Here is a 44,036-nt window from a genome sequence, read left to right as displayed (position 1 = left end):
GCCCCTGTACTGGACGTACCGGGGTCTGGGGCCGGTGCGGCGAGAGTGCGTGCATGGCGTCGCCCGGCAGACGGCAGTTTGACGACACGCCCTAGTGCTGGATCGCCGGGTCCCGGAACGCCTCCCGTACCGCGTTGGCGTCGGTGAGCAGCCAGGGGCGCAGCACGGCCCCGGTGGCGACGGGCAGGGTGGGCTGGCCGGTCGCGGCCAGTGCACCGGCGGGTATCGCGGGAGCAACCAGGTACGGCATGAGGGGAATTTTCACAGACGGGACCCACCGGTGCCGGTGGGAAGCTCCGGTGCTCCCCGAGGGCTGTCCGGGCCGGGATTTGGATAAGGTGCCGTTTCGACAGCAGCGCTCTTCGGGGGAGATACGGATTCATGAGCGGTCAGCAGCCAGGCGGGGGCAGCGGCTCCCAGGTTTTTCAGCCACTCACGGCCGACGATCCGGCGACCATCGCCGGATACCGGCTGGCCGCCAAGCTCGGTGCGGGCGGCATGGGCAAGGTGTACCTGTCCTACACGCCCGGCGGGCGGCCCGTGGCGATCAAGGTGATCCGGCCGGAGTTCGGTGAGGACGCCGAGTTCCGGCGGCGGTTCGCCCAGGAGGTGCAGTCCGCGCAGCGCGTGCAGGGGCTGTTCACCGCGCCGGTCATCGACGCGGACACCAAGGGCGCGCAGCCGTGGCTGGCCACCGCCTACGTACCGGGGCCCTCGCTCGCCGACGCGATCGTCGCGCACGGGGCGCTGCCGGTCGAGGCCGTCCTGCTGCTGATCGCCGGGATGGCCGAGGCGCTCCACGTCATCCACGGCGCGGGCATCGTCCACCGCGACCTCAAGCCGTCCAACGTGCTGCTCGCCGCGGACGGGCCCCGCGTCATCGACTTCGGCATCGCGTACGCGGCCGACGCGACCTCGCTCACCGGCAGCGGCGTCACCATCGGCACCCCGTCGTTCATGGCCCCGGAGCAGGCGGCCGGGCGCCGGGTCACCCCGGCCACCGACATCTTCGCCCTCGGCCAGGTCGCGGCGTTCGCGGCGGCGGGGTCGCCCGCCTTCGGGGAGGGGACCTCGCACGGGGTGCTCTACCGGATCGTCCACGAGGAGCCCGACCTCAGCCGCGTCCCGGAACGGCTGATGGAGCTGGTCAGCCGGTGCCTGGCCAAGGACCCGGAGGCCAGGCCCTCGGTAGCGGAGGTCATCGAGCTCTGCCAGACCGCGAACGCGGAGACGGTGCTGCGGCGCCCCGAGGACTGGCTGCCGAGCCCGGTCGCCGCCGACATCACCGTACGGGCGGCGGCCCCGGCCCCCGTCCAGACCCCGCCCCCTCCGGCCACCGCCCCGGCCACGCCGCCCGGCCGGGCCGCCGGATACTCACCGACCACCCCGGCGGCGCCCAGCACACCGCCCCCGGGGTTTGGCCCGGCTCCCGCACAGCCGCCCGGCCGGCACGCCGAGACGTCCCAGGGCTCCTACCCCCTCCAGCCGCCGCACGCGCAGCCGACCCATCCCGCGTCCCCCGGCCACCCCGGCCAGCAGTACCCCTCCGGTGCCCAGCCGCAGGCCGCCCAGCACCACACCCCGGCCCCGACGTCCGGGCCGTATCCCGTGCAGGCGCAGACCTACCCCGGGCAGTTCCCGCCCCAGGGGCACCAGACCCACCCCACTCCCCACCCCACTCCCCAGCCCCCGAAGAGCCGGCGCGGCCGGATCGCCGTCATCGGCATCGCCGCCGCGCTGGTCTTCGCCGTCGCGGGCGCCGGAGCGGCGTACTTCGTCCTCAAGGACGACGGCAAGGAGACGCAGAACAACGCCTCCCCCAAGACCAGCTCCTCCCCCAAGGACAACAGCTCCTCGCAGGACAACGCCTCGCCGGACGCGACCGGTTCGGCGGCCGGTGGCCAGGGCAGCGAGGCCGATGCCGAGCAGACCCCGCAGGCCGATCCCGAGCCCGCCGAGTACAAGTCCATCAACCTCACCGAGGGCTACCACCTGACCCTCGGGGACGACGACCTCCGGCCGCAGAAGGGCGAGGACGCGGGGTACGAACTGTCCTACGACAGCGGCGGGTACCTCGACGCGGAGAGCGACGAGGGGCAGCTGATCCTGCTCAATCCGGGGCAGGAGGGCTCGCTGGACGTCTGCCGCTCGGACACCCGGTTCGCGAAGAACATCCCCCTGGAGAATCTCACCAAGGGCCGCCAGGTCTGCATCATCACGGGCACGGGCCACATCGGCCTCCTGACGTACCAGGGCCACTCTCCGGAGGACTCGCCCAGTACGTACATGACGGTGGACGTGACCGTCTGGCGCAACGCGGACAGCTGAGCGAGCGGGTGAGGGGCGGCGACGGGACGGATTCCGTCCGCTCGCCCCTCACCCGTGGCGCCGCCTACGGCCGCGCCCGCGCCCCGTCCAGCAACTCCCGCTCCACGTGGGCCGATACGACCCAGTTGGGCGCGTCCACGATCTCGGAGATCTTCAGGTCCGCCGCCACGCTCGCCAGCAGGTAGGCGTCCTGCGGGACGAGCCCCGTCCGGGCCGAGATCTCGTCGATCAGCGCACGGACCGCGTCCTTCGCCGCCTCCATCAGGTCCGGCCCGATGCCCGTCGTGGCCAGGGCGGCGCCGGTCCTGGCGCTGACCGGGTCCGTCTCGATCACCGGTGTACGGGGCGCCGCGCCCTTGCGGACGTCCACCCGCAGCCGCGCCGTCGCCCGCGTCTCGACGCCCGTACCGCAGACCTCGCCGTCGCCCATCGCGGCGTGCGCGTCGCCCGCGGAGAGCAGGGCGCCAGGCACCCCGACGGGCAGGATGAGCCGGGCACCGGGGCCGATGTGGCGGATGTCCATGTTGCCGCCCCAGCGGCGGGGCGGGATGACCGAGTGCGGTCCGGGCTCCGGTGGGGCGACGCCGATCGTCCCGATCATCGGCACCACGGGGATCCGCAGGCCGGGCAGCAGTTCGGCGTGGCCACCGGTGATCGTCGAGATGCGCAGGTACGGGTCGGGGAAGTCGTCGGTGAGCAGCCCGAACCCGGGCAGGCAAGCCGTCCAGCCCCACTCCCCCACCTGTACGTCGAGGATGTCGACGACCAGCGCGTCACCGGGCTCGGCCCCGGCGACGTACAGGGGGCCGGTGACGGGGTTGAGGGTGCCGAAGTCCAGCTCGGCGAGGTCTGCGGCGGTCGATCCGGCGGCGAGCTGGCCGCCGCTCGCGTCCTGGAGCTCCAGGACCGCCTCGTCGCCGGGGGCGAGTGTGGCGACGGGCTTGACCGTCCGGTCCCAGGCGTGGTGCACCTGTCCGCGGTGGATGCTGAAGTCACTCATGAACGGCGGGGCCTCCAGGTCGGGTTCGATGCGGTGCCGTGCGGTGCGGTGTGTGCGTTCTCGGTGCGGTGGGGTGGACGGCGGCTCCCGCCGATCCTGGCGCGGCCGTCCGGGTTGCACAACACAGCCGGTCCGGGACGGCCGCTCCACGGCGTGACCCACATGGCCGAAGGCGTGCGGTGAGGCGGGTCCCGTTCGGGTGAGCACGTCCCGCGTGCGAGTGAATCCGGGGCCCGGCGGGGTCGGTGCCGGGCCACACTCTGGCCGGAACGATCTTGCTTCGTTCCGGTCCGGTTCCGGTCGAACCGTGCGACGGACCGCACGTCGAACCCCACAAGGAGTGCCTCCACCATGCGACTTCGTACCACTGCGGCTGCCGCCCTCGGCGCGCTCGCGCTCATCGTCAGCCTCCCCGGCTCCGCGAACGCGGCTGCGGCCGAAGGCCAGTTCGCGTACACGTACACCACCGCGTCAGGGCACCGGCAGGCGGTCGTTCTGCTCGACCCGCCGAGCCGGGAGTGCGTCACTCTGCCGGGAGTGGCCGACCCGGACACCTCGGACCCCGCCGACACGCCCTGGAACAACACAGGTTCGACCGCGACGGTCTTCACCGGGCCGGACTGCGACGGCGCCTACTACACCCTGCGGCCCGACGGCGGCCACGCCTCCAGCCGGCTCAAGCTCCGGTCGGTCGTCTTCAGCTGACCGATCCGGCTCCGACTCCGAGTCCGGGGCCGGGGCCGGGGCCGAGTGGGACGTGACGGGTCGGGGCGGGGCTGCCGATATTCGCGGGCGGGTTCCCGGCCGCGCGGGTAACTTGCGGGGATGCCTTCCTCACCCCGCCTCGTCACGGTCACGTCCGACAACGTCGAGGACGCCTGCGCCCTGCGGGTCCGCCCCGACCAGGACGGGTTCGTGAAGCCGGTCGCCTGGTCGCTGGCCCAGGCGTACGCCACGCCCGAGACCGCGTGGCCACGGCTGATCGTCGACGACGAGCGGATCGTCGGCTTCGTGATGGCCTTCCTCGACGTGCGTTTCCACCCCGGACAGCCGGACGACCGGCCGCGCTCCGGGCTCTGGCGGCTGAACATCGCCGCCGGACAGCAGACGCGGGGCTACGGGCGGTTCGCGGTGGAGGCCGTCAACGACGAACTGCGCCGACGCGGGCAGACCCGTACGACCGTCTCGTACGTGCCCGGCGAGCACGGACCGGAGGGGTTCTACCGGAAGCTCGGATTCCGGACGACCGGCGAGCTCAGCGGCGACCAGGTGGTGGCCGAGCTGGAGCTGGCAGCAGACGGGTCCGCGCGGATACGGGAATGAGCGGCCGGTTCCGTACGGCTACGGGAATGAGCCGCCTGGTCCGCCCGGTTGTCCGTACATGCCGACGCCACGCGTGATCCTTCTGCTGTCCGGAAGCCTGCGGTCCGCTTCCTCCAACGAGACGGTGCTGCGCACCGCGCGGGCCGTGGCGCCCCAAGGGGTGCAGACCGTGCTCCACGAGGGGCCCGGAGCGCTGCCGCACTTCAACCCCGATGACGACGCCGAGCCGCTGCCGGAGCCGGTGGCCCGGCTGCGCGCGGCGATCGACGCGGCCGACGCCCTGCTGATCTGCACCCCGGAGTACGCGGGGACGCTGCCGGGGGCGTTCAAGAACCTGCTGGACTGGACGGTCGGCGGGACCGAGATCTGCGACAAGCCGGTCGCCTGGGTCGGCGCCGCCGCTCCGGGGCGCGGCCTGGGCGCGGAGGCGACGCTGCGGACCGTGCTCGGCTACACCGGGGCCACCGTCGTCGAGGCCGCCTGTGTGCGGATTCCGGTGGACCGGCTGGCGGTCGGCCCGGACGGGGTGATCACGGACGCGGGCGCACGGGAGCGGCTCGCGAAGGTCCTCGCGGTGTTGGCCGAAGCCGCTTCGGATTCGGGCACGGAGTAGTCGTCAGACCGAGTGCGGGCGGCCGGGGTTGTCGGCGAGCAGGGGGAAGGGCCTGGTGACCGCCGCCACGGCCACGGCGTCTGCGGGACGCGTCTCCGGGTGGTCCTCGCGCTCGCGGTAGACGGCCAGCAAGTCGCGTACCGAGGAGGCGAGTTCGGCTGCCTCCGCCGGGGTGAGGTGGACGACGGCGCTGAAGGACTCGTCCCGCCGCCACTCGGCCGGTGCCCGGTCGCGATGGCTCAGCCAGTGCTGGTAACTCTCGTCCTCCAGCCCACGCGCGAGCGCGTCGAACTCGGCCGCCCCCTCCTCGCCCCGCTCCTGCTCGCGGGAGGTCTCCCAGCGCAGCCGCCACGGCCGTACCCGGCCGCCCTTGTGCGGGGCCTCCTCGATGAGTCCGTACGCGGCGAGTTGGCGCAGGTGGAAGGAGCAGAGTCCGGAGCTGTGGCCGAGGCGGGCGGCGGCCTCTGTGGACGTCACCGTGCCGGCCTCAGCGAGCAGGTCGAGCAGGGCCACCCGGACGGGGTGGTCCGGGAGTGGTCTACGGGCCCGGTACGGCAGCGGACCGGTGGATCCGGCTTGACGCTTTTCATCGCTCATTTTGCAAAGGGTGCTACTTTGCAAAGCGTTCGGTCAAACCGGCCGCTCCCGGCCGTCCAGGCCGTCCCCCGGCCGACTCCCTTGTGCGCGGAAGGCGTTGATCATCCCCATGGCCGCTCGGTTCGATGACAGCTCGAAGGACCGCCGGGTACGCGTGCAGGGCGTACCCGTCGACTCCTTCCCCCGGTTCGCGCCGGAGACCGAACGGGGCTCGGTGCGCCGGATCACCGTCGTCGGGGAGGAGATCCTGCGCCGCCCGTGCCGGGAGGTCACCGAGTTCGGCACCCCCGAACTCTCCCGGCTGGTCGACGACATGTTCGCCACCAACCAGGTGGCGGAGGGCGCCGGACTCGCCGCGAACCAGGTGGACGTGGATCTGCGGCTGTTCATGTGGGACATCACGGACGACTGGGGGGTGCGCCATGTCGGGCACATCGCCAATCCCGTCCTGGACGAGGTGCCGCCGGAACAGCGCAGGCTGGTCGAGGAGTCCGAGGGCTGCCTTTCCGTCCCGGGCCCCTACCGGATGGTGGCCCGGCTGGACCGTACCGTCGTGCGCGGCCGGGACAAGGACGGCAATCCGCTGGTCGTCGAGGGCCGGGGCTACTTCGCCCGCTGCCTCCAGCACGAGACGGACCATCTGCGCGGCCACCTCTATCTGGACCGGCTCGCCCAGCGGGACCGGAAGACGGCCCTGCGCGAGATGGACGCCGCCAAGGAGGAGACGTTCGCCCGGCGCGCCGCGCTGGCGGCGAAGCTGGGCAAGTGACCTCTGGGGCCGTCAGCGGTAGTCCTCCGGGTGGCCCTGCATCCAGGAGTTGATGCGGTCGCGGGTGCCGACCAGGTCCTTGAAGTGCTTCTCCAGGTTGGCCGTCGAGGTGTCACCGGCCAGCGTGGTGCGCAGCACCGCCGTCCACTCCAGGGGCTCCTTGAAGTGGGCGGGGCCCTGCGGTTCCGCCTTCATCGAGGCGTCCAGGCCGGTGAGTTCCTCGTTCACCCGGCCCAGGAAGTAGGCGCAGTCCCCGGCGCCGGGGGTGCAGGTGTCGTAGAGGGTGGCCTGGAGGCCGGCGAAGGCGTCCCGCACCTTCTCCGGGCCGGGGGGCGGGTACGCGGCGTCCCCCGCCGCGTCCTCCGCCTCTTCGCCCGCACCCGCCGACTCCGCGGCGGCCTCTGACACCCCCGCCCCGTCGGCCGACTCGTACACCGACGGGGCCACCTGCGGGACGTCGTCCCCGGGGCCCTGCGACGTGGTCGCCTCCGAGCAGCCCGCCAGTGCGGTCACCAGTGCGGCCGCCACGGCCAGTGCCGCGGCGTGTCTGCGGGCGCGGATACGGTCGGTCACAGGAGGCCCCCCTCGTCGAATGGCCCAGACCCTACCCCGACTTGGGAGAGCCAGGTGGAGACCGGCTGAGCCGCTCAGCCCGTGATCAGCTTCTGGAGCGCGGGCGCGTAGAGGTCCGCGATGTGCTCCGGGGTGGCCAGGGCGCCGGCCCCCTCGCGGTGCAGGCTCAGGGTGGCGCCGAGGCCGAGCAGGTGGCCGGCCAGCAGCTCGGCGCGCAGCACCCGGTCGGGGCCGGAGAGCCGGGCGGCCAGGGCGTCGGTGACCTGTTCGTGGAACCGGTCGCGCAGCAGCGAGCGTTCGTCCTGGTTGCCGAGGGAGAACACCACGCGCAGGAGCGGGTCCGAGTTGAGCTCGCGGCGCCGGGTCACCAGGGTGACGACCAAGTGGCGGCCCAGCCGGGCGAGCGGGGCGTCGAAGAGTTCCGCGGCGGCCGGGCCGAAGTCGGCCACGGTGTTGAACAGCTCCTCCTTGCGGCCGAAGTGCTTGACCACCAGGGCCGGGCTGACCCCGGCGTCCGCGGCGATCTGGCGGATCGTCACCTCCGCGTACGGGCGCTGCGTGAACGCCCGCCGGGCCGCGCGCAGGATCGCGCTCCGTCCGGTGCCCGCGTCCGCGGACCCGGTGGCCGGTGCGGTGGGGGCCTGGCCGCCGGTCATGCGCCCTCCTGGATCTGTGCTGTCCGTACACCGCCCTCGCGGATGCCCGGCGCCTTGCGGCTCTCCCCGACCGTACCCGCCCCGGCCTGCCGGTGGCCCGGCAGGAACAGTGTGACGACCAGCGCGGCGAGCGCCGCGCCCGCCGCGATGACGAAGACCAACTGGTACGCGTGGAGGGTCGGAGCCGTACGGCCTCCTGCCCGGAACGTGATGTTGGCCAGGACGGCGGCCACCGTCGCACTGCAGAAGGCCTGCCCGATCGACCGCATGAGGGTGTTCAGACCGTTGGCCGCCCCGGTCTCGCTGACCGGGACCCCGCGCATCACGAGTGCGGGCAGGGCCGAGTAGGCGATGGCCGTGCCGGAGGCGACGACGGTGGCTCCGGCGACGATCAGCCACAGGCTGTGGCTGGTGAAGTAGCGCACCCCGTAACCGGCGGCCATGATGCAGGCCGCCAGCGCCAGGCTGACCTTCGGGCCGTGCTTGGCGGAGATCCGTGCCGAGACGGGCGAGAGCGCCACCATCGCCACGCCGCCGGGCAGCAGGCACAGTCCGCTGACTACGAGCGAGGCGCCGAGCCCGTAACCCGTGGCCTTCGGCTCCTGCACCATCTGGGCGGTCACCAGCGAGTTCGCGTAGAACGCGAAGCCGATCAGCAGGGCGGCGATGTTGGTGAGCAGTACGGCCGGGCGGGCGGAGACCCGCAGGTCGACCATGGGCGTCGCGACGCGGAGCTCGTACGCGCCCCAGAGCAGCGCCACCACGACGGCCGTCACGAGCAGGCCGACCGTCCGGACCGAACCCCAGCCCCAGTCGGCGCCCTGGGTGACCGCGAGCAGCAGGCAGACCAGCGCGGCGGACAGGCCCAGCGCGCCGACGGCGTCGAAGCGGCCCCGGCTGCGCAGCGGGGACTCCGGCACGCAGCGCAGGACCAGCGCGATGTCGATGAGTCCGATCACGCCGGAGACCCAGAACATCGTGTGCCATTCGAAGTTCTCGATGACCACGGCGGCGACCGGCAGACCGACGGCCGCGCCGATCCCGAGCGTGGAGCTCATCAGCGCGACTGCGGACAGGACGCGCTCGGGCGGGAGCTCGTCGCGCAGGATGCTGATGCCCAGCGGTACGACGGCGATCGCCGCGCCCTGGAGGGCGCGGCCGGTGATCAGGACCCCGATGTGCGAGCTGACCGCGCAGAGCACGGAGCCCACCACCAGCACCGCGAGCGAGGCGACGAGCACCCGCCGCTTCCCGTACATGTCACCGACCCGGCCCAGGACCGGGGTGAAGACCGCGCCGGTGAGGAGCGTGACCGTGACCAGCCAGCTCGCGGCGGCGGGGGTGGCGCCGGTCAGCTCGGGGATGTGCGGCAGCAGCGGTACGACGATCGTCTGCATGACCGCGACCACGACACCGCAGAACGCCAGCACGCCGACGGCGAAGCGGGGGTGCGGGGCCTGGACGGCGGGGGTGGCGGGGAGGGCGGGATCGGCTGGGGCGGGTATGTCCGCGGGCATGGCTCTCCGTACGAGGCTCGGCGGCGAGGCAGGGGTGTACGTACGTTCACCCCCGGGAGTACTAGGGTAAACGCACGTACACCCCCTCGGCGACGGGACGCCGGAATGCCGCGTTAGCCTCGGATCCGGGATCCGGGCCCGAGAAGCGGCACCGGACGACAGACGCGAAGGTGAAGGTGGCCGCGATGGCGAGGATTCCGGCAACGGCAGTGGCGGCGAGCGGGCTGGTCGGCGGCTACGCGGTCGCGCGGTGGACCAGGAAGCGGCCGCTGGGCGGCGTCGCCCTCGCCGCGGCGGGCACGGCGGCGGCGTACGAGTGGAACCGGCAGGCCGGGACGCGGGCGGCCGTCGGGCTGACCACGGCGTACGTCGCCGCCTTCGCCGGGTCGCACCCGCTCGCCAAGCGGATCGGCGCCTGGCCCGCGGTCTTCACCGTGGCGGGCACGGTGGCCGCCGCGTCCTGGGCGGTCACGCGGCGCGCGGCCTGATCGCGGGGGCGGGGGCCCTGGGGGCGGGCCACCGGGGCGGGGGCCCTGGGGCGGGCCCCGGCGGCCGGCCGGCTCAGCCGCCCAGGGCCCGTGACACCGTGTAGATCGCCAGACCGGCCAGCGCGCCCACCACCGTGCCGTTGATGCGGATGAACTGCAGGTCGCGGCCGATGTGCGCCTCGATCTTCTTCGATGTCTGGTCCGCGTCCCAGCCGGCCACCGTGTCGCTGATCAGCGACGTGATCTCCGTCCGGTACGTCGTCACGACGTACACCGCCGCGTCCTCCACCCAGCCCTCCAGCTTCGCCTGGAGGCGGCCGTCCGTCGCCAGGCGGGCGCCCAGGGACATCAGGGAGGCACGGGCGCGCAGCCGCAGTTCGCTCTGCTCGTCCTCGGCCGCCGCCATGACCATCGTGCGGACCGAGGACCAGGCGGACGCGATGACGTCCTGCACCTCGCCGCGCCCCAGCACCTCCGACTTCAGCCGCTCCACCCGGGCCCGGGTCTCCGGGTCCGTCTGGAGGTCGGCCGCGAAGTCCGTCAGGAACGTGTCGATCGAGCCGCGCGCCGGGTGCCCCGGCATGTCGCGCATCTCCGTGAGGAAGCGCAGCAGCTCCTTGTAGACCCGCTCCCCCACCCGCTTGTCCACGAACCGGGGCGTCCAGCCCGGCGCGCCGCCCTGCACCGCGTCCATCACCGAGTCGCCGTGCAGCACCAGCCAGTCGTGAGCCCGGACACACACCAGGTCCACCACCTTGCGGTGGCCGCCGTCCGCGACGACCTTCTCCAGCATCTTGCCGAGACCCGGCCCGATCTCCACCGCGTTCGCCCGCCGGGTGATCGCCTCACCCACCACGGCCTGCACATCCGCGTCGCGCAGCACCGTCAGCGCACCCCGCAGCGCGGTCGACAGCTCGGCCGTGACCCGGTCCGCGTGCTCCGGTTCCGCGAGCCACGCACCGAGCCTGCCGCCGATGCCGAGGGAGTGGATCCGGTCCCGTACGACGTCGCCCGAGAGAAAGTTCTCGCCCACGAAGGAACCGAGTGAGGCCCCGAGCTGGTCCTTCTTCGTGGGAATGATGGCGGTGTGCGGAATCGGCAGGCCGAGCGGACGCTTGAAGAGGGCCGTGACGGCGAACCAGTCGGCCAGCGCACCCACCATGCCCGCCTCGGCGGCCGCGGCGACGAAGCCCGGCCAGCCGCCCACCCCCTCGTTCTTCGCCCAGGTGGCAAGGACGTACACCAGCGCGACCAGCAGAAGGAGGCCCGTGGCCGTGGTCTTCATCCGCCGTACGCCGCGCCGCTTCTCCTCGTCCGCGGCGGTGTACGAGAACGAGGCCAGGGAGGCCGGGCCGCGGCTGCCCGCACCCCTGCCCCCCGCGCCCGCGTCCGCGCCGCCGCCCGGCTGCGCACCGGCCTCCCGCTCGCCGGGTCCGGTGCCTTCGATCCGTTCCATCCACTCCACCCGTCCGCGTACGCATCGTCCCCCGACGCCTCGTACGCATTGTCCTTACCCGACCTACTCCCGGGCCGCACGTTGAGTTCCCCGCGCCCTGCCGCATCATGGAACCGGCCCACGAACAGAGGAGAAACACCGCCCATGCCCAGGCGCCAGGGGTACGCCCTGCTCATAGCTCTCGTGACCGGCACCGCCGTGCTCGCCGCCGTCGTGGCGTTCGCGGGCTCGTTGCTGTTCTCCGGGCCCCGGGCGAAGGCCTCCGCGTCCGCGGCGCCGCAGAGCGCCGGCCGGCCGCCCGCGGCCCCGGCCCGCTCCGCCGGGCTCTGGCTCGCCACCTGGGCGGCCGCGCCCGTCCTCGGGTCCCCCGACCCGAACCACGACCAGGACCTGGCCCACCGCACCATCCGCAACGTCGTTCACACCAGCATCGGCGGCAACGCGGCCCGCGTCACCCTCTCCAACCTCTTCGGTACGCGGCCCCTGCTGATCGACAACGTCACCGTGAACACCCGCCCGGTGACGTTCCGGGGCGCCCCGGCCACCACCGTCCCCGCGGGCGGGAAAATCGTCAGCGACCCCGTCGTCGTCCCGGTCGCCGCCGACGCCGACCTCGTCGTCACCCTGCGCACCCCGCACGCGAGCGGCCCGGTCACCGTGCACCCCAACAGCCACCAGAGCTCCTACGTGGAGACCGAGAAGGGCACCTGGCGCAGCACCGCCTGGCGCTACCTCACCGCCGTGGACGTGCGCAGCACGACCGCCACCGGAACCGTCGTCGCGCTCGGTGACTCGCTCACCGCGGGCACCGGCTCCAGCACCGACGCGAACAACCGCTGGCCCGACATCCTCGCCGACCGGCTGAACGGCCGCTACGCGGTGGTCAACCAGGGCATCGGCGGCAACCGCATCCTCCACGACGGCATCGGCCCGCGCGCCCTCGACCGCTTCCGGCGCGATGTGCTGGACATCAGCGGCGCGAAGACCGTCATCATCGCCCTCGGCATCAACGACGTGCAGGGCTTCCCCCAGCAGACGGACCCGCGGCGGATCACGGACGCCCTGCGCGGCATGACGGAACAGGCCCACGCGCACGGGATGCGGGTCGTCGGCGCCACCCTGATGCCGTACCACGGCTACCGCAGCTGGACCCCCGCCCAGGACGCCGTCCGCAACCGGGTCAACGAGACGATCCGGGCCGGCGGGGTCTTCGACCAGGTCCTGGACTTCGACCGCGACATGCGCGACCCGGGCCACCCGTACCGGCTGAACCCCGCCTACGACTGCGGCGATCACCTCCACCTGAACGACGCGGGCTACCAGCGTCTGGGCTCGCTGGTGAACCTGACCGACCTGGTGAGCGTGCGGCCGTCGTCCGACGCGCTGTGAGGGACGGCGGGCCGGGGACACAGCCCGGCGGGCGCCGGAGCTGATGGGGCTGCCGGGGCTGTTGGAGCTGCGGAGCTGATAGGTCTACCGGGGCTGTTGGAGCTGCGGGGCTGAGGGAGCGCCGGGGTTACTTGCCCCGCTCCTTGCCCCCGTCGCCCTTCTCCAGCCGGCCGCGCGAGCGCTCCGCCTCCCGCAGCCGCTGCTTCTCCGCCCTGCTCCGCTTGCGCTCCACGCCGACGCCGCCCATCAGCGCGAAGCCGGTGACCCGTACGCGGGGCGAGTCGGGGGCCGGGACGCCCTCGTCCTTCGTGTTCTCGCCGAAGCCGCCCATCACGCCGATGCCCCGGACCTCCACATTCAGATCCGGCGGAACCGTCACCTGCATCCCGCCCATGATCGCGAAACAGCGGATGACCACCTCACGGTCCTCGAAGTTCGCCTCGCGCAGATCGATCTCACCGCCGCCCCACATCGCGAACGCGGTGAACTTCCGGCCGACCGTCCAGTTGCCCCGGCGGCGGAACCCGCCCCAGAACGCGAAGGCACCACCCGACGTCGCGGGCTTGCCCACCCGGTCCGACCAGCGGGCCATCGAACCGGTTCCGGGCTGCCCCGCGGCCACCGGCGCCACCGTCGCGCCGACGGCCGGGAGGTCGCGGACGAGCGGTTCCAACTCCCCGTGCGTGCGGGCCCTGTAGGCGGTGTCGAGGCGCTGCTCGAACTCCTCCATCTCCAGCCGCCCCTCGGCCACCGCCTCGCGCAGGATCTCGGCGATGCGTTCACGCTCGGCGTCGGAGGCGCGCATGTCAGGAAGTTCGCTACTCATAGCGCGCAGCCTATTGAACGCCCGCGCTTCCGTCACCGGACTACCTGCCCGAAACCGGCCCCGCAGGCGCTTCCGTGACCGGTTCCCCGGCCGACGCGTACATCTTCGCGATCACGGCCTCGATATCGGGCTCCCGCACCGAGAGGTCCACCATCGGGTACTCCGCGGCGATCCGCGCCACCAGGGGCGCCGCGGACGCGGACGCCGGGAACGCCAGCCACTGGCGCGGGCCCTCCACCTTCACGGTGCGCACCGAGGGCTCCGACTCCAGCCGGATGGGCGGGAGTTCGCGCTCCAGGTCGACCACCAGCGTCCGCTCGCTCTCCCCCACCTCATGCAGGCCGGACAGCGCCCCGTCGTACATCAGGCGGCCGTGGTCGATCACCATCACCCGCTTGCACAGCTGCTCGATGTCCGTCAGATCGTGGGTGGTGAGCAGCACCGTCGTACCGTGCTCCGCGTTCAAGTCCCGCAGGAATCCACGCACCTTGGCCTTCGACACCACATCGAGGCCGATCGTCGGCTCGTCCAGGTACAGCACCTCGGGATCGTGCAGCAGGGCCGCCGCGATGTCGCCGCGCATCCGCTGCCCCAGCGAGAGCTGCCGTACCGGTACCTCCAACAGCTGCTCCAGGTCGAGGAGTTCGACGCAGCGCTCCAGGTTGGCCCGGAAGCGGGCGTCGGGGACCCGGTACATCCGGTGGACCAGCCGGTACGAGTCGCGCAGCGGCAGGTCCCACCAGAGCGTGGTGCGCTGTCCGAAGACCACGCCGATCCGGTGCGCCAGCCTCGTACGCTCCCGCGAGGGGTCGATGCCCGCCACCCGCAGCGAGCCGCCGCTCGGGGTGAGGATGCCCGTCAGCATCTTGATCGTCGTCGACTTCCCCGCCCCGTTCGGGCCGATGTAGCCGACCATCTCACCGCGCTCCACCCGGAAGCTGATGCCGTCGACGGCCCGCACCTCCCGGCGTTCGCCGCGCAGGAAGCCCGTACGGCGGCGGACGTCGAACACCTTCTCCAGGCCGTCCAGCACGATGAAGCCGTCGCCGGTACCGCCTCCGGTGCCGGTGCTGATGCTGGTGTCACTGCCGCTGCCCGCGCCCATGTCCGATGCCCCGCCCCGCTCGATGTTCGTCAACTTCCCGTACTCCGGTACGCCCGCAGCCCCGCCCGCCAGGCCAGACCCGCGACCGCCCAGCACAGCGCCGCCACCACGGGCGGCAGGAACGCCACCCAGTCCGGCAGGTCCAGCGGATACGGCCGGCCCAGCACGTACAGCGCCGGCAGCCAGTTCACGAAGGCCAGCGGCACGACGAAGGTGACCCCGCGCACCAGGTCCTTCGCGAAGACCGTCGGCGGGTACTGGAGCAGCGTGTTGCCCCCGTACGTGAAGGAGTTCTGCACCTCGGAGGCGTCCTGCGCGAAGAACTGGAACGCCGCCCCCGCCACGAACACCGCCCCGAAGATCGCCGCCCCGCTCAGCAGCATCAGCGGCACCATCAGGACCCTGGTGACGGTCCAGTCGATGTCCAGGGCCACCAGCGCGTAGCCCAGCACCAGCACCCCCTGCGTGATCCGCCCCAGCCTGCGCAGCGCGAACCGGTCCGCCGCCACCTGCGCCATCACCGGGACCGGCCGCACCAGCAGGGTGTCCAGCGTCCCGTCCCGCACCCGGCGGCCCAGCCGGTCCATCGAGCCCATCGCCAGATCCGCCAGGCCGAACGCCGTGCCCGCGGCCCCGTACAGCAGGGCGATCTCCGGCAGCGTGTAACCGCCCAGCACGTCCACGTGCGAGAACATCAGCATGATCGCGACGAAGTCGAACGCCGTCGCCGCGAAGTTGCCGAACGCCGTCATCACGAACGACGCCCGGTACGCCATCGTCGAGCGCAGCCACATCGCGGCGATCAGCCCGTACGCCCTGACCCCCTCGACCACCCGCGACCGGGGCTCGAACACCGCGACGGGCGGCTCCGCGACCGCCGTCTCCAGCGCCTCAGCCACCCTGGACCACCACCCTCCGCGTCGCCGCCGACTGCATCAGCCGCCCGACGAGCAGCAGCGCCAGCGCCCAGCCCGCCTGGAACCCGTACGCGCGCACCAGGCCCCAGCCCGTGCGCTTGCCCAGGAACACCTCGGCCGGCACCTGGAGCAGCGCCGACCACGGCAGCGCCCGCGCCACCTCGCCCAGCAGCCCCGGGAACAGGTTCAGCGGCAGCAGCAGCCCGGAGAAGAACATCCCCGCCAGGAACGAGATCTGCGCCGCCCCCGCCCCGTCCATCAGCCAGAACGCGGACAGCGCGACCAGATAGCGGATCGCGAAACTCACCACGACGCCCAGCGCCACGGAGACCAGGAACGCCGGCCAGATCCCCGGCGACGTGGGCAGCGCCAGCTCGAAGGCCAGGGAGCCCAGCACCATCGGCACGATGCCGCGCCCCAGGAGGTGGAACGCCGCGCGACCCAGATCGCCCGCCAGCCACCACAGTTGGAGATCGATCGGCCGGTAGAGGTCGACCGCGACATCGCCGGTACGGATCCGCTCCATCAGTTCGTCCTCGAAGCCGCCGCCCATCATGGCGCACGTCATCAGCAGCGCCTGCCCCAGCCATACGTACGTGAGCGCCTGCGGCATGTCGTAGCCGCCGAGCCGCGGACGCTCGTCCCACAGGGCCACATACGTGTACGCCATGATGAAACCGAAGACGGTGTTGGTGAAGATCCCCGCGACCGTCGCGATCCGGTACGTGGCATAGCGCCGGAACCCGCCCGCCGCGACCACCGCATAGAGCCGCACCGCACCCGCACCCCCCGCTACCTGTGACGCCACCCGGCATTCGGCACCAAAGCGCACGAGCCTAGTCCAGCCGGGGCAGCCGCCGCGACCGCTTTTCGGGGACAGATCCGGTGGTTATACCGGGGAAAAGGGCACTATGGGGGAACTGACCGCGGCCGAGGAGTCTGCACCGACATGAGCGACGAGCCACAGCAGCAGAACGGGGACCCCGACCGCAGGGGCTGGACCCCCAGAGACCTGCCTGCCGACGCCGCCGCCCCCGCGAACCAGGGCGCCCCCGTCAAAGGCGCGGGAAAGCAGAAGAAGCCCAAGCGACCCAAGCGCACGGGCTGGCGCCGCGCCGTTCCCACCTGGCGGATGGTGCTCGGCGCGATCCTCCTCATCGCCCTGGTCCTGGTCGGCGGCTTCATCGCCGGGTACCAGCTCGTCGACATCCCCTCCGCCAACGCCAGCGCCACCGCCCAGTCCAACGTCTACCTCTACAAGGACGGCAGCGTCATCGCCCGCGACGGCGAGGTCAACCGGGAGAACGTCAAGCTCGCCCAGGTCCCCCGCACCGTCCAGCAAGCAGTCCTCGCCGCCGAGGACCGCGACTTCTACTCCGAACGCGCCGTCGACATCAAGGCGATGTTCCGGGCCGGCTGGAACACCCTCACCGGCAAGGGCAAACAGGGCGGCTCGACCATCACGCAGCAGTACGTCAAGAACTACTACCTGGGCCAGGAACAGACCGTCGGCCGCAAGATCAAGGAGTTCTTCATCGCGATCAAGCTGAACCGCGAGGAATCCAAGAACCAGATCTTCGAGGGCTACCTCAACACCAGCTACTTCGGCCGCAACGCCTACGGCATCCAGGCCGCCGCCCAGGCCTACTACAGCAAGGACATCGGCGACATCACCACCGCCGAGGGCGCCTACCTCGCCTCCCTGCTCAACGCGCCCAGCGCGTACGACGTCATCACCCACCCGGAGAACAAGAGCGCCGCCGTCGCCCGCTGGAACTACGTCCTCGACGGCATGGTCAAGGAGGACTGGCTCGGGGCCGGCGAACGCGCCGCCATGACCTTCCCCCCGCCGGGCCCGGTCAAGCCCGCCAACAGCCTCTCCGGGCAGCGCGGCTACATCGTCCAGGCCGTCGAGGACTACCTCGTCCGCAACGACATCCTCGACGAGAAGACCCTCGCCACCCGCGGCTACCGGATCACCACCACGCTGGAGAAGAAGAAGCAGGACGCCCTCGTCGAAGCCGTCGACGACAACGTCATGTCCAAGACCAGCAAACAGAACAAGGCCGACCGCAACGTCCGCGTCGGCGGCGCCTCCATCGACCCCGCGACCGGCCGCGTCGTCGCCATGTACGGCGGCATCGACTACACCCGGCAGTACGTCAACAACGCGACCCGCACCGACTACCAGGTCGGCTCCACCTTCAAGCCGTTCGTCTTCACCTCGGCAGTCGCGAACGGCTCCACCACCCAGGACGGCCGGCGCATCACCCCCACCACCATCTACGACGGCACCAACAAGCGCATGGTCCAGGGCCCCGACGGCCCCACCGGCTACTCCCCCGCCAACGAGGACGACAGGAGCTACGGGCCCATCACCGTCAGCGCCGCCACCGACAAGTCCGTCAACGCCGTCTACGCCCAGATGGCGGAGGACGTCGGCCCCGGCAAGGTCCGTCAGACCGCCGTCGACCTCGGCATCCCCAAGGACACCCCCGACCTCACGGCGTCCCCGTCGATCGCGCTCGGCCCCGCCACCGCCAGCGTCCTGGACATGACCGACGCCTACGCCACCCTCGCCGGCCACGGCAGGCACGGCGCCCACGTCCTCGTCGACAAGGTCACCAAGGACGGTGCGGCGGTCAAGCTCCCGGAACGCAGCACGAAACAGGCCGTAAGCCGCCAGGCGGCCGACACCACCACCTCGATCCTGCGGAGCGTCGTCGACGGCGGCACCGGCACCGCCGCCCAGGGCGCGGGCCGCCCCGCCGCCGGCAAGACCGGCACCGCGGAGGAGGACAAGGCCGCCTGGTTCGCCGGCTACACCCCCGAACTCGCCACCGTCATCGCCGTCATGGGCCAGGACCCCGCCACCGGGGTGCAGAAACCGCTCTACGGCGCGCTCGGGCAGCCCCGCATCAACGGCGGCGGCGCCCCCGCCGAGACCTGGGCCCAGTACACCGGAGCCGCCCTGCGCGGCACCCCCGTCAAGAACTTCACGCTCGACCTGGAGAGCGGCGCCGACGAGACCGAACCGCCCAGCGCGCGGAGCAGCGCACCCGGCGACACCGGCCGGCCGTCCCGCACCCCGTCCGGCACCACCTCGAACACCCCGTCCAGTACACCGCCCACCGCCCCCTCCACCTCGGAAGCCCCGCCCGCCACCACCGGCACCCCGACCGGCGGCACCGACACCGCTGGCGCCACGGACGGCGGCACAGGCGGGACGGACGGCGGCACGGACGGCGGGACCGACGGCGGCACGGACACCGGAGGCGGCGACAGCGGCGGCGGGGACAACGGAGGAGCGGACAACGGCGCGGGCACCGCCGGCGGCCTCCTGGAAGGCGCCCGGGGCACCCGGGCCCCCGGCCGCCTCTGAGAGACAGCCGGGGCCGCGGTCACCTCCGGGAGGCGGCCGCGGCCCAGGTCCGGAGCCCGGCCCGTCAGTGACCCGAGGTCGCCTTCAGCCCCACGACGGCCACCAGCAGCAGACACACGAAGAAGATCCGGGCCGCCGTCACCGGCTCGTGCAGCACCACCATGCCCAGCACCGCGGCACCGGCCGCACCGATACCCACCCACACGCCGTACGCCGTACCGATGGGCAGCGTCCGCGCCGCATGGGACAGCAACACCATGCTCGCCACGATCCCGAGGCCCGTGAACACACTCGGCCACAACCGGGTGAACCCCTCGGTGTACTTCATCCCGATCGACCAGGCCACTTCCAGCAGACCGGCGATCACCAGCAGAACCCACGCCATGACAGAACCTCCGACGACAGAACACGCGAACAACACGGGTGCGTCGTCTTTGCGAAGCCCGGTACGGCGCGTCTCGTCGGGGTCCCACCACCCTAGCAAAGAACAGGCAAAAGGCCTGGTGACAACGGTCACCAGGCCTTGCACACCACGGTCGGGCTACAGATACAGACCGGTCGAATCCACCGAGCCCTCGAACCGGTCCGCGGCCACCGCATGCAGATCCCGCTCCCGCATCAGCACGTACGCCACGCCCCGCACCTCGACCTCGGCCCGGTCCTCCGGGTCGTACAGCACCCGGTCCCCCGGCTCCACCGTCCGCACGTTCTGCCCCACGGCCACCACCACGGCCCACGCCAGACGGCGGCCGACCGCGGCCGTCGCCGGAATCAGGATGCCGCCGCCGGAACGCCGCTCGCCCTCGGGCGAATCGGACCGGACCAGCACACGGTCGTGCAGCATCCGGATGGGCAGCTTGTCGTCGGTGTTCTCACTCACGCCCCGCAACCTACCTGGCCGCGACGCGACCCCGCGCCCTCGGGGCTCAACGCTTCTTCCGCCGCGAGGACACCGTGAGCAGCCCCACCACACCCACCGCGAGCAGCGCCGCCGGAATCACCCGCTCCAGCCGGGGCGCGCCGTCCTCCGTGACGAACTGGGCCTTCACGTCGGAGACCGCCCGGTTCACCGCGACGAACGCCCGCCCGGCCGTCCGGTCCACGGCCTCGGCGGCCTTCGCCTTCGCGTCACCCATGATCGTCTTCGGGTGCACCCGCACCCCGATCTCATCAAGCACCACCGCGAGCTGCTCGCGCCTGGTGATGATGTCCGCCTCGATCTGCGCAGGGCTCCTGGCATCCGACACTGCGCCGCCTCCGTGGTCCTCGTCCGGTAAACCTTCATCGACAGTCTGTCAGCTCGACCGCCCCCGCACCCGGCGGCACCCCTATTACTCTCGGTCCCGTACACCCCACGTACCAACGAGGAGAACCATGAGCGAGCGACTCCAGCCCGGCGACACCGCCCCGGCCTTCACCCTCCCCGACGCCGACGGCAACGACATCTCGCTCGCGGACCACAAGGGCCGCAAAGTCATCGTCTACTTCTACCCGGCGGCTCTTACCCCCGGCTGCACCAAGCAGGCCTGCGACTTCACCGACAACCTCGACCTGCTGGCCGGTGCCGGATACGACGTCATCGGCGTCTCCCCCGACAAGCCCGAGAAGCTCGCCAAGTTCCGCGAGAAGGAGAACCTCAAGGTCACCCTCGTCGGCGACCCCTCCAAGGAGACCCTGGAGGCCTACGGCGCCTTCGGCGAGAAGAAGCTCTACGGCAAAACGGTGACGGGCGTCATCCGCTCCACGGTCGTCGTGGACGAAGAGGGCAAGATCGAGCACGCCTTCTACAACGTCAAGGCCACCGGCCACGTCGCGAAGATCATCAGGGACCTGGGGATCTGACACCGCCGACCGGCAATCGGGGATTGGGCCGAATGGCCGAAAAAATGTGATGGACATCCCAATCCCCCGCCGATTCGGTTTGCGACCGCCATGACCGCGCAGAAGCCTTCCCTGGAACACCCACCGAGGAAAGGACCCGGCCATGGCGGCCTCCGACCCCCATCAGGCGGCCGACCCCGAAGCGGTCAAACGCCATCCCGCCCTCTTCCGGGCCATCCGCAAGCGGCAGAACCCCAAGCTGCGGCGGACGGACATCACCATCACGGACGACCAGGCGGTCAAGCGCGCCGTGAAGGCGGCCTCGCTCGGCAACGCCATGGAGTGGTTCGACTTCGGCATCTACTCCTACATGGCCGCCACCCTCGGGCACGTCTTCTTCCCGTCGGGGAGCGACACCACCCAGCTCCTGTCCTCCTTCGCGACCTTCGCCGTCGCCTTCCTGGTGCGTCCGCTCGGTGGCATGTTCTTCGGGCCCATGGGCGACAAGGTCGGCCGCAAGAAGATCCTCGCCCTCACCATGATCATGATGGCGATCGGTACCTTCGCGATCGGCCTCATCCCCTCCCACGGCTCCATCGGCCTCTGGTCGCCCGTGCTCCTGATCTTCTTCCGGATGCTCCAGGGCTTCTCGACGGGCGGTGAGTACGGCGGCGCCTCCACGTTCATCGCCGAGTACGCCCCCGACAAGCGACGCGGCTACTTCGGCAGCTTCCTCGAATTCGGCACGCTCGCCGGCTACGTGGGCGCCTCCGGCCTGGTCACCCTGCTGTACGCGCTCCTGGACACCGGCCAGATGGAGACCTGGGGCTGGCGCATCCCGTTCCTCGTCGCCGGACCGCTCGGCCTGGTCGGCCTCTACCTGCGACTGCGCCTCGACGAGACCCCCGCCTTCCAGAAGCTGGAGGGCGGCACGGCACACGCCACCGAGGCGGCGGACGGCGTCGAGGTGACCGCGAAGGGCGATCTCGCCAAGATCTTCCGCGACTACTGGCCGACGCTGATCCTCTGCATCTGCCTGGTCGGCGCGTACAACATCACCGACTACATGCTGCTGTCGTACATGCCGACGTACCTCTCCGACGAGCTCGGCTACAGCGAGACCCACGGACTGCTCATCCTGCTCGGCGTCATGATCTTCCTGATGCTGATCATCAGCCAGGTCGGCAAGCTCTCCGACCACTTCGGCCGCAAGCCGCTCCTGATGACGGGCATGCTCGGCTTCCTGATCTTCTCCCTCCCGGCGTTCCTGCTCATCCGGCAGGGCAGCATCCCGGCCGTCACGCTCGGCATGCTGATGCTGGGCCTCTCGCTGGTCTGCATGCTCGGCACGATGTCCGCCGCCCTCCCGGCCCTGTTCCCCACCCAGGTCAGGTACGGCTCCCTCTCGGTGGGCTACAACCTGTCGGCGTCGATCTTCGGCGGTACGACCCCGTTCGTGATCACGGCCCTGATCAGCGTCTCCGGCACCAACCTGATGCCGGCGTACTACGCGATGGGCGCGGCCGTGGTCGGCGTCATCGCGGTGGCCTGCATGAAGGAAACGGCCAACAAGCCGCTGGACGGCTCGCCGCCCTCTGTGGAGACGAGCGAGGAGATGGAAGAACTGGTCGCGAACCAGACCCCGGACCCGAAGTTCTGACCCTGCGCCTGCGGGGGGAATGGCCCGCTTCGTTTCAGCCGACGCTGAAACGGGGCGGGCCATTCCGCATATTGTCGGATATCGGACGTGACCCTCCGATAAACGGTTCGTTGTTCCGTGCGAGGCTGCGAAAGCGTGGCTGGATGCGGAGGGGAACGTGTCGGGTCAGTACGTGTACGAGCGGGAGCGGCTCGCCAGGGCCATCGCCGAGGCGAAGAACTGGACGGACCTGATGAGTCGGCTCGGACTCAAGAAGAGTGGGGGCCAGCGACGCGTGCTGCAGGGGAGGGTGGCCGAACACGGTCTGGATACGTCCCACTTCAAGAAGCGCAGCCCGTGGCAGAAGTACCCGGACGTGGCCATTGCAGCGGCCGTCGCGTGCTCTTCGTCGCTACGCGAAGTCGTCACCGAGCTCGGTGCACCACCCGCCAGTGGCACGCTCTCCCACATCAGCCGCCGCATCGCAGCCGCGGGAATCGATGTCAGCCACTTCCCTGGCATGAACCGTCCGCAGCTGGACCTGATGTTCACAACAGAGGAGTTGCAGACGGCCACTGCCGCCGCCGACAGCATCCGCGGAGTGGCGCGAGGCCTGGGAATGGGGGACGACAGCCAGTCCCGGTCAGCGCTGGCAGGCCTGCTGCGCAGAAGAGGAGTTGACACCTCACACTTCCGTAGGGCACGCCTCGTGATCCCGGAGGGAGCCCTGCGGGACGCCGTTCCACGAGCCACCAGTTACGCGGACGTCATGCGTGCGCTCGGCCTTGAGGTAAAGGACTCGAACCACCGCCGCGTACGACGCAAGGTCCTTCAGCTGAAACTCGACACGAGTCACTTCACGCGACGTCCTTGGGCTTCGATCCAGGTGCGTGAGCCCAAAGCGATCGCACCGACGACCTTGATTGTCAGGGCGCAGGGGTCAGGACGCACGAACCGGGAGAGGCTTCACCGCGCCCTGCAAGAGATCGGCGTCGCGTACCGCTGTGAATCCTGCGGCAACCGGGGCAAGTGGCTGGGTCAGCCCTTCACGCTTCAGATCGATCACATCAACGGTGACTGGCTCGACAACCAAGCCGAGAACCTTCGGTACCTTTGCCCCAACTGTCATGCGCTCACCGAGACATGGTGCCGCAACCGACGCCGGCCCAAGTCGGCCACTCCATGACTCTTCGGGCCCGGGAAGCCTTCCCTTGTAGACTGGCGGAGACGCGCGAGTGCTGGAATTGGTGAGACAGGCTGGTTTTAGGTACCAGTGCCCTAGCGGCGTGAGGGTTCGAGTCCCTCCTCGCGCACTTTTGCCGACAGGCCCGGCTCGCTTCTATAGCGAGCCGGGCCTGTCGGCATTCATGGGGAGACCGTCACCCCACCAGCTCCCGCACCACCGGCACCAGCGCGCGGAACGCCAGGCCTCGGTGGCTGATCGCGTTCTTCTCCGCCGGGGTCAGTTCCGCGCAGGTGCGGGTCTCGCCGTCGGGCTGGAGGATCGGGTCGTAGCCGAAGCCGTGGGTGCCGGACGGGGTGTGGCGCAGGGTGCCGGACAGCCGGCCCTCGACCACGCGTTCCGTGCCGTCGGGGAGGGCGAGCGCGGCGGCGCAGGCGAAGTGGGCGGCGCGGTGCGGGGCGTCGATGTCGGAGAGCTGGGCCAGGAGCAGGTTCAGGTTGGCCAGGTCGTCGCCGTGGGTGCCGGACCAGCGGGCGGAGAAGATGCCGGGGGCGCCGCCGAGCACGTCGACGCAGAGGCCGGAGTCGTCCGCGATGGCGGGGTGGCCGGTGGCCTGCGCGAGGGCGTGGGCCTTGAGGAGGGCGTTCTCGGCGAAGGTGACGCCGGTCTCCTTGACGTCGGGGATCTCGGGGTACGCGTCCGCGCCGACGAGTTCGTGGGTGAGGCCTGCGTCGGCGAGGATCGCGTGGAGTTCGGTGATCTTCCCGGCGTTGCGGGTGGCGAGGATGAGGCGGGTCATGGGTCGATTATCGCCGCCACCGGGAGCGCGGATTACGGAGTGCAGACCTTGCCGATCTCCTTGGCCGCGTCGGTGACCGGAGTGATGTCGGGGGTCTCGTCGCCCTTGTCGATGGAGTCGCGGACGTTGCCGACGCCATCCCGGAGGTTGTCGACGGCCTTGCTGAGGTCGGCGTTGTCGGTCTTGTCCCCGAGGTTGCCGAGCTCCTTCTCGATGTCGTCGAGGGCCTCGGAGGCCTGGCTGGGGTCGTTCGAGGCGTTGGTGACGGCCTGCTGGAGGTTGTTCACGCTGGTGGCGATGGCGTCGGCGGTCTGTACGCAGTCGATCGCCTTGTCGAGCGCCCCGCAGCCGGCTGCGGCGGCGACGGTGAGAGTTGCGGTGATGATGGCCAGTGCGGTGCGGTGGCGTCGGTGGCGCGCGGCCATGGCGTGGTCCCTCCCCGGGTGCGGATACGCGGACGGGCGCACGGTTCGACCCGTGCGCCCGTACTCGTATCGACGCTGTGCGTGGGGACTTGGTTGCTTCTTTACCTGACGGCCTGACCCGCCGGGCCGGTCGTCAGGCGCCGAGGGTGCGGGCCAGCGCGTCGTTCTGGAACGCGGCGAGGTCGACGCAGCCGGCGGTGGCGAGGTCGAGGAGGGCGTTCAGTTCGTCGCGGTCGAAGGGCTCGGCCTCCGCGGTGCCCTGGACCTCGACGAAGCGGCCGTCGCCGGTGCAGACGACGTTCATGTCGGTCTCGGCGCGGACGTCCTCCTCGTAGCAGAGGTCGAGGAGGGGGGTGCCGTCGACGATGCCGACGCTGATGGCGGAGACCGTGCCGGTCAGCGGCTTGCGGCCGTGCTTGATGATCTTCTTGCCCTGGGCCCAGGTGATGGCGTCCGCGAGGGCGACATAGGCGCCGGTGATGGCGGCGGTGCGGGTGCCGCCGTCGGCCTGGAGCACGTCGCAGTCCAGGACGATGGTGTTCTCGCCGAGGGCCTTGTAGTCGATGACCGCGCGCAGCGAGCGGCCGATGAGGCGGCTGATCTCGTGGGTACGGCCGCCGATCTTGCCGCGTACGGATTCGCGGTCGCCGCGGGTGTTGGTGGAGCGGGGCAGCATGGAGTACTCGGCGGTGACCCAGCCTTCGCCGCTGCCCTTGCGCCAGCGCGGGACGCCTTCGGTGACGGAGGCGGTGCAGAAGACTTTGGTGTCGCCGAAGGAGACGAGTACGGATCCTTCGGCGTGCTTGCTCCATCCGCGTTCGATGGTGACGGGGCGGAGCTGGTCGGGGGTGCGGCCGTCGATACGAGACATGGGCGGAAGCCTATCCGGCGGGTGGAGTGCGGTCGTGCGCACGCCGCAGGCCCCGTCCTGGTGGGCGGGGCCTGCGGCGTACGGGCCGGGGCCCGTGTGGTTCAGCGGTGGGTCACATCATGTCTTCGATGTCGGCGGCGATGGGGTCCGCGTCGGTGCCGATGACGACCTGGATCGCGGTGCCCATCTTGACGACGCCGTGGGCGCCGGCGGCCTTGAGCGCGGCTTCGTCTACCTTGCTCGGGTCGATGACCTCGGTACGGAGGCGGGTGATGCAGCCTTCGACCTCTTCGATGTTGTCGATTCCGCCGAGCCCGGCGACGATCTTCTCAGCCTTGCTGGCCATGGCCTTCTCCCTGGTTCTTCACGTACATGTGACGGCCCACCATGGGTCCGTTTCGTCACGGTAACGCACGGTTGGCCCAACTTCGCGGGCGAGCAGCCGAGTCATCGCCAATGATGACGATCACCGGTGCCCTGTCTTCCGGGCGGGTTCCGCACGGTACCGCAACTGGTCTACACCAGTGTGCAACAACCCCCAATTGTGCCTTGTTCCGGGAGGACGCCGATGAGCTCCAGCAGCGCAGCGATCCCACAGAAGCGGTGGTGGAACGGTCTGTTCCAGGGCCTGCAGAAGATGGGGCGCAGCCTTCAGCTCCCGATCGCCGTGCTGCCCGCGGCGGGCATCCTCAACCGGCTCGGCCAGCCGGACGTGTTCGGTGACGACGGGCTGGGGTGGAACAACCTCGCCAAGGTGTTCGCGGCCGCCGGCGGGGCGCTGCTCGATTCGGGGCTCGGCCTTCCGCTGCTGTTCTGCGTCGGTGTGGCGATCGGGATGGCGAAGAAGGCGGACGGTTCGACGGCGCTGGCCGCGGTGACGGGCTTCCTCGTCTACTACGCGGTGCTGCACGCCTTCCCGGTGGACTGCGCCGACGGTTCGACGTTCGTGTCCGGCGGTGTCTGGTTCGGTACGTGTGTCACGGGTGACGCGCAGGTGACGGCGGCCGAGTACCAGAACCCGGGGGTGTTCGGCGGGATCGTGATGGGGCTGATGGCGGCGTGGTTCTGGCAGCGTTTCCACCGGGTCAAGCTGGTGGACTGGCTGGGCTTCTTCAACGGCCGCCGTCTCGTCCCGATCATCATGGCGTTCGTCGGCCTGCTCTTCGCGGCGCTGTGCGCGTGGCTGTGGCAGCCGGTCGGTGACGGTCTGACGAGCTTCTCGAAGTGGCTGGTGGACCTGAACTGGCTGGGTTCCGGCATCTTCGGTCTGGCCAACCGGGCCCTGCTCGTCTTCGGCCTCCACCAGTTCCTGAACACCTTCGTCTGGTTCCAGTTCGGCGACTTCACCAAGCCGGACGGGACGGTCGTGCACGGTGACATCAACCGGTTCCTGGCGGGCGACCCGACAGCCGGTCAGTTCACCACGGGCTTCTTCCCGATCATGATGTTCGCCCTGCCCGCGGCCGCGCTGGCGATCTACCACTGCGCGAAGCCGCATCGCCGCAAGGCGGTCGGCGGTCTGATGCTGTCGGTCGGCCTGACGTCCTTCGTGACGGGAATCACGGAGCCGATCGAGTACTCGTTCCTGTTCGTGGCGCCGGTGCTGTACGCGATCCACGCGGTGCTTACGGGTGTGTCGATGGCGCTCTCGTGGGCGCTCGGGGTGAAGGACGGCTTCAGCTTCTCCGCGGGTCTGATCGACTACGTCATCAACTGGAGTCTGGCCACCAAACCGTGGCTGATCATCCCGATCGGGCTGGGCTTCGCCGTGGTGTACTACGCGATCTTCCGGTTCGCGATCACCAGGTTCAACCTCCAGACCCCGGGCCGGGAGCCCGACGAGGTGGAGGAAGAAATCGAGAGCAACCTCACGAAGTAGGCGCTGGTACGGGGTCATAGCCCCTGCCGCCAAGGCCCCCGGACCCCTCGGTCCGGGGGCCTTCGGCATGTCACGGTGCGTGGGCGGGTGCTACTGCGAAGTAGTCGCAAATTGCAGGTTCCTTATCTAACCCTCACCGTGCTAAAACTGGTCTACACCACTGAGTGGTCCAGACCACGTGGCGTTTCCGCCGCGTTTCTTGAGTCGTCGCCCACCAAAAAACCCTGTCCCTGGCGGCGCCTTGCCTACTGGAGGAAGTTGATGAGTACGGCCACCGCTACGGCGGCCCCCGCGAAGAAGCGGGGCTCCGGCCTGTTCCAGGGCCTGCAGAAGGTGGGCCGCAGCCTCCAGCTGCCGATCGCCGTGCTGCCGGCCGCGGGCATCCTGCTCCGCCTCGGCCAGCCCGACGTCTTCGGTGACGACGGTCTCGGCTGGCACAAAGTCGCCTCGGTGTTCGCCACCGCGGGTGGCGCGGTCTTCGACAACCTTCCGATGCTCTTCTGCATCGGTGTCGCCATCGGGTTCGCCAAGAAGTCGGACGGCTCCACGGCGCTGGCCGCGCTCGTCGGCTTCCTGGTCTACAGCAACGTCCTCAAGGCCTTCCCGGTCACCGAAGCGGTGATCCAGAAGGGCGCGGACACCGCGGCCACGTACAACAACCCCGGTGTCCTCGGCGGCATCCTGATGGGTCTCGTATCGGCGATCCTGTGGCAGAAGTTCCACCGCACCAAGCTGGTGGACTGGCTGGGCTTCTTCAACGGCCGCCGTCTCGTCCCGATCATCATGGCCTTCGTCGGTGTGATCTTCGGTGTGTTCTTCGGCCTGGTCTGGGAGCCCATCGGTGAGGGCATATCCAACTTCGGCGAGTGGATGACCGGTCTCGGTTCCTTCGGTGCCGGCCTCTTCGGCCTGATCAACCGCGCGCTGCTGCCCGTCGGCATGCACCAGTTCGTCAACACGGTCTCGTGGTTCCAGCTGGGTGACTTCACGGACGCCACCGGTGCCGTCGTGCACGGCGACCTGAACCGCTTCTTCGCCGGTGACCCGACCTCGGGTCAGTTCATGTCGGGCTTCTTCCCGATCATGATGTTCGGCCTCCCGGCCGCCGCCATCGCCATCGCCCACGCCGCTCGCCCCGAGCGCCGCAAGGCCGTGATGGGCATGATGATCTCCCTCGCGCTGACCTCGTTCGTCACCGGTGTGACCGAGCCGATCGAGTTCTCGTTCATGTTCATCGCGCCGGTGCTCTACGCGATCCACGCCGTCCTGACCGCCATCTCGATGGCCGTCACCTGGGCGCTCGGCGTGCACGCCGGATTCACCTTCTCCGCAGGCTTCATCGACTACGCGCTGAACTGGAACCTGGCGACCAAGCCGTGGCTGATCATCCCGATCGGTCTCGTCTTCGGAGCGCTCTACTACGTGCTGTTCCGCTTCGCGATCACCAAGTTCAACCTCACCACCCCGGGCCGTGAGCCCGAGGAAGAGGTCGAGGACCTGACCAAGGCGTAAGCCCGGTCGGTACATGACGGAGCCCTCACCTTCCCGGCGGAAGGTGAGGGCTCCGTCATGCGTACGGGGCCGGGCGCCGTCAGATCTCGTAGACCGCGCCCGGTACCGCCAGCTCGCTCGGGCCGTCGAAGACCTCGCGGGCGTCGGAGAGGTTGCGGGCGGCGTCGGTCCACGGCGGGATGTGCGTGAGGACCAGGCGCCTCACCCCGGCGCGGGCGGCGAGCTCGCCCGCCTGGCGGCCGTTGAGGTGGAGGTCCGGGATGTCCTCCTTGCCGTGGACGAACGACGCCTCGCAGAGGAAGAGGTCGGCGCCCTCGGCCAGCTCGTCCAGGGCCTCGCAGGTGCCGGTGTCGCCGGAGTACGTGAGCGAGCTGCCGCCGTGCTCGACGCGGATGCCGAACGTCTCGACGGGGTGGCGGAGCTTCTCCGTACGGACCGAGAAGGGGCCGATCTCGAACGAGCCCGGCTTCAGCGTGTGGAAGTCGAAGACCTCGCCCATCGCGTGGTCGGACGGGGTGTCGGCGTGAGCGGTGGTGAGCCGCTGCTCCGTGCCGTCGGGCCCGTACACCGGGAGGGGAGCCAGGTGTCCGCCCCCGTGCGGGTAGTAGCGGACGACGAAGTACGCGCACATGTCGATGCAGTGATCGGCATGGAGGTGACTGAGGAAGATGGCGTCGAGGTCGTAGAGACCGACGTGGCGCTGCAGCTCGCCGAGGGCGCCGTTGCCCATGTCGAGGAGCAGCCTGAAGCCGTCGGCCTCTACGAGGTAGCTCGAACAGGCTGATCCCGCGGACGGGAACGAGCCGGAGCATCCGACGACGGTGAGCTTCATGGAGCGTGAACCTCCGAGACGTGGGAACGGGGAGGGTTCGTGCGGTTCGTGGAGCGGTTTGTTGAGCGTAAGGCGCGAAAGAGCTGGTCGCTCCTTCGCGGCGGGCCGTTGTGGGGGAACTCACCTGTGCTGTCACCGGTTCGATGGAAGGGGTGCCCTGCGGGGGTGCGGCTGGGGGTGCGCCTGCGGCGGGCCTGTTCCCCTCCCCGCCCCTTCCCGTAACCGGGGCTCCGCCCCCGAAATGGCGGACGCCGGGGGCCCGGACCTGTGTGGTCCGAGGCCCCCGGCGTCCGGGGTGCGTTGCAGCGCGTGGGCCTACGCCCAGAGCTGGCCGTGCAGTGTTTCGATCGCAGCCTCCGTCGTGGGCGCGGTGTAGACGCCCGTCGACAGGTACTTCCAGCCGCCGTCCGCGACGACGAAGACGATGTCGGCGCGCTCACCGGCCTTGACCGCCTTGTTGCCCACGCCGATCGCGGCGTGCAGCGCGGCGCCGGTGGAGACGCCCGCGAAGATCCCCTCCTGCTGGAGGAGTTCGCGGGTGCGGGTGACCGCGTCGGCCGAGCCGACGGAGAAGCGGGTGGTGAGGACAGAGGCGTCGTACAGCTCGGGGACGAAGCCCTCGTCGAGGTTGCGCAGGCCGTAGACCAGATCGTCGTAGCGCGGCTCCGCGGCGACGATCCTGATGCCTTCGACGTTCTCCCGCAGGTAGCGGCCGACGCCCATGAGCGTTCCCGTGGTACCGAGGCCCGCCACGAAGTGCGTGATGGAGGGGAGGTCGGTGAGGATCTCCGGGCCGGTGGTGGCGTAGTGGGCGCCCGCGTTGTCGGGGTTGCCGTACTGGTAGAGCATCACCCAGTCCGGGTGCTGCGCCGACAGCTCCTTGGCGACCCGGACGGCGGTGTTCGAGCCGCCCGCCGCCGGGGAGGGGATGATCTCGGCGCCCCACATGGTGAGGAGGTCGCGCCGTTCCTGCGAGGTGTTCTCGGGCATCACGCAGACGATGCGGTAGCCCTTGAGCTTGGCCGCCATGGCGAGCGAGATGCCGGTGTTGCCGCTGGTGGGTTCGAGGATGGTGCAGCCGGGGGTGAGCCGGCCGTCCTTCTCGGCCTGCTCGACCATGTGGAGCGCGGGGCGGTCCTTGATCGAGCCGGTGGGGTTGCGGTCCTCCAGCTTGGCCCAGACGCGGACGTCGTCCGACGGTGACAGCCGCGGCAGGCGGACGAGCGGGGTGTTGCCCACTGCGGCGAGCGGGCTGTCGTAGCGCATCAGTTCATGCCGCCGGCGACGGCCGGGAGGATGGTGACGCTGTCGCCGTCGCTGAGCTTGGTGGAGATGCCGTCGAGGAAGCGGACGTCCTCGTCGTTGAGGTACACGTTCACGAAGCGGCGCAGCTGGTCGCCGTCGACGATGCGCTCACGGATGCCGGTGTGGCGGGCTTCCAGGTCCGTGAAGAGGTCGGCGAGGGTCGCTCCGCTGGCCTCGACGGCCTTGGCGCCGTCGGTGTAGGTGCGGAGGATGGTCGGGATGCGGACCTCGATGGCCATGGCGTGGGCTCCTGTCGAAGCGGAGTGGTGACGGTGGGCGTGGGGCACGCGGCGCTGCCCCGCGCGGGGGTGGAACGTGTGCGAGGTGGTGCGTGTGCGGATGGCGCCCCGGCAGGCGGCGCCGGACCTCGGCCGGGCTCAGGCCTCGCGGCCGGCGGTCCGGTGGTTCGTACAGATCGCGCTGGAGAGCCGGCACAGATCGACGTGCAGGCGCGCCACGAGCAGCGTGCCCGGCGTCTTGTCGCTCACGTCATGGAGAACCATGGGCTCATCGTATCGATTCCCGGTCCGGAATCTGGAATGTGATCTCAGCTGATGGATGGTTGGTGTTCGACAGGTGGACAGGGCCGGGGTGGCGGCCCTGTCCGGCCGGTGGCGCGGGTGTCGGTGGCCCCGGTTCAGGCGGCGTCGTGGGCGTCGATGACCTCGACGTCCTCCTCGGTGATCCCGCCGTCCACGATCCGGTACGAGCGGAACTGGAAGGGCCCCGCCCCGTCGGTGTCGGCGGTCGATACGAGGACGTAGTGGGCGCCCGGTTCGTTGGCGTAGGTGACGTCGGTGCGGGACGGGTAGGCCTCGGTCGCGGTGTGCGAGTGGTAGACGATCACGGGCTCCTCGTCGCGGTCGTCCATGTCGCGGTAGAGCTTGAGGAGGTCGGCCGAGTCGAATTCGTAGAACGTGGGCGAGCGGGCCGCGTTGAGCATGGGGATGAAGCGTTCGGCGCGGCCGGTCCCGGCCGGCCCGGCGACCACGCCGCACGCCTCGTCGGGGTGGTCGGCGCGGGAGTGCGCGACGATCTGGTCGTACAGCGCTTGGGTGATGGTCAGCATGGCGCCCAGGATAGGACGACGGGCCACCACGTACCGAGGAGTGGTACGCGGCGGCCCGCATCGTGGAACCGCCCGGGTCGGGGGCGTACGGCTCAGCGGCCGGTGAAGGCCTTGTTCGTGGGGTTGCGGGCCTTGAGCACCAGGTAGGAGACGCCCAGGATCAGGGCCCACAGGGGGGCGCAGTACAGCGAGATCCGGGCGTCCTTGTCGATGCCCATCATCACGATGACCAGTCCGAGGAAGGCGAGCGCGAAGACGCTGGTGTACGGGGCGCCGGGGGCCCGGAAGCTGGACTGCGGGAGGACTCCGCGGTCGGCCAGACGGCGGTACCGGAGCTGGCTGATCAGGATCATGATCCAGGCCCACATGCCGGAGATGGTGGCGAAGGAGACGACGTAGGTGAAGGCGTCGCCGGGCCACTGGTAGTTGATCCAGACGCCGACGAGCATCAGGGCGGCCGAGACGGTGGTGCCGACGAGCGGGGTGCCGCTCCTGGTCAGCCGGGTGAAGACCTTCGGGCCCTGGCCGTTGAGCGCGAGGTCGCGCAGCATGCGGCCGGTGGAGTACATGCCGGAGTTGCAGGACGAGAGCGCCGCGGTCAGGACGACGAAGTTGACGATGCCCGCGCCGAGGCCGAGCCCCATCTTCTGGAAGGCCTCGACGAACGGGGAGACGTCCGGGGAGAACGCGGTCCACGGGACCACCGAGAGGATCATGACGAGCGCGCCGATGTAGAAGACGGCGATGCGCCACGGCACGGTGTTGATGGCCTTGGGCAGCACGGTCTTCGGGTCCTTGGACTCGCCCGCGGTGACGCCGACGAGCTCGACGGCGAGGAAGGCGAACATCACGATCTGCAGGGTCATCAGGGTGCCCTTGATGCCGTGCGGGAAGAAGCCGCCGTCCGCCCAGAGATGGGTGACGGACGCGGTGTCGCCGGCGTCGGAGAAGCCGAGGGTGAGGATTCCGGCGCAGATGAGGATCATGCCGACGATGGCGGTGACCTTGACCATCGAGAACCAGAATTCGAGTTCCCCGAAGAGCTTCACGGAGATGAGGTTCACGCCGTAGAGAATGATCGTGAAGATCAGTGCGGAGACCCATTGCGGAATGTTGAACCAGAACGTCATGTACTGGGCCGCCGCGGTGACTTCGGTGATTCCGGTGACGACCCAGAACAGCCAGTACGTCCAGCCGGTGACAAAGCCCGCGAAGGGTCCGACGAATTCGCGGGCGTACTCCGAGAAGGAGCCCGCGACCGGGCGGTACATGAGGAGTTCGCCCAGGGCCCGCATGATGAAGAAGATCACCAGGCCGGCGATCGCGTAGGCCAGGACGAGACTGGGTCCGGCCTTGGATATCGCCTTGCCCGCGCCGAGGAAGAGGCCGGTGCCGATGGCCCCGCCGATGGCGATCATCTGAATCTGACGTGCCCCGAGGGCGCGCCGGTAGCCCTCTGCCGAGGTGGTGTCCGCGGCTGCGGCCGGTGGCTCTTCCGGTCCCTTGTCGACCTTCACCGATGTCATGTGGTGCGCCTTTCTCCACGCTGATCCGCGCCTTGCGACTGCGGATCAGGTCCTGATCCCCCCGGATATGGATGGAGTGCCGCCGGTGGTGACCGGTCGATAGCGCCGTCGGGGACAGGGGTGGCGTCCCCGAGTGGTCGTGAAGATTTATCACGAGGGTCAGGGGGGCTGGTCGGACATCATGTGGCGCATACCACAAGAAGAAGCGGACATCGGTGTTCAGGCATCGCAAAAAAGGCCGATCGGGTGACGCGATCGTTATTCGGATTTGAGCGTCCGTTGAGCGAACACGCCGGGCCGGCGCCCGGCTGCCGGGTTACGGCATCAGCGTCTCGATGAGCGTCTCCTGGAGGCCGCCCAGCCAGAGGTAGGCCATGACCATGGGCTTGCGCGGGTCGCTGTCGGGGAGCCGGTAGAGCGAGCCCTCCTCGCCGCCGTCCTCGTCGGAGACCTCCAGCCGGGCGCCGATGGTGAGGCGCAGGTCGTTGAGGGTCCCCAGCCAGTTGCGGCACTCGTCGGCGTCGAGCCTGAGCACGGCGCCGGCGTCCCCGACGGGCGAGAGTCCGTCCAGGGTGCGGACGACCGCGAGGGCGTCGTCGCGCTTGCGGGTGCGCAGGTCGTTCTCGGTGAAGCGGCGGAACTCGGCCGAGGCGGCGCGCAGTTCGTCGTCCTCGTCGCCGTAGGCCTCGGGGAAGAGGCGGGCCAGGGCGGGGTCGCTGGGCGGTTCGCTGGGGCCCTCCGCGAAGAGCGCGGCGAGCGGGTCCTCGCCCTCCGCGGGTTCGTCGCCGGGGCCGATGAGCTCCAGCAGCTGGACGGCGAGGGAGCGCAGGATCGCGACCTCCACCTCATCGAGCGCGACGGCCGCGCCGCCGCCGGGGGTGGCCTCGAAGTGGCCGGCCATGGGTTCTCTCCGATGGTGGTCGGGCGTGCGGGGCGGGACAGGGCGGAGCGAGGGGTCGCGGTGCTAGTTGCGGTCCTGGGTGAGTGTGGCCCAGAGCCCGTAGCCGTGCATCGCCTGGACGTCGCGCTCCATCTCCTCGCGGCTTCCGCTGGAGACGACGGCGCGGCCCTTCTGATGGACGTCCAGCATCAGCTTGTGGGCCTTGTCCTTCGAGTAGCCGAAGTAGGCCTGGAAGACATAGGTCACGTAGCTCATGAGGTTGACCGGGTCGTTGTGGACCAGCGTCACCCAGGGGACGTCGGGCTCGGGGACAACGAGGTTCTCCTCGGCCGATTCGGGACGTTCGATCTCTACGGGGGCGACGCTCACCTACCCCATGCTGCCACTCGGGAGGGGGCATCGCACAAACGGGCCCGGCACCGCGCCGGGCCCACCACCCCCATCTCGTCACTTTGACGAAATAGGGGTAGCATCCCCGGCATGAACTCTGCGGACCTTGGGCGACGGGTCGGTGTGCCCTCGACAGCGCTCTTCACCGACCAGTACGAGCTCACGATGGTGCAGGCCGCGCTGAAGGCCGGCACCGCCGGCCGGCGCTCGGTCTTCGAGGCATTCACCCGCCGGCTGCCCGAGGGGCGGCGCTACGGTGTCGTCGCGGGCACCGGGCGGGTTCTGGACGCGGTCGAGAACTTCCACTTCGACGACGAGATGCTCGCCTTCCTGCGCGACCAGAACGTGGTCGACGCACCGACGCTCGACTATCTGGCCGACTTCCGCTTCAGCGGGGACATCTGGGGCTACCCGGAGGGCGAGGTGTACTTCCCCGGCTCACCGATCCTGCGGGCCGAGGGCTCCTTCGCGGAGTGCGTACTGCTGGAGACGGTGATCCTGTCGATCCTCAACCACGACTCGGCGATCGCCGCCGCGGCGTCGCGGATGTCGTCGGCGGCGGGCGGCCGGGGGCTGATCGAGATGGGTGCACGGCGCACCCATGAGCTGTCGGCGGTGGCCTCGGCCCGCGCGGCGTACATCGGCGGCTTCGACACCACCTCCGACCTGGCCGCGGGCTTCCGCTACAACATCCCGACCGTCGGGACGAGCGCCCACGCCTTCACCCTGCTGCACGACTCCGAGCGCGACGCGTTCCGGGCCCAGGTCGACTCGCTGGGGCGCGACACGACGCTGCTGGTCGACACGTACGACGTGACGGCGGCGGTCCGTACGGCGGTCGAGGTCGCCGGGACGGAGCTGGGCGCGGTCCGCATCGACTCCGGTGACCTGCTGCTGGTCGCGCACCGGGTGCGCCAGCAGCTGGACGAGCTGGGCGCGACGGACACCAAGATCGTGGTGACCTCGGACCTGGACGAGTACGCCATCGCCTCACTGGCCGCCGCTCCGGTGGACGCGTACGGGGTGGGCACGCAGCTGGTGACCGGCAGCGGGCAGCCCACCTGCTCGATGGTCTACAAGCTGGTGGCGCGCGCCTCCTCGGCCGATCCGGCGGACCCGCTGCGTCCGGTGGCGAAGAAGTCACTCGGCGCGAAGACCTCCATCGGCGGCCGCAAGTGGGCGGCGCGCCGGCTGGACGAGGACGGCGTGGCCGAGGCCGAGGTGATCGGCACCGGTCCGGTACCGCCGGAGCTGGCCGGCCGGCAGCTGCTGGTGGAGCTGGTCAGGGGCGGCGAGGTGGTCGCCCGGGAGCCGCTGGACGCGGCCCGGGAGCGGCACATCGCGGCACGGGCGGGGCTGCCGATGTCCGCGATGCAGCTGTCGCGGGGCGAGCCGGTTCTTCCCACCGAGTACGTATGAGGCGCGGCCGGGCTTGATTGTGGGCCCCGAGTCTCTAGGCTCGGGGCCATCCCCGTTACCGCCGCTCTTTCCACCTCCCCCCTAAGGACACCCGCCATGCACCGCGCCTTGATCGTCGTGGACGTTCAGAACGACTTCTGTGAGGGCGGGAGCCTCGCGGTGGCGGGGGGTGCCGACGTCGCCGCCGCCATCACGGACCTGATCGGTGAGGCCCAGCCCGGCTACCGGCACGTGGTGGCCACCCGTGATCACCACATCGACCCCGGCGGTCACTTCTCCTCCGCGCCGGACTTCGAGCACTCCTGGCCGCCGCACTGCGTGGCCGGTACGGAGGGGGTGGGCTTCCACCCCAATTTCGCGCCTGCCGTCGCCTCCGGGGCGATCGACGCGGTGTTCGACAAGGGCGCGTACGCCGCGGCGTACAGCGGCTTCGAGGGGCTGGACGAGAACGGTGTGGGGCTGGCCGAGTGGCTGCGCGACCGGGGGGTGGAGTCGGTCGACGTGGTCGGTATCGCCACCGACCACTGCGTCCGGGCCACCGCGCTGGACGCCGTACGGGAGGGCTTCGGCACGCACGTGCTGCTCGATCTGACCGCGGGCGTCGCGGAGGCGACCACGGACCGGGCGCTGACGGAGCTGCGGGAGGCGGGTGTGGTGCTCGCCGGCAAGCCCGTGGTGTAGCGGGCGGGAGCCGGTCAGCTCTGCCGGGCCGGCAGGGCGGGCCTCAGGAGCGCCCGGATCGGGTGCCAGAGTTCCTGGGCCCGCTCGGGTCTCGCGCGCCACAGCACGCCGTCGGGATGGTGCAGGACGGCGGTGATCTCGTCCGGGGTGGGCGGCTCCGCGTTGCCTCTGAGGTAGACGGCGCGCAGGCCCAGATTGCGCAGCCGGGTCAGTGCGCGGGCCCGGTTCGCCGCGTGCACCAGGACGCGCACCGGGGTGTCCGGCCCCACGCTCTGCGCCGGGCTCGACAGCGTGATCGCGACGACCACGCTGCCGTTCGGCAACTTGCTGAATCCTCCGCCGGCCATACTCCGCACTCCCCCGTGAGACATCGTGTCAATAAGGAACAGAACAAGAGGCACCTAAACACGATCGGCCGCCGCCCGCTAGAGGGCGACGGCCGATCATGCTCTGACCTGCGGTGTTACCGGATTACTTGTGCGAGGCGCTCACCCGGACGGTCATCGTGGAGCCGCTGAGCGGCTCGCTGACGATCGTGATCCGGGTGTTGGTGTCAGCGACCTGAACGCTTCCGGTCTTGTTCTCCTTGTACCAGTAGGTTCCCTTGTGGTCGTCGAAGACCGGCATGCCGAGCTTCGGCTTGATCTTCGTGGCCACGTCACCGTTGTGGAGCGTGAATCCGTCGGTGGGGTACCAGCTGAACGGTGCGTCGAAGGGCTGGATCTTGTTACGGATGATCGTGCCGTCCGCCCACTTCAGCGGCTTGGCGTGCGCGTCGACCGGCAGGATCAGGCCCTTGCCCGGGTGGACCGAGACGTTGTTGTCCTTCTGCGAGGTGTCCCACAGCCAGACGAGCAGACCGTTCTGGTACGGGAAGTGCTCGACCCAGTCCGGACGGGTCTTCGCGAAGCCGAAGTTGTACGGGCCGACCTTGAGGGTCTGGTCGTAGCTGACGTACTGGCGGTTCTCCGCGAGGTAGTACTGCGGGTAGTCCTTGGTGAACGACTCGCCGACCCGCGAGAAGCCCTTGGCGGTCCAGCCGTTGTCGTCACCCTCGGCGTTGTCCGTGAAGAGCGCGGCACCGTCGGCGTTGACCGCGATGGTGTCGGCCGCGAAGCCCACACCGCCCGCGCCGCCGTCGGTGGCGTAACGGAAGCGGATGTCGATCTTCTTGCCCGCGTAGGCGTCCAGCGGGTAGGAGAGCTTCTTGTACTGGCCGGAGACGTCGGTCAGGGCCGGCTTGTCACTGGCGTCGCGCGGGATCGCCTTGCCGTCGGCGGTGCCGTCGATCGCGGTCCAGCTGGTGCCGCCGTTGTCGGAGACCTCGGTGTAGAGGTAGTCGTAGTCCGCCTCGATGTCCCACCAGCCGGCGAGGTCGAGGGAGGCCTTGGACTTGCCGGTGAGGTCGACCGGGCGGGACAGGGTGTTGTTGAGGTTGTCACCCATGTCGCTCCACCACTGCTTGGCGCCCTCCGCGGGCGCCGTGACATCGGTGGTGACGGCCTTGTCGGGCAGGTTGACGACGAGCGCCTGCTTGTCCTTGGTGTTGTACTCGGAGACGCCCAGCTTGTGGGTCGACTTCGTCGCGGCCTTCGCCTCGGCGTAGTTGAGCCAGCCCAGCTGGAGCTTGTCCCAGGCGGTCATGTCGCCGGGCAGGTCACCGATGCTGTTCTTACCGGTGCCGAGCCAGGAACCGGCCGACATCAGGGACCAGAAACCGACCGAGTTCTCGGCGGTGTTGGTCGTGTCGTAGAGGTCCGGCAGACCGAGGTCGTGGCCGTACTCGTGGGCGAAGACACCCAGGCCGCCGTTCTCGGGCTGCGCGGTGTAGTCGCCGACCCAGATGCCGGTGTCACCGATCTGGGTGCCGCCGGCCTTGTTCTCGGCCGGGCCGGTCGCACCGGCGTCCGTGCCGTAGGCGTACCAGCGGTGTGCCCAGATGGCGTTGGTGCCCTCGACGCCGCCGCCGGCGGACTCGTCCTCGCCGGCGTGCACGATCTGGAAGTGGTCGATGTAGCCGTCGGGCTCGTTGAAGTCGCCGTCGTTGTCGTAGTCGTAGCGGTCCCACTGGTCGTACTGGGCGAGATCCGTCTTGATCTGCTCCGGCGTACGGCCCTTGGCCTTCTGGTCGGCGGCCCAGGCGTTGGTGCCGTCCTTGATCATGTCCCAGGCGTTGGCGCAGTTGGTCGAACCGCACCAGTTCGAGCCGTAGCGGGCCTCGTTGTAGGGGACCTTGACCCAGTCGGAGACCTCGCCGTCCACCGAGTAGCGCCCGGAGGACGTCTTCTCGTAGTACGTCTTGAGCGAGTTCTTGCCGGCGCCCGTGCCGAAGTACAGGTCCTGGAAGTGGGCCTGGTTGTAATCGGCCTGCCAGGCGGTGCTGTTGTCCTTCTTCGGGTCCGGCTTGGCTATCTTGTTGTGCGCCGGTCCGGGCGTGCCGCCGTACTTCGGGACGGCGGGCTTGGGGCCGTCGCCGTCCGGGTCGTACATGGTCGTGTTGTCGACCTTGTCGCCGAACTCCACCAGGATGGTGAAGATCTTGTCGGTCTTCTCGCGGCCGAGCTCGACGTACTTCTTGTCGTCGAGCTTGACGACCTGGGAACCGCTGCGCGTCGACACCTTCTTGTCGCCGGATATGACCTGCTCAAGGGCGGCCTGACGCTGAGCGTCCTGCTGCTTGCTGAACGGGCCCTCCAGGTTGTGCGCGTTGCCCTCGTTCGACCCCGGGTCCCGGCGGTCGACAGCGGAGGCGGCAGTGCCTGACGCTTTGTCATCAGCCTGAGCGGTGGCGAAGGCGGATGCGGTGGCGGCGGTCGCGGCCATGGCCACGACAACCGCTCCGGTGCGAAGCGCCCGTCTGTTAATGATCACGTGATGCAGTCCTCCCCGGCGCCCGCGACTGCGGCCTGGGGGTGTGAGGGGGCCGCGCGCGGAAACGCGTCACAAGTGACGACATTCGACCGGAGTTACGAGAGAAAAGACAGACCTTGACTTGAACAGACCAAGTGCACTATGCAGGAGCACCTTTCCGCTATCCGGACGACTGCGTCACACTCAACCGGCGCGCCGAGGAACGTGATTGGCACAGAGAATGACTCCGTGCGCCCCCCGTGCACCGGCACTGTGGGTTAGGTCATGCTTACTACCCGTTCCGCGAGGGCATCCACCGTCGTAGAGTCGCTTGACAGCGCGACCGTGTTGAGAGACCGCCCATCCGACGTCCCGAGGACGGATAACGCCATGCAGCGTCCTACTGCCGCACAGCTCTCCTACGGTTCGGTCACCGTCGTCTTCTCGACCCTCGCCATGCTGCTGCTGTCCCGGACGAGTTCGGAGCCGGGCATCGCCGTGATCGCCGCGGCCGGGCTCGCGCTCGGCCTGCTGGTGGCCGTCACCGTGCCCGCGCCGACGCGCCGTCGGACGTCGCCCACCGGGGCCTCGGTCGCCGCCCACCAGGACGCCCGCCCCGCCCACGAGGCCGGGGACCGCGCCGTGGGCCGGGTACAGCGCACGATCCCGGCCGCACGCACCTCCTCCGCACGGGTGGGAGAGCACTCGCTGCGGCACTGACGGCGTCCGCCCGAGGCCGTGCTGCGGCCGCCTCAAGCCGTGTTGCGGCCGTTGGTGGTCACCACCACCGTCTTGCCCGCCTTGTCCTGCAGTGCCTGCCGGTACGGCTTGTCCGTGAACATCAGCACGATGTTGATCAGCCACCACAGGCACGGGCAGCACAGCAGCGCGGGCAGCCACAGCACCACGGCGCGCAGGAAGGAACTGCCGGTGTCCGGCACGCTGCCGTCGTTGAGCATCGCGACCCGCAGCTTCAGCAGCCGCTTGCCGGGGGTGCGGCCGTCCTTGTGCGTGAAGTACGTGTCGTACCCGACGTAGATCACCAGGCCGATCAGCGACCAGATCAGCTGATGGCCGCTGTACGTCTGGGCGAAGATGTCACCGACGTTGTCGTTGCCGTTGTTGTCGTTCGACACCTCCACCGCGCCGCCCCAGGGCAGCGAGATCAGGTACAGCGGGATCGAGATGATCAGGAAGTCGATCAGCCGGGCCAGGATGCGTTTGCCGGGCTCGGCGAGCGGCGGCATCCCCGCCAGCGGGTCCGCGCCCCCGAACTGGCCTCCGCCGTAGGGGCCGGGGTCGTACGGCGGAGGCGGCGGCGCGCTGTCGTAGGGCGAGCCCGACGGCGGCTGGGGCTCGTGCGGCTTCTTGAGGAACGGGTCGTCCTCTGGCGGCTGGCCGGACGTCGGCTGATCGTTGCTCATGGGGGCAGTGCACCCCGCCGCACTGGCGCCCGCAACGGCTGAGGTGCTTTCGGGGGAACGGGAACCACCCGACGGCCCATCACCCGATGAGCCGTCAGCCGTGCGGGTTCCTGAGCCGTGCGGGTTTCTCAGCCGGCCACGAAGGTGCGGGCCGCCTTGTCGTGCCAGCACTGCCGCCACGGCCGGTCGATCAGGCACCAGAGCACGTTGAGCACGCCGACCGCCAGCAGGCCCAGCACGCCGTAGACCAGCCAGCGGCGCAGGGCGGCGCCGAAGGTGGGCGACGCGCCGGACTCGATGTCCCGTACGCCGAGTCCGCAGAGCTTCTTGCCGAGCGTACGGCCCCACTTCGCGGTCGGCAGCGCCTCCAGGAGGACGCCCAGCACCAGGAACGCGACGAGGACCCCGGCGGCCAGGCCGGCCGTGGTGGAGTCCAGCAGCCAGACGGTGACCGTCTCGCCGGACAGCTTGGCCGCGTCGATCTTCTCGTTGATGTGGTCCGTGGCCCGGGTCGCGAGAGGGAAGGCGACGGCGCCGACGAGCGCGCCCAGCACGACGGTGTCGATGAGCCGGGCGGCGAACCTCTTGCCGAGCGCGGCCGGGCGGGCGGCCGACTGCGCCGCCGCGAGCTGCTGGAAGTGGTCGTTCACCGGAGGCTTCCAGGGCACGACGGGCTGATCGGGCCCCTGAGCCTGCTGGGGCGCCTGAGCCTGCTGGGGCGCCTGGGCCAGCGGGGGCTGCTGAGCCTGTGGAGGCTGCTGGGGCTGGCGGGTCTGCTGAGGCTGCTGGGCCTGCTGAGGCTGGCGGGTCTGCTGAGGCGGCTGAATCTGCCGGGGCGTCTGAGCCTGCTGAGGTGCCCGCGTCTGCTGGGGGAACGCGGGTCCCTGTTGCTGTGCGGGGCCCGACGCTGCGGTCTGTGGGGCTGTCGGGGCGGCCGGGACAGCCGGGCCGATCGCACGGATCGTCATCGTGCCCTCGGCGGGCGGCTCCTGCGCATCGCGGTTACCGCCACCGGAGCCACCGGAACCGCCGGAACCGCCGGAGCGACCGGGCCGGGCGGCCCGGATGGCGACGGTGTTCTCCGCCCGGTCACCGCCGTCCCGCATACCCGGCAGCGCACCGGCGGCCGGGTCGGGCGCCTGAGCCGGGGTCTGAGCCGGGGCCGGGCCCGGGATCTGAGCCGGGGTCGTCTCCCGGCTCGGCGGCACGGGCAGGCGCGGGTCCACGGGGACGAGGTCGGCGCTCCGCCGGACGGCGGGCGAGCGGTCACCGGAGGGACGCGGCACCGGGGAGCGGTCCCCGGGCGTGTCGGCCGCCGGGGAACCGCCCTCGGCCGTACGCGGATCGGGCCCCGGCGCGGGCTGCACGGGCCGGCCGCCCCAGGAGACCCGGCGGTCGTGCTCGCCGCCGAAGCCGTTCTGCCGGGAGACGTCGGCCTGCCAGGCGGGCGAGGGCTCCGACCGGACGTCGTCCAGCGGCTCCTCGTCGAAGAACATCGGACCGGTCTCGTCCACCGGCGCGGGGGCGGGCCGGTGCGGTTCGGCCGGCTCCGGCTCGGGTGCCGAGGGCATCGCCTCACCGCCCTGCGGGGCGGGCCTGCTCGTGCCGGGCACCCAGGAGGCGCCGTTCCAGTACCGGACGTATCCGGGAATGGACGGATCGGGGTAGTACCCCTCGCGGGGGCTTTCGTCACCGGGTGCCGGGGTTGGGGCGCTCATCACCGTGGTCCCGTATCTCTTCGAGTCTCAGTACAAGGGTGTCAGTACAAGGGTCCACATCTACCAGACACCCGCGTACCCCCGTGCCGGTCCGGGGGTTTGGGCCACTTTTCGGTCACGCCAATCTTTTTTCCCCGAAGTCGCGTAATGGATGGCGGGGAGGGCGCTCTCTCCCTGTGAAGGCCGGTCGCGGGACCGGCTCACAGGTCTCGAAGGGACGCCTCATGCACACCGTCGTGGAACGCGAACTGGAGCTCAAGCTGGTCCTGTCGCCCGAGCGCAGCATCCCGGTGCCCGCCCGGCTGACGTATCGGACCCAGGACCCGTACGCCGTGCACATCACCTTCCACATCGGCTCGGACGCCCCCGTGCACTGGACGTTCGCCCGCGATCTGCTGGTGGAGGGCGTGTTCCGGCCGTGCGGGCACGGGGACGTACGGATCTGGCCGACCAAGGTCGACGGACGCAGCGTCATCTGCGTGGCGCTGACCTCGCCCGACGGCAACGCGCTGCTGGAGGTGCCGTCCGTCGCCGTGGCCGCCTGGGTGGAGCGGACGCTGCGGGTGGTTCCGCCGGGTACGGAGTCCGAGCGGCTCGGGATCGACGAGGGCCTCGCGGAACTGCTGGCGCCGCTGCCGGCCGACGACCTGTGGATGAGCGATCCCTGGCCGTCGGACGACGCGCAGGACGGCGAGAGTTGAGCCGGCGCGGACGCGGTGCGGGACGCCGGTCAGAACACCTTGCCCGGGTTGAGGAGTCCCAGCGGGTCGAAGGCCTGCTTGATGCCCCGGTGCAGTTCCACGCTGACTTCGCCGAGTTCCCGGGCGAGCCACTCCTTCTTGAGTACGCCGAC

Annotated in this window: 48 protein-coding genes, 1 tRNA gene and 1 riboswitch (1 of these 50 only partly in view); of the genes, 18 read left to right on the top strand and 31 right to left on the bottom strand. The window is 70.3% G+C overall.

Annotated features, from left to right (window positions below; translation table 11 throughout):
• Nucleotides 1-91 precede the first annotated feature (91 nt).
• The gene (locus ACFVQ0_RS33835) at nucleotides 92-250 is read right to left on the bottom strand and encodes a hypothetical protein (protein WP_390092994.1); all 159 of its coding nucleotides are present in this window, start codon (nucleotides 248-250) and stop codon (nucleotides 92-94) included.
• A 131-nt stretch (nucleotides 251-381) separates the two neighbouring features.
• On the opposite strand from ACFVQ0_RS33835, the gene ACFVQ0_RS33830 reads away from it, so the two are divergent.
• Complete coding sequence (locus ACFVQ0_RS33830) at nucleotides 382-2,328, top strand: protein kinase (RefSeq protein WP_390092993.1); 1,947 nt, start codon at nucleotides 382-384, stop codon at nucleotides 2,326-2,328.
• 64 nt (nucleotides 2,329-2,392) lie between these two features.
• On the opposite strand, the gene ACFVQ0_RS33825 is transcribed toward ACFVQ0_RS33830, so the two are convergent.
• Nucleotides 2,393-3,328 (bottom strand): acetamidase/formamidase family protein, encoded by a 936-nt coding sequence (locus ACFVQ0_RS33825; RefSeq protein ID WP_390092992.1) that lies wholly within the window; start codon nucleotides 3,326-3,328, stop codon nucleotides 2,393-2,395.
• Nucleotides 3,329-3,679: 351 nt separating this feature from the next.
• Here ACFVQ0_RS33825 and ACFVQ0_RS33820 point away from each other — a divergent pair, with 351 nt between their 5' ends.
• The 3 genes from ACFVQ0_RS33820 (at nucleotide 3,680) to ACFVQ0_RS33810 (ending at nucleotide 5,264) form a co-directional block, all read left to right on the top strand.
• A complete protein-coding gene (locus ACFVQ0_RS33820) occupies nucleotides 3,680-4,033 on the top strand; it encodes a hypothetical protein (RefSeq protein ID WP_390092991.1) in 354 nt (117 codons plus the stop codon).
• Nucleotides 4,034-4,153: 120 nt separating this feature from the next.
• On the top strand, nucleotides 4,154-4,651 hold the full coding sequence (locus ACFVQ0_RS33815; RefSeq protein WP_390092990.1) for a GNAT family N-acetyltransferase: 498 nt from the start codon (nucleotides 4,154-4,156) through the stop codon (nucleotides 4,649-4,651).
• A gap of 58 nt (nucleotides 4,652-4,709) precedes the next feature.
• On the top strand, nucleotides 4,710-5,264 hold the full coding sequence (locus ACFVQ0_RS33810) for an NADPH-dependent FMN reductase (RefSeq protein ID WP_390092989.1): 555 nt from the start codon (nucleotides 4,710-4,712) through the stop codon (nucleotides 5,262-5,264).
• A 3-nt stretch (nucleotides 5,265-5,267) separates the two neighbouring features.
• Here ACFVQ0_RS33810 and ACFVQ0_RS33805 read toward each other — a convergent pair whose 3' ends face one another.
• Nucleotides 5,268-5,861, bottom strand: a complete 594-nt coding sequence (locus ACFVQ0_RS33805; protein ID WP_390092988.1) for an ArsR/SmtB family transcription factor — start codon at nucleotides 5,859-5,861, stop codon at nucleotides 5,268-5,270.
• A 109-nt stretch (nucleotides 5,862-5,970) separates the two neighbouring features.
• Here ACFVQ0_RS33805 and def point away from each other — a divergent pair, with 109 nt between their 5' ends.
• Nucleotides 5,971-6,630, top strand: coding sequence for a peptide deformylase (gene def, locus ACFVQ0_RS33800; RefSeq protein WP_390092987.1), 660 nt, complete (start codon nucleotides 5,971-5,973; stop codon nucleotides 6,628-6,630).
• 12 nt (nucleotides 6,631-6,642) lie between these two features.
• Here the strand turns inward: def and ACFVQ0_RS33795 are convergent, their stop codons facing one another.
• The 3 genes from ACFVQ0_RS33795 to ACFVQ0_RS33785 form a co-directional block, all read right to left on the bottom strand.
• Nucleotides 6,643-7,203 (bottom strand): hypothetical protein, encoded by a 561-nt coding sequence (locus tag ACFVQ0_RS33795; RefSeq protein ID WP_390092986.1) that lies wholly within the window; start codon nucleotides 7,201-7,203, stop codon nucleotides 6,643-6,645.
• Nucleotides 7,204-7,277: 74 nt separating this feature from the next.
• Nucleotides 7,278-7,859: a TetR family transcriptional regulator gene (locus tag ACFVQ0_RS33790; RefSeq protein ID WP_390092985.1), complete on the bottom strand. Its 582-nt coding sequence runs from the start codon at nucleotides 7,857-7,859 to the stop codon at nucleotides 7,278-7,280.
• Nucleotides 7,856-9,376 carry an MFS transporter gene (locus ACFVQ0_RS33785; protein WP_390092984.1) on the bottom strand — a complete coding sequence of 507 codons (1,521 nt, stop codon included), beginning with the start codon at nucleotides 9,374-9,376 and terminating at the stop codon, nucleotides 7,856-7,858. Before ACFVQ0_RS33785 ends, ACFVQ0_RS33790 begins: the two co-directional genes overlap by 4 nt.
• 185 nt (nucleotides 9,377-9,561) lie before the next feature.
• On the opposite strand from ACFVQ0_RS33785, the gene ACFVQ0_RS33780 reads away from it, so the two are divergent.
• Nucleotides 9,562-9,864: a hypothetical protein gene (locus ACFVQ0_RS33780; RefSeq protein WP_390092983.1), complete on the top strand. Its 303-nt coding sequence runs from the start codon at nucleotides 9,562-9,564 to the stop codon at nucleotides 9,862-9,864.
• Between the two features lie 73 nt (nucleotides 9,865-9,937).
• Here ACFVQ0_RS33780 and ACFVQ0_RS33775 read toward each other — a convergent pair whose 3' ends face one another.
• Nucleotides 9,938-11,320, bottom strand: a complete 1,383-nt coding sequence (locus ACFVQ0_RS33775) for a DUF445 domain-containing protein (RefSeq protein WP_390092982.1) — start codon at nucleotides 11,318-11,320, stop codon at nucleotides 9,938-9,940.
• Nucleotides 11,321-11,464: 144 nt separating this feature from the next.
• Between ACFVQ0_RS33775 and ACFVQ0_RS33770 the strand changes: the two genes are divergently transcribed.
• On the top strand, nucleotides 11,465-12,709 hold the full coding sequence (locus ACFVQ0_RS33770; RefSeq protein ID WP_390092981.1) for an SGNH/GDSL hydrolase family protein: 1,245 nt from the start codon (nucleotides 11,465-11,467) through the stop codon (nucleotides 12,707-12,709).
• Nucleotides 12,710-12,836: 127 nt separating this feature from the next.
• Here ACFVQ0_RS33770 and ACFVQ0_RS33765 read toward each other — a convergent pair whose 3' ends face one another.
• The 4 genes from ACFVQ0_RS33765 to ACFVQ0_RS33750 are packed head-to-tail and all read right to left on the bottom strand — an operon-like array spanning nucleotide 12,837 to nucleotide 16,332.
• Complete coding sequence (locus ACFVQ0_RS33765; protein WP_390092980.1) at nucleotides 12,837-13,535, bottom strand: DUF1707 domain-containing protein; 699 nt, start codon at nucleotides 13,533-13,535, stop codon at nucleotides 12,837-12,839.
• 40 nt (nucleotides 13,536-13,575) lie between these two features.
• Nucleotides 13,576-14,640, bottom strand: a complete 1,065-nt coding sequence (locus ACFVQ0_RS33760) for an ATP-binding cassette domain-containing protein (protein WP_390092998.1) — start codon at nucleotides 14,638-14,640, stop codon at nucleotides 13,576-13,578.
• A 29-nt stretch (nucleotides 14,641-14,669) separates the two neighbouring features.
• On the bottom strand, nucleotides 14,670-15,539 hold the full coding sequence (locus ACFVQ0_RS33755; RefSeq protein ID WP_390092979.1) for an ABC transporter permease: 870 nt from the start codon (nucleotides 15,537-15,539) through the stop codon (nucleotides 14,670-14,672).
• Nucleotides 15,532-16,332 carry an ABC transporter permease gene (locus ACFVQ0_RS33750; protein WP_390092978.1) on the bottom strand — a complete coding sequence of 267 codons (801 nt, stop codon included), beginning with the start codon at nucleotides 16,330-16,332 and terminating at the stop codon, nucleotides 15,532-15,534. The genes ACFVQ0_RS33755 and ACFVQ0_RS33750 overlap by 8 nt, the downstream gene beginning before the upstream one ends.
• Before the next feature lie 174 nt (nucleotides 16,333-16,506).
• On the opposite strand from ACFVQ0_RS33750, the gene ACFVQ0_RS33745 reads away from it, so the two are divergent.
• Complete coding sequence (locus ACFVQ0_RS33745) at nucleotides 16,507-18,939, top strand: transglycosylase domain-containing protein (protein WP_390092977.1); 2,433 nt, start codon at nucleotides 16,507-16,509, stop codon at nucleotides 18,937-18,939.
• A gap of 64 nt (nucleotides 18,940-19,003) precedes the next feature.
• Here ACFVQ0_RS33745 and ACFVQ0_RS33740 read toward each other — a convergent pair whose 3' ends face one another.
• The 3 genes from ACFVQ0_RS33740 to ACFVQ0_RS33730 all read right to left on the bottom strand — a co-directional run bounded on the left by ACFVQ0_RS33740 (nucleotide 19,004) and on the right by ACFVQ0_RS33730 (nucleotide 20,186).
• Nucleotides 19,004-19,324 (bottom strand): multidrug efflux SMR transporter, encoded by a 321-nt coding sequence (locus ACFVQ0_RS33740; RefSeq protein WP_024491021.1) that lies wholly within the window; start codon nucleotides 19,322-19,324, stop codon nucleotides 19,004-19,006.
• 37 nt (nucleotides 19,325-19,361) lie between these two features.
• Nucleotides 19,362-19,427: riboswitch (guanidine-III (ykkC-III) riboswitch) on the bottom strand.
• 53 nt (nucleotides 19,428-19,480) lie between these two features.
• Nucleotides 19,481-19,819, bottom strand: a complete 339-nt coding sequence (locus ACFVQ0_RS33735; protein ID WP_031087845.1) for a co-chaperone GroES — start codon at nucleotides 19,817-19,819, stop codon at nucleotides 19,481-19,483.
• Nucleotides 19,820-19,865: 46 nt separating this feature from the next.
• Nucleotides 19,866-20,186 (bottom strand): DUF3618 domain-containing protein, encoded by a 321-nt coding sequence (locus ACFVQ0_RS33730; RefSeq protein WP_390092976.1) that lies wholly within the window; start codon nucleotides 20,184-20,186, stop codon nucleotides 19,866-19,868.
• 127 nt (nucleotides 20,187-20,313) lie between these two features.
• On the opposite strand from ACFVQ0_RS33730, the gene bcp reads away from it, so the two are divergent.
• From bcp to ACFVQ0_RS33710, 4 genes are all read left to right on the top strand, one after another.
• Nucleotides 20,314-20,781, top strand: coding sequence for a thioredoxin-dependent thiol peroxidase (gene bcp, locus ACFVQ0_RS33725; protein ID WP_390092975.1), 468 nt, complete (start codon nucleotides 20,314-20,316; stop codon nucleotides 20,779-20,781).
• A gap of 142 nt (nucleotides 20,782-20,923) precedes the next feature.
• Nucleotides 20,924-22,420, top strand: a complete 1,497-nt coding sequence (gene proP, locus ACFVQ0_RS33720) for a glycine betaine/L-proline transporter ProP (RefSeq protein WP_390092974.1) — start codon at nucleotides 20,924-20,926, stop codon at nucleotides 22,418-22,420.
• 157 nt (nucleotides 22,421-22,577) lie between these two features.
• Nucleotides 22,578-23,585, top strand: coding sequence for an HNH endonuclease signature motif containing protein (locus tag ACFVQ0_RS33715; RefSeq protein WP_390092972.1), 1,008 nt, complete (start codon nucleotides 22,578-22,580; stop codon nucleotides 23,583-23,585).
• 43 nt (nucleotides 23,586-23,628) lie between these two features.
• Nucleotides 23,629-23,712, top strand: a tRNA-Leu gene (locus tag ACFVQ0_RS33710).
• Between the two features lie 66 nt (nucleotides 23,713-23,778).
• Here the strand turns inward: ACFVQ0_RS33710 and rdgB are convergent.
• The 4 genes from rdgB to ACFVQ0_RS33690 all read right to left on the bottom strand — a co-directional run bounded on the left by rdgB (nucleotide 23,779) and on the right by ACFVQ0_RS33690 (nucleotide 26,023).
• Nucleotides 23,779-24,381, bottom strand: a complete 603-nt coding sequence (rdgB, locus tag ACFVQ0_RS33705; RefSeq protein ID WP_390092971.1) for an RdgB/HAM1 family non-canonical purine NTP pyrophosphatase — start codon at nucleotides 24,379-24,381, stop codon at nucleotides 23,779-23,781.
• Nucleotides 24,382-24,413: 32 nt separating this feature from the next.
• On the bottom strand, nucleotides 24,414-24,806 hold the full coding sequence (locus tag ACFVQ0_RS33700; RefSeq protein ID WP_390092970.1) for a hypothetical protein: 393 nt from the start codon (nucleotides 24,804-24,806) through the stop codon (nucleotides 24,414-24,416).
• 133 nt (nucleotides 24,807-24,939) lie between these two features.
• Nucleotides 24,940-25,677 (bottom strand): ribonuclease PH, encoded by a 738-nt coding sequence (gene rph / locus ACFVQ0_RS33695; protein WP_390092969.1) that lies wholly within the window; start codon nucleotides 25,675-25,677, stop codon nucleotides 24,940-24,942.
• Nucleotides 25,678-25,789: 112 nt separating this feature from the next.
• Nucleotides 25,790-26,023 (bottom strand): glucose PTS transporter subunit EIIB, encoded by a 234-nt coding sequence (locus ACFVQ0_RS33690; protein WP_019886687.1) that lies wholly within the window; start codon nucleotides 26,021-26,023, stop codon nucleotides 25,790-25,792.
• 222 nt (nucleotides 26,024-26,245) lie between these two features.
• Between ACFVQ0_RS33690 and ACFVQ0_RS33685 the strand changes: the two genes are divergently transcribed.
• The gene (locus ACFVQ0_RS33685) at nucleotides 26,246-27,556 is read left to right on the top strand and encodes a PTS transporter subunit EIIC (RefSeq protein ID WP_390092968.1); all 1,311 of its coding nucleotides are present in this window, start codon (nucleotides 26,246-26,248) and stop codon (nucleotides 27,554-27,556) included.
• Between the two features lie 261 nt (nucleotides 27,557-27,817).
• A complete protein-coding gene (locus ACFVQ0_RS33680; protein ID WP_390092967.1) occupies nucleotides 27,818-29,068 on the top strand; it encodes a PTS transporter subunit EIIC in 1,251 nt (416 codons plus the stop codon).
• Between the two features lie 79 nt (nucleotides 29,069-29,147).
• On the opposite strand, the gene ACFVQ0_RS33675 is transcribed toward ACFVQ0_RS33680, so the two are convergent.
• The 8 genes from ACFVQ0_RS33675 to clpS all read right to left on the bottom strand — a co-directional run bounded on the left by ACFVQ0_RS33675 (nucleotide 29,148) and on the right by clpS (nucleotide 35,070).
• On the bottom strand, nucleotides 29,148-29,900 hold the full coding sequence (locus ACFVQ0_RS33675; protein WP_390092966.1) for an MBL fold metallo-hydrolase: 753 nt from the start codon (nucleotides 29,898-29,900) through the stop codon (nucleotides 29,148-29,150).
• Nucleotides 29,901-30,215: 315 nt separating this feature from the next.
• Nucleotides 30,216-31,166, bottom strand: coding sequence for a PLP-dependent cysteine synthase family protein (locus tag ACFVQ0_RS33670; RefSeq protein ID WP_390092965.1), 951 nt, complete (start codon nucleotides 31,164-31,166; stop codon nucleotides 30,216-30,218).
• Entirely contained in the window at nucleotides 31,166-31,444 is a 279-nt protein-coding gene (locus ACFVQ0_RS33665) for a MoaD/ThiS family protein (RefSeq protein WP_389208465.1), read from the bottom strand. The genes ACFVQ0_RS33670 and ACFVQ0_RS33665 overlap by 1 nt, the downstream gene beginning before the upstream one ends.
• 138 nt (nucleotides 31,445-31,582) lie before the next feature.
• The gene (locus ACFVQ0_RS33660) at nucleotides 31,583-31,708 is read right to left on the bottom strand and encodes a putative leader peptide (protein ID WP_311305474.1); all 126 of its coding nucleotides are present in this window, start codon (nucleotides 31,706-31,708) and stop codon (nucleotides 31,583-31,585) included.
• Nucleotides 31,709-31,842: 134 nt separating this feature from the next.
• Complete coding sequence (locus ACFVQ0_RS33655; RefSeq protein WP_390092964.1) at nucleotides 31,843-32,274, bottom strand: Mov34/MPN/PAD-1 family protein; 432 nt, start codon at nucleotides 32,272-32,274, stop codon at nucleotides 31,843-31,845.
• 92 nt (nucleotides 32,275-32,366) lie between these two features.
• A complete protein-coding gene (locus tag ACFVQ0_RS33650) occupies nucleotides 32,367-33,800 on the bottom strand; it encodes an amino acid permease (protein WP_390092963.1) in 1,434 nt (477 codons plus the stop codon).
• Nucleotides 33,801-34,116: 316 nt separating this feature from the next.
• Nucleotides 34,117-34,701 carry a DUF2017 domain-containing protein gene (locus tag ACFVQ0_RS33645; RefSeq protein WP_390092962.1) on the bottom strand — a complete coding sequence of 195 codons (585 nt, stop codon included), beginning with the start codon at nucleotides 34,699-34,701 and terminating at the stop codon, nucleotides 34,117-34,119.
• 63 nt (nucleotides 34,702-34,764) lie between these two features.
• A complete protein-coding gene (gene clpS, locus ACFVQ0_RS33640) occupies nucleotides 34,765-35,070 on the bottom strand; it encodes an ATP-dependent Clp protease adapter ClpS (protein ID WP_018555894.1) in 306 nt (101 codons plus the stop codon).
• A 111-nt stretch (nucleotides 35,071-35,181) separates the two neighbouring features.
• Here clpS and ACFVQ0_RS33635 point away from each other — a divergent pair, with 111 nt between their 5' ends.
• A complete protein-coding gene (locus ACFVQ0_RS33635) occupies nucleotides 35,182-36,510 on the top strand; it encodes a nicotinate phosphoribosyltransferase (protein WP_390092961.1) in 1,329 nt (442 codons plus the stop codon).
• A gap of 96 nt (nucleotides 36,511-36,606) precedes the next feature.
• A complete protein-coding gene (locus ACFVQ0_RS33630) occupies nucleotides 36,607-37,191 on the top strand; it encodes an isochorismatase family protein (RefSeq protein WP_390092960.1) in 585 nt (194 codons plus the stop codon).
• A 14-nt stretch (nucleotides 37,192-37,205) separates the two neighbouring features.
• Here the strand turns inward: ACFVQ0_RS33630 and ACFVQ0_RS33625 are convergent, their stop codons facing one another.
• Together ACFVQ0_RS33625 and ACFVQ0_RS33620 are read right to left on the bottom strand one after the other, a co-directional pair.
• Nucleotides 37,206-37,538, bottom strand: coding sequence for a hypothetical protein (locus ACFVQ0_RS33625; protein ID WP_199884514.1), 333 nt, complete (start codon nucleotides 37,536-37,538; stop codon nucleotides 37,206-37,208).
• Nucleotides 37,539-37,662: 124 nt separating this feature from the next.
• Entirely contained in the window at nucleotides 37,663-40,062 is a 2,400-nt protein-coding gene (locus tag ACFVQ0_RS33620) for an immune inhibitor A domain-containing protein (RefSeq protein WP_390092959.1), read from the bottom strand.
• A gap of 369 nt (nucleotides 40,063-40,431) precedes the next feature.
• Here ACFVQ0_RS33620 and ACFVQ0_RS33615 point away from each other — a divergent pair, with 369 nt between their 5' ends.
• Nucleotides 40,432-40,761, top strand: coding sequence for a hypothetical protein (locus ACFVQ0_RS33615; protein ID WP_390092958.1), 330 nt, complete (start codon nucleotides 40,432-40,434; stop codon nucleotides 40,759-40,761).
• 32 nt (nucleotides 40,762-40,793) lie between these two features.
• On the opposite strand, the gene ACFVQ0_RS33610 is transcribed toward ACFVQ0_RS33615, so the two are convergent.
• Together ACFVQ0_RS33610 and ACFVQ0_RS33605 are read right to left on the bottom strand one after the other, a co-directional pair.
• Nucleotides 40,794-41,465 carry an RDD family protein gene (locus ACFVQ0_RS33610; protein WP_390092957.1) on the bottom strand — a complete coding sequence of 224 codons (672 nt, stop codon included), beginning with the start codon at nucleotides 41,463-41,465 and terminating at the stop codon, nucleotides 40,794-40,796.
• A gap of 128 nt (nucleotides 41,466-41,593) precedes the next feature.
• Entirely contained in the window at nucleotides 41,594-43,183 is a 1,590-nt protein-coding gene (locus ACFVQ0_RS33605) for an RDD family protein (protein ID WP_390092956.1), read from the bottom strand.
• A gap of 224 nt (nucleotides 43,184-43,407) precedes the next feature.
• Between ACFVQ0_RS33605 and ACFVQ0_RS33600 the strand changes: the two genes are divergently transcribed.
• Nucleotides 43,408-43,884: an SsgA family sporulation/cell division regulator gene (locus tag ACFVQ0_RS33600; protein ID WP_390092955.1), complete on the top strand. Its 477-nt coding sequence runs from the start codon at nucleotides 43,408-43,410 to the stop codon at nucleotides 43,882-43,884.
• A 29-nt stretch (nucleotides 43,885-43,913) separates the two neighbouring features.
• On the opposite strand, the gene ACFVQ0_RS33595 is transcribed toward ACFVQ0_RS33600, so the two are convergent.
• Nucleotides 43,914-44,036: the 3' end of an FAD-binding oxidoreductase gene (locus ACFVQ0_RS33595; RefSeq protein ID WP_390092954.1), read on the bottom strand. It continues 1,245 nt past the right edge of the window; only the last 123 of its 1,368 coding nucleotides appear in the window; its start codon lies off the right edge, out of view; its stop codon occupies nucleotides 43,914-43,916.

The sequence above is a fragment of the Streptomyces sp. NPDC057900 genome (assembly GCF_042887885.1).
In the GTDB taxonomy this organism is placed as follows: Bacteria; Actinomycetota; Actinomycetes; order Streptomycetales; family Streptomycetaceae; genus Streptomyces.
This window is presented reverse-complemented; position numbering and strand designations above follow the sequence as displayed.

Excerpts from the sequence above, each read along its gene's own strand:
- ACFVQ0_RS33665 (WP_389208465.1), bottom strand. The coding sequence starts at position 31,444 with ATGGCCATCGAGGTCCGCATCCCGACCATCCTCCGCACCTACACCGAC.
- ACFVQ0_RS33610 (WP_390092957.1), bottom strand. The coding sequence starts at position 41,465 with ATGAGCAACGATCAGCCGACGTCCGGCCAGCCGCCAGAGGACGACCCG.
- def (WP_390092987.1), top strand. The coding sequence starts at position 5,971 with ATGGCCGCTCGGTTCGATGACAGCTCGAAGGACCGCCGGGTACGCGTG.
- ACFVQ0_RS33770 (WP_390092981.1), top strand. The coding sequence starts at position 11,465 with ATGCCCAGGCGCCAGGGGTACGCCCTGCTCATAGCTCTCGTGACCGGC.
- proP (WP_390092974.1), top strand. The coding sequence starts at position 20,924 with ATGGCGGCCTCCGACCCCCATCAGGCGGCCGACCCCGAAGCGGTCAAA.
- ACFVQ0_RS33670 (WP_390092965.1), bottom strand. The coding sequence starts at position 31,166 with ATGCGCTACGACAGCCCGCTCGCCGCAGTGGGCAACACCCCGCTCGTC.
- ACFVQ0_RS33650 (WP_390092963.1), bottom strand. The coding sequence starts at position 33,800 with ATGACATCGGTGAAGGTCGACAAGGGACCGGAAGAGCCACCGGCCGCA.
- ACFVQ0_RS33680 (WP_390092967.1), top strand. The coding sequence starts at position 27,818 with ATGAGTACGGCCACCGCTACGGCGGCCCCCGCGAAGAAGCGGGGCTCC.
- ACFVQ0_RS33820 (WP_390092991.1), top strand. The coding sequence starts at position 3,680 with ATGCGACTTCGTACCACTGCGGCTGCCGCCCTCGGCGCGCTCGCGCTC.
- ACFVQ0_RS33745 (WP_390092977.1), top strand. The coding sequence starts at position 16,507 with ATGAGCGACGAGCCACAGCAGCAGAACGGGGACCCCGACCGCAGGGGC.
- ACFVQ0_RS33775 (WP_390092982.1), bottom strand. The coding sequence starts at position 11,320 with ATGGAACGGATCGAAGGCACCGGACCCGGCGAGCGGGAGGCCGGTGCG.
- ACFVQ0_RS33740 (WP_024491021.1), bottom strand. The coding sequence starts at position 19,324 with ATGGCGTGGGTTCTGCTGGTGATCGCCGGTCTGCTGGAAGTGGCCTGG.
- ACFVQ0_RS33660 (WP_311305474.1), bottom strand. The coding sequence starts at position 31,708 with ATGGTTCTCCATGACGTGAGCGACAAGACGCCGGGCACGCTGCTCGTG.
- ACFVQ0_RS33615 (WP_390092958.1), top strand. The coding sequence starts at position 40,432 with ATGCAGCGTCCTACTGCCGCACAGCTCTCCTACGGTTCGGTCACCGTC.
- ACFVQ0_RS33690 (WP_019886687.1), bottom strand. The coding sequence starts at position 26,023 with ATGGCCAGCAAGGCTGAGAAGATCGTCGCCGGGCTCGGCGGAATCGAC.
- ACFVQ0_RS33835 (WP_390092994.1), bottom strand. The coding sequence starts at position 250 with ATGCCGTACCTGGTTGCTCCCGCGATACCCGCCGGTGCACTGGCCGCG.
- ACFVQ0_RS33600 (WP_390092955.1), top strand. The coding sequence starts at position 43,408 with ATGCACACCGTCGTGGAACGCGAACTGGAGCTCAAGCTGGTCCTGTCG.
- ACFVQ0_RS33625 (WP_199884514.1), bottom strand. The coding sequence starts at position 37,538 with ATGGCCGGCGGAGGATTCAGCAAGTTGCCGAACGGCAGCGTGGTCGTC.
- ACFVQ0_RS33675 (WP_390092966.1), bottom strand. The coding sequence starts at position 29,900 with ATGAAGCTCACCGTCGTCGGATGCTCCGGCTCGTTCCCGTCCGCGGGA.
- ACFVQ0_RS33830 (WP_390092993.1), top strand. The coding sequence starts at position 382 with ATGAGCGGTCAGCAGCCAGGCGGGGGCAGCGGCTCCCAGGTTTTTCAG.
- ACFVQ0_RS33790 (WP_390092985.1), bottom strand. The coding sequence starts at position 7,859 with ATGACCGGCGGCCAGGCCCCCACCGCACCGGCCACCGGGTCCGCGGAC.
- ACFVQ0_RS33605 (WP_390092956.1), bottom strand. The coding sequence starts at position 43,183 with ATGAGCGCCCCAACCCCGGCACCCGGTGACGAAAGCCCCCGCGAGGGG.
- ACFVQ0_RS33700 (WP_390092970.1), bottom strand. The coding sequence starts at position 24,806 with ATGGCCGCGCGCCACCGACGCCACCGCACCGCACTGGCCATCATCACC.
- ACFVQ0_RS33760 (WP_390092998.1), bottom strand. The coding sequence starts at position 14,640 with ATGGGCGCGGGCAGCGGCAGTGACACCAGCATCAGCACCGGCACCGGA.
- ACFVQ0_RS33635 (WP_390092961.1), top strand. The coding sequence starts at position 35,182 with ATGAACTCTGCGGACCTTGGGCGACGGGTCGGTGTGCCCTCGACAGCG.
- ACFVQ0_RS33685 (WP_390092968.1), top strand. The coding sequence starts at position 26,246 with ATGAGCTCCAGCAGCGCAGCGATCCCACAGAAGCGGTGGTGGAACGGT.
- ACFVQ0_RS33780 (WP_390092983.1), top strand. The coding sequence starts at position 9,562 with ATGGCGAGGATTCCGGCAACGGCAGTGGCGGCGAGCGGGCTGGTCGGC.
- rph (WP_390092969.1), bottom strand. The coding sequence starts at position 25,677 with ATGTCTCGTATCGACGGCCGCACCCCCGACCAGCTCCGCCCCGTCACC.
- ACFVQ0_RS33815 (WP_390092990.1), top strand. The coding sequence starts at position 4,154 with ATGCCTTCCTCACCCCGCCTCGTCACGGTCACGTCCGACAACGTCGAG.
- bcp (WP_390092975.1), top strand. The coding sequence starts at position 20,314 with ATGAGCGAGCGACTCCAGCCCGGCGACACCGCCCCGGCCTTCACCCTC.
- ACFVQ0_RS33765 (WP_390092980.1), bottom strand. The coding sequence starts at position 13,535 with ATGAGTAGCGAACTTCCTGACATGCGCGCCTCCGACGCCGAGCGTGAA.
- ACFVQ0_RS33825 (WP_390092992.1), bottom strand. The coding sequence starts at position 3,328 with ATGAGTGACTTCAGCATCCACCGCGGACAGGTGCACCACGCCTGGGAC.
- ACFVQ0_RS33785 (WP_390092984.1), bottom strand. The coding sequence starts at position 9,376 with ATGCCCGCGGACATACCCGCCCCAGCCGATCCCGCCCTCCCCGCCACC.
- ACFVQ0_RS33645 (WP_390092962.1), bottom strand. The coding sequence starts at position 34,701 with ATGGCCGGCCACTTCGAGGCCACCCCCGGCGGCGGCGCGGCCGTCGCG.
- ACFVQ0_RS33805 (WP_390092988.1), bottom strand. The coding sequence starts at position 5,861 with ATGAGCGATGAAAAGCGTCAAGCCGGATCCACCGGTCCGCTGCCGTAC.
- ACFVQ0_RS33810 (WP_390092989.1), top strand. The coding sequence starts at position 4,710 with ATGCCGACGCCACGCGTGATCCTTCTGCTGTCCGGAAGCCTGCGGTCC.
- rdgB (WP_390092971.1), bottom strand. The coding sequence starts at position 24,381 with ATGACCCGCCTCATCCTCGCCACCCGCAACGCCGGGAAGATCACCGAA.
- ACFVQ0_RS33630 (WP_390092960.1), top strand. The coding sequence starts at position 36,607 with ATGCACCGCGCCTTGATCGTCGTGGACGTTCAGAACGACTTCTGTGAG.
- ACFVQ0_RS33655 (WP_390092964.1), bottom strand. The coding sequence starts at position 32,274 with ATGCTGACCATCACCCAAGCGCTGTACGACCAGATCGTCGCGCACTCC.